Annotated in this window: 52 protein-coding genes (2 of these 52 running past the window's edge); 26 read left to right on the top strand and 26 right to left on the bottom strand. The window is 42.9% G+C overall.

What is annotated here, in order from left to right:
* Positions 1-259, top strand: partial view of a DMT family transporter gene (locus tag HOP38_RS19390; protein WP_006069061.1) — the end only. It extends 638 nt beyond the left edge of the window; the window shows 259 of its 897 coding nt (coding positions 639-897); the start codon falls outside the window, past its left edge; the stop codon is at positions 257-259.
* A gap of 54 nt (positions 260-313) precedes the next feature.
* Positions 314-931 carry a glutaredoxin domain-containing protein gene (locus HOP38_RS19385; protein WP_006069062.1) on the top strand — a complete coding sequence of 206 codons (618 nt, stop codon included), beginning with the start codon at positions 314-316 and terminating at the stop codon, positions 929-931.
* 68 nt (positions 932-999) lie between these two features.
* Here the strand turns inward: HOP38_RS19385 and HOP38_RS26165 are convergent, their stop codons facing one another.
* Positions 1,000-1,134: a hypothetical protein gene (locus tag HOP38_RS26165; RefSeq protein WP_006069063.1), complete on the bottom strand. Its 135-nt coding sequence runs from the start codon at positions 1,132-1,134 to the stop codon at positions 1,000-1,002.
* Between the two features lie 496 nt (positions 1,135-1,630).
* On the opposite strand from HOP38_RS26165, the gene HOP38_RS19380 reads away from it, so the two are divergent.
* Positions 1,631-2,260, top strand: coding sequence for a response regulator transcription factor (locus HOP38_RS19380; protein WP_006069064.1), 630 nt, complete (start codon positions 1,631-1,633; stop codon positions 2,258-2,260).
* A 21-nt stretch (positions 2,261-2,281) separates the two neighbouring features.
* Here HOP38_RS19380 and HOP38_RS19375 read toward each other — a convergent pair whose 3' ends face one another.
* Complete coding sequence (locus tag HOP38_RS19375; protein WP_006069065.1) at positions 2,282-3,178, bottom strand: LysR family transcriptional regulator; 897 nt, start codon at positions 3,176-3,178, stop codon at positions 2,282-2,284.
* A 30-nt stretch (positions 3,179-3,208) separates the two neighbouring features.
* Positions 3,209-4,579: a sensor domain-containing diguanylate cyclase gene (locus HOP38_RS19370; protein ID WP_198558738.1), complete on the bottom strand. Its 1,371-nt coding sequence runs from the start codon at positions 4,577-4,579 to the stop codon at positions 3,209-3,211.
* A 397-nt stretch (positions 4,580-4,976) separates the two neighbouring features.
* Between HOP38_RS19370 and HOP38_RS19365 the strand changes: the two genes are divergently transcribed.
* Entirely contained in the window at positions 4,977-5,585 is a 609-nt protein-coding gene (locus HOP38_RS19365; protein ID WP_062455600.1) for an acyl-homoserine-lactone synthase, read from the top strand.
* Here the strand turns inward: HOP38_RS19365 and HOP38_RS19360 are convergent.
* Positions 5,526-6,305 carry a helix-turn-helix transcriptional regulator gene (locus HOP38_RS19360; RefSeq protein WP_006069068.1) on the bottom strand — a complete coding sequence of 260 codons (780 nt, stop codon included), beginning with the start codon at positions 6,303-6,305 and terminating at the stop codon, positions 5,526-5,528. The genes HOP38_RS19365 and HOP38_RS19360 overlap by 60 nt on opposite strands.
* A gap of 83 nt (positions 6,306-6,388) precedes the next feature.
* Entirely contained in the window at positions 6,389-7,282 is an 894-nt protein-coding gene (locus tag HOP38_RS19355) for a LysR family transcriptional regulator (protein WP_198558737.1), read from the bottom strand.
* 443 nt (positions 7,283-7,725) lie between these two features.
* On the opposite strand from HOP38_RS19355, the gene dcuC reads away from it, so the two are divergent.
* Complete coding sequence (gene dcuC, locus HOP38_RS19350) at positions 7,726-9,093, top strand: anaerobic C4-dicarboxylate transporter DcuC (protein WP_006069070.1); 1,368 nt, start codon at positions 7,726-7,728, stop codon at positions 9,091-9,093.
* A 167-nt stretch (positions 9,094-9,260) separates the two neighbouring features.
* Entirely contained in the window at positions 9,261-10,004 is a 744-nt protein-coding gene (locus HOP38_RS19345) for a dienelactone hydrolase family protein (RefSeq protein ID WP_088878172.1), read from the top strand.
* 84 nt (positions 10,005-10,088) lie between these two features.
* On the opposite strand, the gene HOP38_RS19340 is transcribed toward HOP38_RS19345, so the two are convergent.
* Complete coding sequence (locus HOP38_RS19340) at positions 10,089-13,133, bottom strand: efflux RND transporter permease subunit (protein WP_198558736.1); 3,045 nt, start codon at positions 13,131-13,133, stop codon at positions 10,089-10,091.
* A 27-nt stretch (positions 13,134-13,160) separates the two neighbouring features.
* Positions 13,161-14,252 carry an efflux RND transporter periplasmic adaptor subunit gene (locus tag HOP38_RS19335; protein WP_006069073.1) on the bottom strand — a complete coding sequence of 364 codons (1,092 nt, stop codon included), beginning with the start codon at positions 14,250-14,252 and terminating at the stop codon, positions 13,161-13,163.
* A 304-nt stretch (positions 14,253-14,556) separates the two neighbouring features.
* Here HOP38_RS19335 and HOP38_RS19330 point away from each other — a divergent pair, with 304 nt between their 5' ends.
* From HOP38_RS19330 to HOP38_RS19320, 3 genes are all read left to right on the top strand, one after another.
* Positions 14,557-15,594: a cytochrome-c peroxidase gene (locus HOP38_RS19330; protein WP_198558735.1), complete on the top strand. Its 1,038-nt coding sequence runs from the start codon at positions 14,557-14,559 to the stop codon at positions 15,592-15,594.
* Positions 15,591-18,395: an ATP-binding protein gene (locus HOP38_RS19325; RefSeq protein WP_198558734.1), complete on the top strand. Its 2,805-nt coding sequence runs from the start codon at positions 15,591-15,593 to the stop codon at positions 18,393-18,395. Before HOP38_RS19330 ends, HOP38_RS19325 begins: the two co-directional genes overlap by 4 nt.
* Before the next feature lie 69 nt (positions 18,396-18,464).
* A complete protein-coding gene (locus HOP38_RS19320) occupies positions 18,465-19,049 on the top strand; it encodes an HAD family hydrolase (protein ID WP_198558733.1) in 585 nt (194 codons plus the stop codon).
* A gap of 12 nt (positions 19,050-19,061) precedes the next feature.
* Here HOP38_RS19320 and HOP38_RS19315 read toward each other — a convergent pair whose 3' ends face one another.
* From HOP38_RS19315 to HOP38_RS19280, 8 genes are all read right to left on the bottom strand, one after another.
* Positions 19,062-20,015 (bottom strand): sensor domain-containing diguanylate cyclase, encoded by a 954-nt coding sequence (locus HOP38_RS19315; RefSeq protein WP_124941861.1) that lies wholly within the window; start codon positions 20,013-20,015, stop codon positions 19,062-19,064.
* A 398-nt stretch (positions 20,016-20,413) separates the two neighbouring features.
* Positions 20,414-20,836: a glycine zipper domain-containing protein gene (locus tag HOP38_RS19310; RefSeq protein ID WP_006069078.1), complete on the bottom strand. Its 423-nt coding sequence runs from the start codon at positions 20,834-20,836 to the stop codon at positions 20,414-20,416.
* A 177-nt stretch (positions 20,837-21,013) separates the two neighbouring features.
* The gene (locus tag HOP38_RS19305) at positions 21,014-23,464 is read right to left on the bottom strand and encodes a family 20 glycosylhydrolase (protein ID WP_124941860.1); all 2,451 of its coding nucleotides are present in this window, start codon (positions 23,462-23,464) and stop codon (positions 21,014-21,016) included.
* A gap of 340 nt (positions 23,465-23,804) precedes the next feature.
* Positions 23,805-24,428 carry a bifunctional 4-hydroxy-2-oxoglutarate aldolase/2-dehydro-3-deoxy-phosphogluconate aldolase gene (locus HOP38_RS19300; protein ID WP_268980652.1) on the bottom strand — a complete coding sequence of 208 codons (624 nt, stop codon included), beginning with the start codon at positions 24,426-24,428 and terminating at the stop codon, positions 23,805-23,807.
* A gap of 10 nt (positions 24,429-24,438) precedes the next feature.
* Positions 24,439-25,359: a sugar kinase gene (locus HOP38_RS19295; protein WP_198558732.1), complete on the bottom strand. Its 921-nt coding sequence runs from the start codon at positions 25,357-25,359 to the stop codon at positions 24,439-24,441.
* 66 nt (positions 25,360-25,425) lie between these two features.
* A complete protein-coding gene (locus HOP38_RS19290) occupies positions 25,426-26,922 on the bottom strand; it encodes a sodium:solute symporter family protein (protein WP_006069082.1) in 1,497 nt (498 codons plus the stop codon).
* 184 nt (positions 26,923-27,106) lie between these two features.
* The gene (locus HOP38_RS19285) at positions 27,107-27,499 is read right to left on the bottom strand and encodes a RidA family protein (protein WP_198558731.1); all 393 of its coding nucleotides are present in this window, start codon (positions 27,497-27,499) and stop codon (positions 27,107-27,109) included.
* Positions 27,500-27,569: 70 nt separating this feature from the next.
* On the bottom strand, positions 27,570-29,042 hold the full coding sequence (locus HOP38_RS19280) for an N-acyl-D-amino-acid deacylase family protein (protein WP_261359898.1): 1,473 nt from the start codon (positions 29,040-29,042) through the stop codon (positions 27,570-27,572).
* A 149-nt stretch (positions 29,043-29,191) separates the two neighbouring features.
* On the opposite strand from HOP38_RS19280, the gene HOP38_RS19275 reads away from it, so the two are divergent.
* From HOP38_RS19275 to HOP38_RS19255, 5 genes are all read left to right on the top strand, one after another.
* Positions 29,192-30,460, top strand: a complete 1,269-nt coding sequence (locus HOP38_RS19275; RefSeq protein WP_198558730.1) for an amino acid deaminase — start codon at positions 29,192-29,194, stop codon at positions 30,458-30,460.
* 10 nt (positions 30,461-30,470) lie between these two features.
* Positions 30,471-31,334 (top strand): MurR/RpiR family transcriptional regulator, encoded by an 864-nt coding sequence (locus tag HOP38_RS19270; RefSeq protein ID WP_124941856.1) that lies wholly within the window; start codon positions 30,471-30,473, stop codon positions 31,332-31,334.
* Positions 31,335-31,472: 138 nt separating this feature from the next.
* The gene (locus HOP38_RS19265) at positions 31,473-31,682 is read left to right on the top strand and encodes a hypothetical protein (protein ID WP_198558729.1); all 210 of its coding nucleotides are present in this window, start codon (positions 31,473-31,475) and stop codon (positions 31,680-31,682) included.
* Positions 31,660-32,883 (top strand): alpha/beta hydrolase, encoded by a 1,224-nt coding sequence (locus HOP38_RS19260; protein WP_240645411.1) that lies wholly within the window; start codon positions 31,660-31,662, stop codon positions 32,881-32,883. The genes HOP38_RS19265 and HOP38_RS19260 overlap by 23 nt, the downstream gene beginning before the upstream one ends.
* Positions 32,884-33,027: 144 nt before the next feature.
* Positions 33,028-34,953, top strand: coding sequence for a tetratricopeptide repeat-containing diguanylate cyclase (locus HOP38_RS19255; protein WP_124941854.1), 1,926 nt, complete (start codon positions 33,028-33,030; stop codon positions 34,951-34,953).
* Between the two features lie 31 nt (positions 34,954-34,984).
* Here HOP38_RS19255 and HOP38_RS19250 read toward each other — a convergent pair whose 3' ends face one another.
* Positions 34,985-35,995, bottom strand: coding sequence for an AraC family transcriptional regulator (locus HOP38_RS19250; RefSeq protein WP_038221595.1), 1,011 nt, complete (start codon positions 35,993-35,995; stop codon positions 34,985-34,987).
* Between the two features lie 125 nt (positions 35,996-36,120).
* On the opposite strand from HOP38_RS19250, the gene HOP38_RS19245 reads away from it, so the two are divergent.
* The 4 genes from HOP38_RS19245 (at position 36,121) to HOP38_RS19230 (ending at position 40,500) form a co-directional block, all read left to right on the top strand.
* Positions 36,121-36,441, top strand: coding sequence for a hypothetical protein (locus HOP38_RS19245; RefSeq protein ID WP_031493189.1), 321 nt, complete (start codon positions 36,121-36,123; stop codon positions 36,439-36,441).
* Positions 36,435-37,658: an HlyD family secretion protein gene (locus HOP38_RS19240; protein WP_006069092.1), complete on the top strand. Its 1,224-nt coding sequence runs from the start codon at positions 36,435-36,437 to the stop codon at positions 37,656-37,658. The genes HOP38_RS19245 and HOP38_RS19240 overlap by 7 nt, the downstream gene beginning before the upstream one ends.
* 170 nt (positions 37,659-37,828) lie before the next feature.
* The gene (gene elbB / locus HOP38_RS19235; RefSeq protein WP_006069093.1) at positions 37,829-38,479 is read left to right on the top strand and encodes an isoprenoid biosynthesis glyoxalase ElbB; all 651 of its coding nucleotides are present in this window, start codon (positions 37,829-37,831) and stop codon (positions 38,477-38,479) included.
* Positions 38,480-38,658: 179 nt separating this feature from the next.
* A complete protein-coding gene (locus HOP38_RS19230; protein WP_198558727.1) occupies positions 38,659-40,500 on the top strand; it encodes a DUF3413 domain-containing protein in 1,842 nt (613 codons plus the stop codon).
* Positions 40,501-40,539: 39 nt separating this feature from the next.
* Here HOP38_RS19230 and HOP38_RS19225 read toward each other — a convergent pair whose 3' ends face one another.
* The 4 genes from HOP38_RS19225 to ppiC all read right to left on the bottom strand — a co-directional run bounded on the left by HOP38_RS19225 (position 40,540) and on the right by ppiC (position 45,029).
* A complete protein-coding gene (locus HOP38_RS19225; protein ID WP_198558726.1) occupies positions 40,540-41,898 on the bottom strand; it encodes an alpha-amylase family protein in 1,359 nt (452 codons plus the stop codon).
* 339 nt (positions 41,899-42,237) lie between these two features.
* Positions 42,238-44,169 carry an alpha-amylase family protein gene (locus HOP38_RS19220; RefSeq protein ID WP_198558725.1) on the bottom strand — a complete coding sequence of 644 codons (1,932 nt, stop codon included), beginning with the start codon at positions 44,167-44,169 and terminating at the stop codon, positions 42,238-42,240.
* A gap of 177 nt (positions 44,170-44,346) precedes the next feature.
* Positions 44,347-44,703 carry a YibL family ribosome-associated protein gene (locus HOP38_RS19215; RefSeq protein ID WP_006069097.1) on the bottom strand — a complete coding sequence of 119 codons (357 nt, stop codon included), beginning with the start codon at positions 44,701-44,703 and terminating at the stop codon, positions 44,347-44,349.
* A gap of 47 nt (positions 44,704-44,750) precedes the next feature.
* A complete protein-coding gene (gene ppiC / locus HOP38_RS19210; protein WP_004737764.1) occupies positions 44,751-45,029 on the bottom strand; it encodes a peptidylprolyl isomerase PpiC in 279 nt (92 codons plus the stop codon).
* Positions 45,030-45,207: 178 nt separating this feature from the next.
* Between ppiC and HOP38_RS19205 the strand changes: the two genes are divergently transcribed.
* The gene (locus HOP38_RS19205; RefSeq protein WP_031496647.1) at positions 45,208-46,113 is read left to right on the top strand and encodes a chemotaxis protein; all 906 of its coding nucleotides are present in this window, start codon (positions 45,208-45,210) and stop codon (positions 46,111-46,113) included.
* 43 nt (positions 46,114-46,156) lie between these two features.
* Here HOP38_RS19205 and HOP38_RS19200 read toward each other — a convergent pair whose 3' ends face one another.
* Positions 46,157-46,819: a lipid-binding SYLF domain-containing protein gene (locus HOP38_RS19200; protein WP_198558724.1), complete on the bottom strand. Its 663-nt coding sequence runs from the start codon at positions 46,817-46,819 to the stop codon at positions 46,157-46,159.
* A 162-nt stretch (positions 46,820-46,981) separates the two neighbouring features.
* Here HOP38_RS19200 and mtgA point away from each other — a divergent pair, with 162 nt between their 5' ends.
* A complete protein-coding gene (gene mtgA / locus HOP38_RS19195) occupies positions 46,982-47,662 on the top strand; it encodes a monofunctional biosynthetic peptidoglycan transglycosylase (protein ID WP_006069100.1) in 681 nt (226 codons plus the stop codon).
* Here the strand turns inward: mtgA and HOP38_RS19190 are convergent.
* A complete protein-coding gene (locus tag HOP38_RS19190) occupies positions 47,649-48,869 on the bottom strand; it encodes a multidrug effflux MFS transporter (RefSeq protein WP_006069101.1) in 1,221 nt (406 codons plus the stop codon). The genes mtgA and HOP38_RS19190 overlap by 14 nt on opposite strands.
* An 89-nt stretch (positions 48,870-48,958) precedes the next feature.
* Between HOP38_RS19190 and HOP38_RS19185 the strand changes: the two genes are divergently transcribed.
* Positions 48,959-49,849: a LysR family transcriptional regulator gene (locus tag HOP38_RS19185; protein ID WP_198558723.1), complete on the top strand. Its 891-nt coding sequence runs from the start codon at positions 48,959-48,961 to the stop codon at positions 49,847-49,849.
* A gap of 68 nt (positions 49,850-49,917) precedes the next feature.
* Here the strand turns inward: HOP38_RS19185 and HOP38_RS19180 are convergent, their stop codons facing one another.
* Positions 49,918-50,154 carry an HD domain-containing protein gene (locus tag HOP38_RS19180; protein WP_006069103.1) on the bottom strand — a complete coding sequence of 79 codons (237 nt, stop codon included), beginning with the start codon at positions 50,152-50,154 and terminating at the stop codon, positions 49,918-49,920.
* A 204-nt stretch (positions 50,155-50,358) separates the two neighbouring features.
* Between HOP38_RS19180 and HOP38_RS19175 the strand changes: the two genes are divergently transcribed.
* The 3 genes from HOP38_RS19175 to HOP38_RS19165 all read left to right on the top strand — a co-directional run bounded on the left by HOP38_RS19175 (position 50,359) and on the right by HOP38_RS19165 (position 51,743).
* Positions 50,359-50,940, top strand: coding sequence for an FMN-dependent NADH-azoreductase (locus HOP38_RS19175; RefSeq protein WP_031493742.1), 582 nt, complete (start codon positions 50,359-50,361; stop codon positions 50,938-50,940).
* A gap of 162 nt (positions 50,941-51,102) precedes the next feature.
* Entirely contained in the window at positions 51,103-51,453 is a 351-nt protein-coding gene (locus HOP38_RS19170; protein WP_171390484.1) for a hypothetical protein, read from the top strand.
* A gap of 98 nt (positions 51,454-51,551) precedes the next feature.
* Positions 51,552-51,743 carry a hypothetical protein gene (locus HOP38_RS19165; RefSeq protein ID WP_038166299.1) on the top strand — a complete coding sequence of 64 codons (192 nt, stop codon included), beginning with the start codon at positions 51,552-51,554 and terminating at the stop codon, positions 51,741-51,743.
* Between the two features lie 84 nt (positions 51,744-51,827).
* Here the strand turns inward: HOP38_RS19165 and HOP38_RS19160 are convergent, their stop codons facing one another.
* The 3 genes from HOP38_RS19160 to HOP38_RS19150 form a co-directional block, all read right to left on the bottom strand.
* On the bottom strand, positions 51,828-52,847 hold the full coding sequence (locus HOP38_RS19160) for an FAD-binding oxidoreductase (protein WP_124941846.1): 1,020 nt from the start codon (positions 52,845-52,847) through the stop codon (positions 51,828-51,830).
* A gap of 55 nt (positions 52,848-52,902) precedes the next feature.
* Complete coding sequence (gene hcp, locus HOP38_RS19155) at positions 52,903-54,564, bottom strand: hydroxylamine reductase (RefSeq protein WP_006069107.1); 1,662 nt, start codon at positions 54,562-54,564, stop codon at positions 52,903-52,905.
* A 196-nt stretch (positions 54,565-54,760) separates the two neighbouring features.
* Positions 54,761-55,501: a FadR/GntR family transcriptional regulator gene (locus HOP38_RS19150; protein WP_006069108.1), complete on the bottom strand. Its 741-nt coding sequence runs from the start codon at positions 55,499-55,501 to the stop codon at positions 54,761-54,763.
* A 220-nt stretch (positions 55,502-55,721) separates the two neighbouring features.
* Here HOP38_RS19150 and HOP38_RS19145 point away from each other — a divergent pair, with 220 nt between their 5' ends.
* Positions 55,722-56,957, top strand: a complete 1,236-nt coding sequence (locus HOP38_RS19145; protein WP_198558722.1) for a M20 family metallo-hydrolase — start codon at positions 55,722-55,724, stop codon at positions 56,955-56,957.
* Positions 56,958-57,003: 46 nt separating this feature from the next.
* Positions 57,004-57,671 carry the start of a YfcC family protein gene (locus HOP38_RS19140; RefSeq protein ID WP_006069110.1) on the top strand. The gene runs 724 nt beyond the window's last position, so the window shows 668 of its 1,392 coding nt (coding positions 1-668); its start codon is at positions 57,004-57,006; its stop codon lies off the right edge, out of view.

Below are 57,671 nucleotides of genomic sequence, written 5' to 3'. Positions count from 1 at the left end.
GGGCTTCCTTATCGTAGCAGGATCGCTAACCGCGCTTGCACAGTGGGCTATTGTGAAAGCGTATTCGGTGGCAGATGCGTCATTTGTCCAACCTTTTGACCACGCTAAGCTACCGATGAATGTGCTTGCAGGTTGGATTGTTTTTGGTTGGGCTCCCCCAGGCCGGCTATGGTTAGGAGCGGCTATAATTATAGCGTCGGTGGCATTTATTACTCAGTGGGAAACTAGAAAGCGAAAAAGTGCAGCGACTGTGAAATAAAACCCTGAGTTAGCAGTTCTAATTATTAAACGGATTATTCAAGAGGCTAACACTATGGCGGAACCAATCAAAATCACTCTTTATCGTTGGGCAGGTAGTTGGGGACCATTTAAAGTCAACATTCCATGCGGTGAATGCACATTGACTAAAGATATTCTCAATGACACTTTCAATAACGAATTGGACGGTATCCCTATTGAGTTAGAAGTGAAAGATTGGTTGTCTCACTGGTGGGAGCCTTTAAAATCTGGAGCTTGGCACGCCCCTATTTTAATGGTTGAGGGTAAGGTCATCAGTCAAGGTGAAGCCCTAAACAGAGGTGTATTGGTTCAATCTGTTATTCAAGAGTGGACAAAGCGCGATACGCTTTCTGGTAATATTGTCTATGGTAAAGCAACCTGCCCTTATTGCGTCAAAGCTAAGCAAATGCTTGATGATGCTGGCATTCCTTACACATATTCTGATGTCGTTAAAGATAGTGCCGCCCTTTATAGAATGATCCCCGAAGTAAAGGCACACATAGGATTAAAAACACCAGTTACTGTGCCACAAATCTGGCTAGAAGATGAATATATTGGCGGCGCAGACAATCTGGAAAGTTGGCTTAGCAAGCGGAATCTCGATAGCAAACCTGATAACGTTCTAGAGTTTGGTGAGAAAAACGTATCTTGACCAAAAATTAGAACTGTGAAATAACAAAAAGCCCGCGATTAAATCGCGGGCTTTTTGCAAGAATTCCGTTACTTAGCTAGCTTTTTCATCATTCGCTTGATGAAAGATACTTTTTTAGGTTGTGGCTTGCCATATAGCATCTCGTCAATCATTTTTTTTGCAGCGATTTGACCAATGTAGGCAGCACCTAGTTCATAACCCATGTTCGTTCTCCAATAGGCATTTTGTAATTTAATTACTTTTCTCCGTAATTATATACCTATAAAAAGCAAAAACAAGATGCGAATCACACTTTTGCGTAATTAACTTACCAACAGTCGTGTCACATAATGATAGATAGCTAACATCATGATAAATCGACATAAAACATAGCATTCTTCGTAATCACTATACTTCTCTCATCATTTATCTCTTCGATATAAACAGTCAAGGTCAACTCAAATTATACGACTTAACGATAAATACAATTTATCTACCTTTCGTAACCTACTGTTTTAAATGAACAACTCCAACATTCTGACATTATTCCTATTTGGAATTTCCATCATTCCACACTTTCAGTGCATTGTTTCCTATACTTCCGAGCATCGTTAATTCGACACTAAAAATAATTCTTAAGATTTTAGACGTAACCGACAAATGATCGCGCTCTTTTCCCAATCCTGTTTCGCCAATCATTTGTATAGCAAGGTAAAGTGAATGCTCTATCCAAACACGAAAGACTGCCTCATCATTGATAACTACCCGCTAGTTAGGGAAGCACTAGCTCAGATCGTGTCTAGCATCGATGATTTAGATCTAGTCCACCAAACCGGTAATATTCAGACGGCTTTAAACCTAGTAAAAAACAGTAATATCGAACTTATCATCCTAGATGTAAATCTCGCAGAAGCTGACGGTTTTGAGTTCATGCGCAGAGCCTACGCTTGTGGCTACAATGGTAAAGCAATCTTCGTATCCAGTTACGGTTACCCAGTATACTCAGAAACTGCTTATAAACTGGGCGTCAACGGTTACATTAGTAAATCAGAAGACAGTCCGCTTATCCGTGATGCGATTAGTGGTGTGATGCGTGGTTACAACCTATTTAAGACTGACTATAAAGAGCGAAGCCGTAATATTGTGCTCTCTCAAAGAGAAACTGTAGTATTTAACTACCTTAAGAAAGGCTATACCAACAAACAAATCTCAGAATTTTTGTCATTAAGTGCGAAAACAATCAGCACGTACAAGTCTCGTATTCTAGATAAGTATGAAGCGAACTCAATCGTGGAATTGATCAACTCACACGATGTTCTTGAGAGTAAGAAACCCGCCCTAGCAAGTTAGCCAACCTTGAGCAGGAGAGGTCTACTCCTCTCCTTTCTTATTTACGATACTTTTAATAATGTCATGCAGTTTTCGGTGCAATGGATTTTGTCGATTACTTTGCTTCATACACGTCACAACTGGCGTAAATGTCTGCATGTAATCCGGAAATGGCACAAATCTAAAACCGTTACTCGGCATCAAATGCTTGGATAACACCACCGAATAATTGTCTCTCTGAATCATGGCTAGGGCGACACTCAGATTATCCAATTTAACCTGATAATCAAACGATAAGTCGTATTTTGCCATCTGTTTGATCAACCTGTGGTTGGTTTCGTTCCATCCGCGAATTTCAAAGAAAACACACGGATTTTCGAATACTTGCTCCCAACTATCTATATGACTATTACTCGCGACAACCGCCCCTATTTCGACATTAATTAGACTGGCTTGATAGACCGCTTTGGAGCAATCTTCATTAAAGAACTGAATACCTATGTCTGTTTTCCCATCGACAATAGATTGGTAAGTATCTGAACGCCAAGTTCTAAGTTCGACCCTCGAACGACAAAATACAGACTTAAGCGCGACCAACAGCTCTGTACCAAAGCATTCGATCGATAAATTGTCTAACGCAACAACTATTGGTTTTTCATAGTTTTTCTCGTCAAACGCTTCCCCTCGCTTCAAAGCCTGTTCGACCGAACGTAAACCTGTTTCGATACCAGGGATTATTCTTTCTAAATAATGTGTAGGTTCTAGCCCATTAGACGACCTTACAAACAGCGGGTCACCCAATTGTTCTCTTAATTTAGACAGATGCTTACTGATCGCACTTTCCGTTTTACCTAACACAGCAGCAACAGTGGTCAAACTGCGATATTGATATATTAAAACTAATACTTTCAATAAGTTATAGTCATGCTCTTTATGCATTATTCTGCCTAATTCATTTGTAAGGTAGGGTTAAGCTTTGTTTCGCTTGACCTGATACAGTAAAGCATCTGCTCGCTTAATGGCTGACGAGAGAGACTCTTTTTCTTGCAACACCGTGACACCCAAGCTGATATCAAGCGTCAACTTATTTGCACCAAACGTTTTCGAGCGTATAGTTCGACTCAATGTATTGGCCAAACGCTCTGCAGTTTGCAGTCCACACCCCGGTAATAAGACTAGAAACTCATCACCGCCACTACGTATAAGATAGTCACTCTCACGAAAACACTGACGCATGCATTGTGCAATATACACAATAGCCTCATCCCCAACATGGTGCCCGTAGTTATCGTTAATTAGCTTTAACTTATCGCCATCAATGACAATGACAGCCAAACCCTTCTTTTCAATAGCATACTTAATGCCACTGTCTCTAAGAATTGCACGGTTATAAAGCCCTGTCAGTTCATCTAACTTTATTGCCAGTTCTGCCAGTTTTAACTTTTCTCTTTTGACCTTGAGCTCATCTAGCCGAATGACGACATAGAAAAACAGTGCCACCATAGAAAAGTAGATCCAAAGAGAGTCTACGACAATTTTGCTGTAGGGTATTTTATAGACAATGCTAAGCCTATCGTCGACTTGAGTTCGTTCCGCGTGCGCTGATTGATGAAAAGGGTAACGAGTGTCTTCAATAATGATTTCCCGACCTATTTCACTTCTCGTACTAAAATACTGTTTGTTATAGAGAAATGGAAACTTATCGAGATAAACATCAGCGTTAACATCTCCAACCATTCCAAATTCGTCATAAACAGGGCTTGAGATGGTGATAACGGTTTTGTTTGTTACGTTATCTCTATAGATATCGGAAACTACAATTCGGTTATCCAAATCTTCTTGAGACGCATACTTTGAACACTTAAACGACTCCAAACATATTTTTTTAGAAAAGACTTCGTTCACATTCGTGTTGGTAAGACCAAAAGCATGACTAGATAGTATTTTCATTCCTTCATAGGAGCGATAATACAAAAGGTATTCTTGCCCTAATGCTAATTCGGGCATGCTATTAAACATACGTTGTGCCGTCATACTAACAACCCGTTCATTATGAGTTAGTGGCTCACCTGGATTGAGCAAGTAGACTCGCCCTTTGTCGAAAAGTGGGTAGCCAACTTCTTCATCTTTATTGGCCGCAATTTGTGCCTCAAAAAGAACACCCAGTATATACAAGGTGGATTTGTAATCTTGTATGGATTTAGTGACTAGATGAAACTGCGCTACTTCGTTTTTTACCAACTTATCAAGGGATTGGAACACAGCGAAGCCGTAAATCAAAGAAGATACAAGCGCTGATTTAAACAAGAGTAGAGTGTATTTCTTCGTCAGCTTTTGCATCTAGGTTTCGCAACACATCGTTAGAATATGAATGGCATGCAATTATCAGTGATGCAGTAAGTATTATCAATACAAATAGATCAAGTCGTGGAAAGCAAAGACAAATTGAGAGATGGACGTGGGGAAATACTGACGAAAAAAGAAAGACCCTGTAAACCCAAAAGTCACCTAGCCATGGTGTAATTCTATATTCTGTTCTGAATCTATCGTTCGGACGTTGTTAGTCAGGTTCACAGGGTCTTAAGACTGTTATACGCTTGTATCGAAAATAAGATACTGCAGAAACTGACAGGTTGACTTTTCCGTAATTGCAATAATTCAAGCTGACTAAACTGTCAGTTATCCTCTCCAAAGCGTGGCGCTAACCTATGCATGAAACTGTATAGGAGGAAACCCCATGGAACCTATTGTCTATATCCGAAAATATGATGAATTGACCGAGAAGCAGAAATACGAAATGCACACGCTAAGATATGATGTTTTTGTGCGTAGACTTCGTTGGTCTTTGAATACTGAAAATCAACTAGACATTGATGAATATGATCGACCGGATGCCAAATTCATTGTTATTGAATACCAGGACAAGGTCGTCGCGTGTTGGAGGCTTATACATGCCGATACACCTTACATGTTGAAGCACACTTTTCCAGAATTACTTCAGGGAGAATCATTTGACGACCATAATGTTATCGAGCTTTCAAGGTTTGCAGTCGATCGCGAGGTATCCAAACAAGCATCTCACATTAACTTTACTGAACTACTTTTCTATTTGGTTGTGCAATATGGTTTTGAGCAGGGCTTCACTACATTTATTACGCCAACAACCACAGGAATAGAAAGGATAATGCGCCACGTCGGTATCCCGAATCAACGCATAGGTGATGGAAAGATTAGAATGTTAGAGCATACGAAAAGTGTCGCTTTACGTGTCCCCATTAATGAAGCGTTACGAAATTGGTTTACCAACGCTTCCATAAACCAACATAGGCTCGATAGAGCCGGTTAGCAAGGCCTTAGAGACCGCTTGAGTGCGAGAGAATGCATTGAGCTTTTCACTCGCATTCTGAATATGAAAATTTACAGTGCGCTCAGAGCAACCAATAATCTGGGCCACTTCCCACGAACTTTTTCCTTCCGCTACCCAAGCTAAACATATTTGCTCTCTAAGTGTGAGGCTCGATTTAACTTGTCCGAACTGCTTTTCACATACATGGTTTCTGATATCGTTAATGTAATCAGCAACCAGACTCCCCACGTAAGTTGATAGGATCGTTGATTCGTGGTCTATCTTCCGAGTTCCTTTCCTATTAGAAAAACTGATAAGCCCCAAGCACCCATGGTTGGCGCGAAGCGGGATCGTAATCCCATCTCCCAAACCAAAGTCAGACGCCAATTTGATCACATTTTTATCATCTGGAATATCATTGGCGAGAAGAGATCGCCATTGGAGAGGAAGCATGCTATTCCGACAATGAAGTACAACTTGATCGAAGTACATGACTTCATTATCTTCATAGAATTGCCGCCAAGCTAAAGGTTGGTTAGTCAACACGACATTTTCAGCTCTCATTACTGTCACCGGCACCGAAACAGCAAAGAGATAATGTTCAAAGCCAATAACTTCAGTTACCTCAGCAAGTTTGCCACTGAGGTCTTCAAAGTCAAACTCATCGTTTGATCCTATATCTCTGATCAAAGTTGCGTTTATTTTATCAACTAACTGCACAATTAGCCCTTCTCTTCAACTACGCCTATGAGACTATGCACTCTATTGAACAAGATAACGAGACTAAAACCAGATTACAAACATTAAGAACTGAAGCACGCCATTAAATGACGTACACACTCCTTAATCTTACGAGGTTGATATCTATCCCTATGATAAATTAGCGAAAGTGGTACCAACTCAATACCCCAATCATCAAATACAGGTTTTAGAACCCCTGCCGCCAATTCGTCCTCGCAATAAAGGATCGGGACTCGAATTAGCCCTAACCCAGACTTTGCCGCATTAATTAGCACACGCCCGTTCTTGCATTTAAGGTCGCCGTTAATGGAAGTTTCGAAGACTTCTTGATTGATGTTATTTACAAAGCGCCACTTGGTTACTGAGCCTGTAATGCATTTATGCTGCTTTAGCTCTTTGGGGTGAGTTAGTTTAGGGTATTTAGCAAGGTAGTCAGGGCTGGCTAGCGTTTGCATTTCAATGTTTGTGAGATGTCTAGCGATATAATTAGAATCGGGTAATACCCCCATACGTATGGCTAAATCAAACTCTTCTTCGAGTAAGTCAACTCGATGGCTCGAGAAATCAAGCTCTATATTAACCTCTGGATAGTTCAATAAAAACTGAGATAAGTAGTTTGCAACAAGCTCCTCACCTATATAACCACCTACACAATTGATCTTAATACTTCCACGGACTTCTTCCACATCGTCAATTGCAGCATGTACCGCTTGATCAATCGACTGCAATGCACCATCACAAGAGCTTAAAAATGCTTTTCCTGCTTCCGTTAACTTCATTGTTCGAGTGGTTCGAATAAGTAGACTCACTCCCATTTGCTTTTCTAGCGATTGAATCTGCCTCGAAACATGGGACCTCGACACGTTGAGTGCTTCAGCCGCCTTTGTAAAGTTACCTAAGTTAGCGACCAGCACAAAAGCGCGAACATCAAGAAGATTAATAGATGAATGATACATGATGAAGTTCTCAAGCAGGTGATAACATTATTCTGTCGTGCATGGCTAGAATTGCAATAGAAACCAAGAATTAATCTCTCATTGTTAGTTAGTGGCAATAGCAAAACTTAGTCACATCAATTTGGCTATAAACTATGAGAAACACCAGTAACACCTAATGTATTTAGCAAAATCATTCACACAGCAAATTTCTTTCCCGATTGGATAACTATTCTTCACTGTGAGCCAAGTAATACTTTTGTGGTAGTGATTTAATCTGAAATTAACAGCTAGTGAACAAATAAAAAACAGATAAATTACCCACTATTTTCAATTGAATTAATTGTTTGTCTTAGATCATTACATCGGCATGTAGTTGTCGTGCCACAGTGTAATATTTTGTACAGTTTCTGACATATTTTGAAATAGATACTTTAGATATTTAACAGTTTCAAGGGAGAATTATGTTAGAACTATTAATTGGTCTAGTCGTGACGATCGCCGTCGGCTACTTCATTGTAAAAGGCTACCGACCGGCTGGCGTACTACTAACTGCAGGTATTGCACTACTGCTATTAACAGGGATTTTGGGCCATACCGTACTACCGGCAAAAATCACCTCTACGGGTAACATCGTTACTGATTCACTCGAATACGTGAAGTACATGCTGCAATATCGAGGCGGCGGTCTGGGTATGCAAATCATGCTACTTTGTGGTTTTGCCTCTTACATGACTCACATTGGCGCAAACAACGTAGTAGTAAAACAGTTTTCAAAACCCCTCTCTTTCATTAAATCTCCTTACATTCTACTTGTTGCCGCTTATATTGTGGCTTGTTTGATGTCTCTCGCGGTAAGTTCAGCAACGGGCCTAGGTGTCCTACTAATGGCAACCTTGTTCCCTATGATGACCGCTATGGGTATCTCTCGACCAGCAGCGGTAGCTGTATGTGCTTCACCGGCTGCCATCATTCTATCTCCAACTTCCGGTGACGTCGTGATTGCCGCTGAAAAGTCTGGACTTGCGCTTGACGTATTCGCGGTACAAACCGTCTTACCTGTTTCAATCTGTGCCATTATTGTTATGGCTGCTGCCGCATTTTTTTGGAACAAATATCTAGATAAAAAAGAAAATACGCCAATGGAGCGCGTTGATGTGTCAGAAATGAAGGTAGACGCTCCGGCATTCTATTGCATTCTGCCTTTCTTACCGATCATCGGTGTTTTCCTTTTCAATGGCCGTACGATTCCAGGTCTTACACTTGATATCTACACTATCGTTGTAGGCTCTATCTTCCTAGGTGCCCTCATCGACTTTATTACTAAGCGCTTCAACGGCCAAAAAACATTAGAAGACTTAGAATCTTGTTATCAAGGTATGGCCGATGCCTTTAAAGGCGTTGTTATGCTCTTAGTTGCAGCTGGTGTATTCGCACAAGGCTTAATGTCGATTGGCGCTATCGACAATCTTCTTCACCTTGCAGATAAGGCGGGTGCTGGCGGTGTCGCACTAATGTTAATTCTCACCGGTCTGACTGTAGCCGCGGCGATTGCGACAGGTTCAGGTAATGCGCCATTCTATGCATTCGTTGAGCTTGCGCCTTCCCTAGCAGCAAAAATGGGATTAAATCCAGCATTCCTAATCATCCCAATGCTACAAGCCTCAAACCTAGGTCGTACAATTTCGCCAGTTTCTGGTGTTATCGTCGCCACATCGGGTATGGGTAATATTTCTCCATTTGAGGTTGTAAAGCGTACCTCGGTTCCTGTACTTGCTGGCCTGATTACCGTAATCATAGGCACCATGGTATTAGTACCGATGAGTGTATAGTCCAATAATCGAATATCCAAGGGAAGCGACTGCTTCCCTTTTTTACGTTCAAATCAAAACCTCGCCTTTCACGCAATAAAAAATTCAATTGGTTACACCTCAATCTGGATTGTACGTACTAAGCTTTGTAGTGCGAGGACAATAAAGCCAGTAAAGAGGAAACAATAATGAATAAGAGACTCATTGGAATGCTTCTTGGTACAGCGTTAGTCAGTAGTTACTCTGTAGCGGGTGAACATGTTATCTATGAGGTAGATGGGCAGCCTTATGAAGGCTACTGGGCCAAAGTGAATAATACCGCGCCACTAGTGTTGTTAGTTCATGACTGGGACGGTCTCACAGAATACGAAGAAGACCGAGCAGAAATGCTCAATGAAATGGGCTATAACGTATTCGCAGTGGATTTATTCGGGCAAGACGTTCGTCCTACAAAAGTTGAAGACAAGAAGCAGCACACAGGTGAGCTCTATAAAGACAGAGCCAAGCTTCAAGCTCTTATGAATGCTGGATTACAAGAAGCTGGCAAGCTTGGTGGAAACTTAGATGATACAGTGGTCATGGGTTACTGCTTCGGTGGTGCTGCTGTATTAGAATCCGCGCGAGCAGGTATGAATGCGCGAGGTTTTGTAAGCTTTCATGGTGGCCTAACAACGCCCGATGGACAAAGCTACGCACAAACTAACGCGCCGATCCTAGTGCTTCACGGCACTGCTGATACTGCGATACCCATGTCTCAATTTGCACAACTTGCGGTGGAATTAGAAAAGAACGGTGTAGAGCACGAGATGATCACCTACAGTGGTGCACCACATGCATTTACTGTGTTTGGTTCCAAAAACTACCGTGAAGACGCCGACAAAAAGTCTTGGAAAGCCTTCTCTGAGTTTTTAGTCGCTAAGACAGGTAAGTAATCCATCTGTTTGCTTAGATTAGATAAACGGAAAACAAAAAAGGTCAGACGATGAGTCTGACCTTTTTGATCATTTCAATGTAATTTAAGCTGGATTCTTAGCTTTGAACAAAATCGCGTACATTACTGGGATGAAGACCAAGGTTAAAATGGTCGCAAATCCTAATCCGAACATGACCGTAATAGACATGTTAACGAAGAATACGTCTCCCAGTAGTGGGATCATACCTAATATCGTTGTACATGCCGCAAGCATTACTGGTCGCATACGAGAGATCGAAGAATCAATAATCGCATCATAAAGCGGTTTTTCTTCCGCTTGCATATCGATTTCTTCCAATAACACTATCGCATTCTTAATCAATAGGCCGATTAAACTCAATGCACCCAGCAACGCCATAAAGTCAAAGGCACCATCAAGCAGCAGAAGACCAGCTGTAATACCAATGATTGCCAGTGGTACAGTAATCCAGATAATCAGTGGCTGACGTACTTTACCAAACAGCAACACAACCACAATAATCATCATGATGAATGAAACTGGAATAGCACTGAACAAGGCTCCTTGCGCTTCTGCTGAATCTTCGTACTCACCACCCCAGTCCATCGAATAACCTGGCGGTAGTTCGATAGCTTCTATTTGTGGTTTAAGGCGTTCAAACAATGGTGCTGCTAGTTCACCCGTAGGGTTCGCAGAAGCAATTATGGTCGTCAAACGATCGCGTCCACGAATCATTGCATCTTCCCATACTGTTTCAAAGCCAACGACAACTTGTGCAATTGGAACCGTTCTTTGCAGAACAGGGCTGTATACTTGCGCATCCATCAATTGAGCAACATTTTGTCGCTCGCTCGCATCGGAACGGAAGTAAATCGGTAATAGCCTCACACCATCTCGATAAATACCGACTTGAGAACCTTCACTCGCTGCTTTTAACGAAGCAGTAAGCTCAGTACGAGTGATCCCGAGTTGTCGAGCCACCTGTTCATTAAAGATTGGTTTAATCAACTTAACCGGTTGACGCCAGTCGTTACGAACTTCCTTAGTCTCTGGGTCAGCGTGCATGATCGCTTCAGCTTGAGAAGCTAAATCACGCAAAACTTCTGGATCCGGACCAGCAAATCGAGCCTCAATTTTCGAGTCACGTCCAGGACCGATACGTAGCCCTTTGATTTTAGGCTCAATATTGTCGATATTTTCTGTCATGAAAGTATCGATTTTCTTTTGTAACGGTGCGATCTGTTCACGTGTTTCAGTACGAACAATGATCTGACCGTAAGCTTTGGTTGAGTCTTGTGGTGTATATACCAGCGAGAAACGTGATGCACCGCCTCCAATGAAACTCGCGGTCCATTCAACACCTTCTTGTTCACGAATAAAATCGGCAATTTTTAGCGTATCATCACGAGTTTGACGGATATCCGTGCCTTCAACTTCCCAAACATCCACGAAGAACATTGGCGTGTTTGCATTTGGGAAGAACGCGTTCTTAACGAATCCAAATCCCCAAACCGATGCAACAAACATCGCCAAAATCACACTAATGGTCAATGCTCGTTGTTTAAGTGCAAACTGAAGAACGCTCTTATAAATTACAAAGCCAGCACCTGCGTATGGGTCTTTCTCTTCTTCCCCTTCTTTCTTGTCATCTTTTTTGAGCAATAATGCACAAAGCAGCGGTGTCGTCGATACTGCCGTAACCCAGCTTAAAGACAGAGAAATTAGGATTACGTAGAACAGAGAACGGGTAAATTCACCAGTGTTACTCTGAGACATACCAATTGCTGCAAACGCTAGAATACCTACAGCGGTACCACCGAGTAGCGCCCAACCATTCGCACCTACGACTTCTCCGGCTGCCTTCATCGCTGGAACACCGCGCTTGATACGTATCATCATTCCTTCGGCGACAACGATGGCATTATCTACCAACATCCCGAGTGCAATGATCAACGCACCTAGAGAGATACGTTGTAGCTCGATACCATACATGTGCATTAGTGCCAAGGTACCTGCCACTGTAATCATCAATACAGCGCCGATAATAAGTCCGACACGTAAACCCATAAAGGCAAGCAGAACAACAACTACGATAATCAACGCTTCGACAGTGTTGGTCACAAACCCAGCTACTGATTGATCAACCTCGGATGGCTGATCGTAGATGATATCTAGGTTCATACCAAGAGGGATTTGGTTCTCTAGACTTGCGATCTTATCTGCGATTAATCCGCCTACTTCCACAACGTTTTTACCAGGAAGCATTGAAATACCAACCGTTAACGAAGGTTTTCCATTGAAGTAGATGAGCTTCGACGGCTCTTCGACATATTCACGCGTTACTTCGGCAATATCGCCTAAACGAATTAGCTTCTTGCTGTCACTTGAGATAAGTAGATCTTCAATTTCACTTACATGTTTAAAGCTACCTGTAGGCTCAATTCGAATAAACTCAGGTCCGACACGGAAACGACCAGAATCGGAAACCAAGTTTTGAGAACTTAACAGGTTCTCTATCGTAGCCATATCAATGCCAAGCTCCGCCATTTTGGCTCTAGACATCTGAACATAAACGACTTCTTTTTGGTCACCATCAATTGCAACTTTACGTACGCCAGGGACAAGTACTAGTTGCTTCTTAAGGTTGTCAGCAACATCTTTTAACTCACGATAGGTATAACCTTCGCCATTAAGCGCTAGGAACCCACCATAAACATCGGCAAAATCGTCGATAATTTGTGGTTCGCCTGCGCCCGGAGGCAATTTATGCTTATTGTCAGCAATTTTACGGCGAAGTTCATCGTATATGCCTGGCATTTCAGCCGAGGTATATTCGTCTTTAAACTCAATCGTAATATCCGACAAACCTTCACGAGTTACTGAGCGCTTGATCCGTTTAACTTGCCCAAGAAGACGCACCGCATCTTCGATGTGATACGTAACCTCGTCGTAGACTTCCTGAGGAGAAGCTCCTGGATAAGCAGTAATAATTTTTGCTTCTTTGATTGTGAATGCTGGGTCCTCAAGTTTCCCCATTTCAAAGTAAGCCAAAACACCGCCAATGGTCATTAGCAGGACTAAAAGCCAGCTATTCACCTTATTCTTTACTGAATACTCACCTAAATTCATAAAACATCTCTTCTTGCTGAGTTACAGTTATTGCGCCTGATCGATTTCAGGCATTAGGCTCACTTCCATACCTTTAATCAAAAATGGAACACCTACAGTGACAATGCGTTCACCCATTTCAAGTCCAGAGAGTACCGTGATTTTGTCACCAGACATCGTGGAGACTTCGATCTGCTTTGGAGAAACCGTGTTGTCGTCTCCAACAACCCACACTGTGGCATTGTGTGCATTGTCGCTAATTACCGCAGTTGCAGGCACTTGGATTGAGCCTTTCGTTTCTTGGAGTTTAGAAAAATCTGCAGTGACATAGCCCGTCATGCCTGGAAGGATATTTTGATCCGATGGTGCCTCAAGTGTCACCGTCACCTCAAAGGTTTGTGTATCAGCATCAGCTTTAGAGGACACTTCCGTCACCGTCACTGGATATGGTTTCTCTCGAGCTGCATCAAAATAAGCGAAAACCGGTATCTCTACAGGATCTTCAGCTTGTTCATCGCGAATTTGCCTTACTAACTTTTCAGGAACATTAAATTTCAATTCAAGGGTGTTTAGGTTTTGGAAAGTAAACACCACCTGCTTAGCTTCAACGTTTTCGAAATTTTGAATATCTCGCTGTGCCACAAAACCGTCAAAAGGCGCTAAAAGTTTGGTATAGCCAAGTTCTGTGTTTGCTTTATCGTATGCTGCTTTTGCACGTGTCAAATTAGCACGTAGCTGCTCAAAATCTTTTTTGGAGATAAAGTTATCTTTAATCAGTTCTTGAGCGCGTTTGAAGTCAGCTTGAGTTCGCTGCAAAGTCGCACGTGTATCACGCACAGCAAGTTTGAAATTAGTGTCGTCTAATGTCGCAAGTACCGTGCCTTTCTCAACATTATCACCCTCTTTCACTGGAATGCTGTTGACCTTACCCGAGACACGGAAAGCCATATCAGCACGATTCGATGCGAGAACACGCGCAGGGAATTCACGAATCATACTTTGGTTTTCTAAACCAATGACCATAGTTTTAACAGGACGAACAACTGGCGCTTCTGCCTTTTGTTCCGGCTCAGGACTGCATCCTGATAGAGCAACACCGATTACCGTTGCTAAAGTTAGCGCACGTAAATGAGTTTTCATAACAACCACCCAACAAAAAAATTTATAAAAACCAAGACAATAATAGGTCTAAGAAATCAATTACACGTTATTGGTACAAGTTACATTAAGCGTAGCAAAAAGCAAAAAGCAACAAACCACAAACAAAAACCCAACCTTTGAATAATCCAATTCGTAGATCAAACTAGCTCAGCCAAGACAGAGCAATATCTAAGACCTTAAATTAACTACGAGTTCATTCTTTTTTTGGTTTTTTTAGCTTTAATTGAAACGACAAATAAGTATCCCATACTGATACATATGATCAATATTATGTGTACATTGTATGAACAAAATTCTCATTAGGTGGCTATCCTCACTATTCGCTATTTTGATACTTGGTGCCTACCTGCTTCTGAATTTTGACTCGCCCCTGACACTCCAACAACTTAAGCACGAAGAGCACCACTCCCTCGCCCACAAACACCAATATGGTATTGTTCACCTTGTTGCTCCAATTGAACACACCAACCTAGAGGGCAACGACAAAAATAAGGCGCAGTTAGGACTACAACTTTTTCTTGACCCTAGGCTGTCATCCAATCAGCAAGTGAGCTGTGAATCTTGCCATCATATTTTCGATAATGGTGCGGAAAATGTCCGTGTCTCAAGAGGCGTAAATGGATCAGGTGTTAGGAATTCTCCTACAGTATTCAACATAGCCTATAACACTCGTTTCTTCTGGGATGGGCGTGCTTCAAGCCTAGAGAAACAAATGGACGGTCCCGTCCACAACCCTCTCGAAATGAATACTAATTGGAGAAACATTGTTGAATACGTGCAATCGGTGCAAGACTACCGCGTGCAATTCAACGAGTACTTTGGCGGAGTCATCACAGAAGAAACGGTCAAAAATGCCTTAGTCATGTTTATGACCGCCCTTAATACACCAGATTCGCCTTTCGACTTATTTCTTAAAGGGCAAACCGATGCAATGGAGCCAATTGCACAAATGGGGTGGGAGAAGTTCCAATCTTTGGGTTGCGTAGTATGTCATCAAGGAACCAACATTGGGGGTAACCTTTTTCAGAGATTTGGCAATGTTAGTACTACGACTAGTCAAGAAAGAGACCTAGGTCGTTACAACGTCACTGGAATTAATTCTGATAAAGGGGTGTTTCATGTCCCTAGCCTAAGAAATGTCGCAAAGACTGCACCTTATTTTCATGATGGTCGTGCTGCGACATTGGAAGAGGCGATTGTCACCATGGCTAAAGTACAGCTAGGAAGGGAGTTAGATGCCACCACAACTCTTGAAATTAGCGCCTTTCTTAATGCACTGTCAGCACCGCCTCCCCCGCTCTTGACGGAGTTAGCGCGATGAAAAAGAGATTGTTTAACCGTTCACGGATAGAGTTGTTCTACATGCTTGGTACTTTAATAGCCGCATGTTGGCTTGTGATAAGCGCCGTCAATAGCTATGTTAGTGAAGCTTATCAGAAAGCGTACCTATCGCTGTCTCAGAATGTCACTCACAATCTCGAAGAGATCTACGTTTTTGAATATAGTGACAACAGCACTTATGACCAGTTTTCAAATGAATTGGTATCTATAGAACTGTTATCTGACAAACTGTATGAGAATATTCGACAAAATCATAATGCCTACTTTCCAATTCTAAACCCTGTACCTGAGACAGCAGTAGCCTCCGCAAAAACCGTTCGAGACGCAATGTTGTCGTTTACGCAAAGATTAGAACGTCTGCTCAGCGCAAAAGTGTCTCTAGAGTATTCCAATAAGACTATCCAAGCGTTAAAAGACAAGCTCTGGAGTGATTATTCTCTGGATGAAACTGACAAGCTTTCCATTTATCGCTATCTTGACGCTAAAAACAACTTAAGCGATTTATCAAACACACTTCGCGACAATACTAGTGTCGTCACCCTAGACAACTACGTTCGGCTAAACAAACGTGTAAATCAAGACATTAGTAATGAAAAGAAAGCCCTAATAGACAGTGAAGTTCATAGTTTACTAAATCAAACCAACGATTTCTGGTTGCAACGTTCTTCCGATACCAAGCTCCAAATCGCTTTGTCATCAGTAACGCTTTTCTTGTGTTTGGGCGCCTATCTATACTGGCGTCAATGGCTACAGCAACATGTAGAAGCCAAATTGAACAAGGAGTTGCTCGACAACGAAAAAGAGCGTTCTCAGCTAGCAATGGTAGTTGAACACGCTAGCGACGCCATTGTGATTACAAATAGAGATGGCCTAACTACATGGGTTAACAGTGCATTCGAAAAGCTCTCTGGATACCAACTCACAGAGACCATTGGCAAGAAGCCAGGTGATCTTCTACAAGGAATTGACACTTCTAAGGAGGAAATAAAACGAATTTCAGATGAACTCAGCCAAGGGCATACTGTTCAATCAGAGCTTTTGAACTATCACAAAGATGGACGCCCATATTGGATCGACATTGTTATTACACCGATTAGGAATATTCATAATCAAATCGAACAGTTTATCGCAGTAGAACGAGACAGCAGTGATAGAAAGCAGTTGGAGCAGAATCTCCAACAAGCGGTCCAAGTAGCAGATGCCTCCAACCGAGCTAAATCAACATTTCTTGCTACCATGAGCCATGAACTGAGGACGCCACTAAATGGCATTTTGGGCATGGCTCAAATTCTCGAGTCCTCAGTAACACAGGCGCAACATAAAGAGCAACTCAGTGTTTTGCTTGAGTCTGGAAACCACTTGTTGTCTTTGTTAAACGACATCCTCGATATATCAAAAATAGAAGAAGGAAAACTCGAACTTGAAGATATCGACTTTGCGATAGACGAACTTTGTTCTCCAATAATCAGTACGTATTCAGCCATTTGCAATGAAAAAGGTATTCAGTTCAAACTGAACAATCAATTACCATCCGGAAAATCGTTCCGAGGAGATAAATCGCGAATCAGACAATTAATCTTTAATTTGCTCGGAAATGCCGTCAAATTTACAGAGCGTGGATCTGTTGAGCTAGTTTTTTCGAATTCTCAGAGTTCAATGTCGAAAAGTAAAGAGCAATTGAATATTGATGTCATTGATACTGGTGTTGGCATCCCAAATGACAGACTAGCTACAATCTTCGATCCTTTTACTCAGGCAGAAGCATCTACAACAAGACAATTTGGGGGAACTGGGCTTGGACTGGCAATTGTAAAAAAATTGTCCAACCTCATGGGAGGTGACGCTTATGTGTCCAGCGAACTAGGCAAAGGAAGTAAATTCACTGTCACCGCCAACCTAACACCAATTGAGAACAAAGAAATTCAGCTTAAAGACAAGGTCTCACTCGATGAACAGGCAATTGCTCAGTCTCTTGCTATCCTTCTCGTCGAAGATAACAAAGTTAATGCTCTCGTCGCGAAGACATTTTGTATGAAACAAGGTCACAATGTAGAAGTAGCGGAAAATGGGAAAATAGCGATAGAGAAAGTCGGTAAAAAACAGTACGACCTTATCATTATGGACAATCATATGCCCGTAATGGATGGCATAGAAGCAACTCGTATTATTAGACAAGAGCTAGGGTCAAAAACCGTCATATTTGGCTGTACCGCCGATGTATTTAAAGAAGCTCATGATAATTTTGTTGACGCTGGTGCAAACCATATTCTGACTAAGCCCCTGCAAAAAGAGAGTTTTATCGATGCTCTCCAAAGGTACCAACACCTATTGGTGAACCCAACGCCACCTGAAAACACTAATGTTATCCAGTTAGTGCGCCACGACATCATGCAACTCGACTGCACCAATACTGAAGCGGAACTCACGCTGTTGGATTCAACTAGCGAATCGAAACAAGTGCGGTTAGACAATATAGAGCAATTTAAATCCATCGGCGAAGAGACGCTCAATACACTCGTCAAAGTCTATTCTTCACAAGACGTTATCGGGCTCAAAAACGTCATTATAACGCTGAGGAAGGTAGCACAAGAGTCCGAGTTGAATAGACTTATCAACAAAATAGACGTGTTACTAAGTGAGTTAGATAACGATACAGTCCCGAATATTGAAGCGATGCAATCACTGGTTAACCTAGTCGAAGTCAATATCCATGAAGCGATTCGCATACTTGATCATCAGCAAGGGATGCGGCCGCCAATATCAACAATTTCACCAAATTAACTATCGATACTAACACAAGTTCAGGATACATTATCATTACCGGATGTGTGAAAAAAGAGATGGAATTCAATGCTCAAAGCGGTAGTGTTTGATTTGGATAATACGTTGGTATCTTGCAACCTCGACTTTAAGCTTCTTCGTAAAGAACTAGCCTGTCCTGATGACAAAGATCTGCTAGAACATGTTGCTAGCTCGAGCGAGGACGCTAAACGCAGGGCACTAAACGACATTATTCTTCGCCATGAAATCGAAGATGCTCGATCAAGTACGCTTATGAAGGGGGCACATGAGTTGCTAAAGTGGATGGAAGAAAAGCACCTCTATTCAGGCGTCATTACTCGCAATTGTCGTCAGGCTGCAGAGACGAAGCTAAAATCCAATAACATTGAGGTTCATGAGCTCATTACTCGAGAAGATTTTCCTGCCAAACCCAACCCTGCTTCATTACTCTTTTTAATAGAAAAATGGCAACTAACATCGGAACAAGTTATTTATGTTGGTGACCACGAATACGACATAAAGACCGGAGAAAATGCAGGCTGCTTAAGCTGCTTTATTTCCAATGGTAACGTGACGTCACCTAACATGACTGAAGCGACGTATACTTTTACTTCCCTCGGAGAGTTACATCAGTATTTAGTGGAAACCTTATAAATAGAATATCCGTTAGTTAGCCTGTTTACTTGCGTACATTGCTAGATCGGCTTTAGACAATAAATCATTGTGTGTGAGATCTTCTAAAGGTGAGAAGCAAACCACGCCGACGCTGTAAGACAACTCAAATTCGCATTCACTCGAACCGTTGAACACCGCTATTTGATCTTTGAAACGCATCAATGGAAATTTAGCATCCACTCTTGTGGTTCCAGACATGAGAACAACGAACTCATCACCCCCAATTCTCGCTATCACATCGGAATCTCTAAAGTTCTCAACAAGCAATCGAGCAAAGGTCGCTAACGCTGCATCTCCCTGACCATGCCCGTAAGTATCGTTGATCAGTTTAAAGTGATTGAGATCGAACGATGCCAGTGTGTATGGCTCCATAGCGAAACGACATCGATTGATAACCTTGTCAGCCAATTTATTGAAGCCTCGACGGTTTGAAATTTGAGTCAATTCATCAATCGTACTGTCCAGGCACGCTATTAGCTCATCTTCTGCGAGTTTTGCCAAATCAATAAGATCTTGGACTTCTTGGTCACTAAAATGTCGAGGCTTGCTATCAATGATACAAAGCGTTCCCACTTTAACATTGTCAGCTAACTTAATTGGAACACCGGCATAAAATCGGATATTGGGTTTAGATACAACAAGTGGGTTGTCACTAAAACGTTCGTCAGACAGAGCATCCGAGATAATGAACGGCTCATCACCAAGAATGGCATGCCCACAGAATGAGATATCTCTCGCCGTTTCAGTAGTATCGAGGCCTACACAAGATTTGAACCATTGCCGATCTTGCTCAACGATGCTTACAATAGAAATGTCCACGCTAAACATACGTTTAGCTAGGCGAGTCACTCGATCGAACCTCTCTTCAGGTGTGGCCAATAACCTCAGAGTTTGGAGAACACTAAGTCGGTAGTCATCATTTATAGGTATCGGTGCTGGTTGCATATGTCTCTGAACCGTTCTCAATCGATAGCTATAAAATTAGACAAAATACGCGAGTTCTGCCATATCTATGTAACTAAAGCAGCACAAAATGATATGAACTCAGAGGAATTAGTGACAAAGCAGTTAATTGCATATTGCGAAATCAATGCATATTGCAATTGCATAATGGAAAAAACGACATTGACTATGCATTAATATTGCCTTAAACCTTAGCATTAACCAAAAGAAATATTGGCACGCGAAATGCATTATGGAAAGTGACTTCAAAATTTGAGGTCACCTAGCCAACTGACGTTGTTAGTGAACCGATTTGTTCACACTGTTTTCGGCCGATTGAGTTCTCAATCGGCCTTTTCTTTATCTGATGCTTTAAAACTGGAGTAATACTCGGCTTTTAACTAGCTCGCATCGATTACTTGATCGTCTTGCTGAGCTTCCATCTCTGCCAATTTCTGCTCTAGCTCTTTAATGCGAATTTGAGCTTCAAGCTCATCAGCACGCATCTCCGCTTCACTACGATTATCTTGTTTTATCCCATCAGCTAAAATTTCGGTACGGTTGGTTTCGCGTGAATCCTCAAGATCTTTCATTGAACCAGCGACTCCACCAGCAACACCACCAGCGACTGCTCCTTTAACCGCGAGTTCAGGCTCACCGGTTAAAACCCCCATGGTAGCGCCTAACAACGCACCTCCAGCAGCTCCGCGGTTTCTCGCAGAGTTTTCGTTTTCTGCATCAAACGCGGGCGAAGAGCATCCTGCTAGCAGAGCGAGGGTAGAAATGGCGAAAAGTGATTTAAGTTGAGATTTTGAAAATGTCATAGGGTGCTCTCGACGTTATGTGTTTGCGTATGGTTAGACTAACGCCTTGAGTGCTATTACTGAATTCACTTGTTGTTATCAAGCTGATAAGCAGTGGTTATCAGCCCATGTAACATAAAACGCCCCAAGTTAAGTAGGGGCGTTTATTCTAATGCGGCACCTAGTAGGCCGATGGAATTACTTTGATAGTGACCAAAGTAACATTTCCGTCGGCTTCACTGTAGCGACAATACTTTCATCAATGATCTTCGCTGAGTCATTAATCATAGACTGATATTCTCTTGCATCGGCTGAAGACACTTTCTCGCCAGCTTCGGCTTTTGTTACCAGTGTCAAACCTAACTGAGCTATCTTCTGTGATGCCTTAGCTAACGGTACCGTATCTACTGACGCTACGTTGTTAGCAAAGACTGTAGCTGCCTCAGAAGAAGCATTGAGTAATTGCTCGTAGTGATTTTTAAGCGACGTTAAAGCAGACTTGTCTCCCTTAACGTATTGTGTCACCAAATCACGCATTTCGTACACAGTGTAACTCTCCACTGGGAGCGCATCAGCGAAACGATTCAGGCGTTCGTGTTGATTATATAAATCTCCTGGGTTCTCTGTCTGAATCCATTTTTCCCAGTTACGCGCATAGTATTGTGCAGGTTCAGTGTACTTCGCCAACACCAATAAAGGTGTTATATCGCTGCCATTCGCCAACCTTTGCATCATGACTCTTGCGTCAGCATGGTGGCGCATACCCAAAGAAATTTCAGACCAATTATCAACTGCACGCATACGCTTATACATGCTTGCTTCATCAGTCAGCTCTTCACTTGACCAGAATCGCTCTGCAATCGCATAACTGCGCGGCCAAATTCTGTTTTCCATCGTCATCGAATTGATATTTTCACCCCAAACGGTGATTTCTCCACCCAATATCAGCTTTTGTTCTTGTTCGTTCAGTTCAGCAGGATAGCCACCAGTTGGCTCAGGAATTGTCGCTCCCTCTTGTGCTGAAGAAGCAACCAGTTTCCCCGTCGTTGGCCACCTTACATTACCAATAAGCTGATAGCTCCCTTCGGCAAACTGCTCTCCCGCTAGCTTAAGATTGAACTCTGTGTATGACATGAAGTTATCAAAGTGGCCGCGGAATATCTTGCCAGGTTCATATTCTAAGATCTCAACTTCAGCTCGAGATTTACCGTTATAATCCGTAAATGCACGAACTTTACCGTCTTTTGCTTGAATAATAGTGAGTAAGCCTTTGCGTGGGCCACCTTTAGTACGCGGTTTCTCCCACTGGTAGCTAACAAAGCGCTCCCCTTCGTGAAGCTTATCGTCAACGGTGATGCCACTCGGCATCGGATCATTTCTATAGTGATAACTTGTAGGCTGTGGTTGGTCTAAGTAATAGCCTGTTGATAGCAACCCTTGGTAACCCTCTTGTGCCGCACGGCCAATACTGTCATGGCCTCGCCAGCTCTGAATCACGATCGATTTAGGAAGATCTTTGTGCCAGATTTCGTCCCAGCCGCTCATCTTCTTACCACGCTCCTCAAGCATTTTTTCCACTTTCGCGTTGAGGTACGACTGAAGACCTCGTTCACCATCAAGCTCTTTATCTTTGATAAAAGTTTGAATTTCTGGATTTTCTTGCCATTGTTTGTAGTTAGGCTCATCACCTCCGATATGGAAGTATTCATCCGGGAACAATTCAACCACTTCGTCGAATACACTTTCTAACATGACATACAATTCGGGGTTCGTCGGGTCCATCAGAGGCTCAAATACCCCCCACTCTCTCTGCTGCGGATAACTTTGTTCCCCTAACCCAGACATCAATTCTGGATAAGCATGAGCAACGGCTGACGCATGGCCCGGTAACGAAATTTCAGGAACCACACGAATACCTAGTTTACGTGCATACTCTACGACATAACGAATTTGGTCTTTGGTGTAATAATTACCGTCCGTGGTTTTCTCCCACAGTTTAGTGTAGTTATCTAATTGAATTCGGATTCCTTGGTCATCCCAAATATGCCAATGGAACACGTTCATTTTCGCCGATGCCATCGCATCAAGTTGACGCAAAATCACTTCCATCTCAATGAAGTGACGAGATGTATCATAAGAAACACCACGCCATCTAAAACGCGGCTCATCGACAATACTGATTGCCGGAACAGAATAACCATTAGCATCGGTCTGGACCAGTTGGAGAATGGTTTCAATACCACGAATAGCGCCATATGGCCGGCTCGACTCTAAAACAATTTTGCCATCATTGCTCGTTAGCTTGTACGACTCATCGGCATCAATATCTTGCACCTCACTCTTAGCTGGGGATTGAATATCGATAATAAACGTCGCTTCATCCTCTGAATCAGCTCGCCAGTTAAGCGTCGGTAGACCTGTTTGACGCTCTAAGCGTTCTACAAAGCGCTTTGCCGTATATTCGACTCGGTCAGAATTAAATCCTTTAATATAAATACTAAAATCTTTGTCTAACGTTACGCTTCCTTGACCTAATTCCACCGATTGTGGATAAGGCATTAAATTTAGATCAGTATTTGGTGCCATAGCCCATGCTGCCGTTGTTGTTAGTGAACCGGCTACCAGTAAAGTTAAGATACTCTTTTTCATTATTATTTCCTTAGAATACAAAGTTCAGACCAATACGATAGCGTCACTCAGTTTCGCCTTTATTTGGTCCTGGGATATAAATGTTTTTGTCCGCATCGACAATTTCTGCGTATGGCCTCATAAAATCTGAGTACTTGTCGAGAAATTTAACGGTATGCTCACGCGCGGTAAATCCAGCATTAAACCAGCGCTAAAACACTTATTGATATGATTTTTTTCATTAATAATTATCTATTTTAGGGTTGTCAAAGGGCTACCCAAATCAATGGGCATTAAAACAAAATAACTGGACTAAAAAGCGGCCAGCTTAATTACTGGCCAAATAACAACATAAGACTAGTTATCGTGTCGTGGCTACCGCTGCTCGCACAAGCTCACCAATGTGGTCCCACTGCTCGTTTTCAATCAACGATGTTGCGACCATCCAAGTACCACCGCAGCAGTGAACTCTGTCGAGAGATAGGTAGTCATTGACATTCGCTTTGCTGATGCCTCCCGTCGGCATAAATGCAACATCACCGTAAGGCGCCAATAGCGACTTAACCATGTTTACACCGCCAGATGCTTCTGCAGGAAAAAACTTAAGGAAAGACAATCCTAACTCTAGGGCTTGCTCAACTTGGCTTGGGTTATTCACTCCAGGGATAATGGTTATATTGTTTTCTTGACAGTATTTAACCGTGTTGGGATTAAGGCCAGGAGCAACAATAAACTCAGCCCCTGCTTCAATAGCAAGATCTACTTGTTGTGAGTTCAAAATTGTACCCGCACCAATACACAACTCAGGGTAGGCATCTCTCATAGCCTTGATAGAAGCAGCTGCCGCCTCTGTTCTGAATGTGACTTCAGCGACTGGAAGACCGTTTTCGACTAATGCCTTAGCTAAAGGAATCGCATGGTCTACATTATTAATTTGAATAACAGGAATAACTTTAAATTGTTTTAATTTATTAATTAACGACATGTTGATCTCTTCACAGTAAATGATCCATAGCACCGAGTGGAACAATAGCGCCAGGGTGTTGAATAACGATAGCAGCAACAGAATGAGCAAACTCGGCAGATAACTCGCATGACTGACCACTCAATCTCGCAGACAAATATCCCGCAGCAAAAGAGTCACCAGCAGCGCAGGTATCAATCACATTCGCAACTTTCGATGCTGCGACAATGTGGGTATTAATCTGATTGTTTTCTCGTGTTATCACCTTACATGGTTCACAACCGCGTTTAATCACCACTTCTGCAATTTCAAATCGCTCACAACGTGACTCAATAGACTCTTCAGTCCCCCATATTTCTCTATCATCATCTTCTGTGAGTAACGCTATATCCACATAAGGCAACAGCTTTTCATACCACTGTCGAGCGTCGGAGCTACTCCAAAGCTGAGGACGGAAGTTATTATCAAATATGACTTTTTTACCACTTTCATGATGGTGTTTAGCCATAGTTAGCATTCGTTTCCTAGCACTATTGTTCAATATGGCTAAGCTGATTCCGCTGAGATAAAGCGCATCATGTTGGTTAGCGGCTAAAGCAACTTCTAGTTTACTTACCACATTGTCAAAGTAGTATTTTGCGGCACTGTCATTACGCCAGTACAGAAAGGTTCGCTCTCCATTTACATCAGTTTCGACTAAATACAAACCAGGCTGTTTGTCTGACACGGTTTCAATCAAACTCGTGTCGATATATTCATCGTTCCAAGCTCGTTTCATCTCAACCGACAATTTATCTTCACCCAGCCCCGTCGCGTAGGAAACATCAATACCTCGATTACGTCCAAGCCTTGCTAGATAAAGCGCAGTGTTAAGAGTATCGCCTCCGAATGTTCTTCGAAGTGGCTCCCCACTCAGTTCCACCATACATTCACCGAAGAAAGCTACTTTCATCAGAGCCTCTTAAAATATTAGGATTAGAAGAAGGAGTGCCGCATGCACTCCTAGATAAGACCAAAATTACTCAGTAACTGGTGTCGGTTTTGCTGAAGTTTCTTGAGGAGCTGAACCCAACTCCATTTGAGCGCGTTCAGCATCAAGAATCGCTTGAGCTTGCTCAGGAGAGACCTTATTTTCAGGCGTCACTAGGCTAACCACAACACCAGCAATTGTTGCTACCGTCACTGATGGGATAACTGGATTGCCCCAGAAAGCCGTTAGGTCTGTGCTGAACATTACCGCGAAGGACGCTGCCGATGCACCAACAAGTGTCGCAATCGCTCCCTGCCAAGTGTAACGTTTCCAAAAACGACCCAACATACCGCATACAAACATGCCTGACATGACCGTTGAGATCATCTTCGTGATATAGCCAATGATGTCATTCGAAGTGAGTGCGAACAGCAGTGCAAAGCCGATAACAACAACCAATGCTAGACGGGAGTAGTTCAGCATTGACTCTTTATTTGGCACTCGGCCAGTGAACATTACATATACATCGCGAAGAAGGATTGAAACGCCCGCTATAGCATCTGAGCTTGCGCTAGACATTGTTGCCGACAAACCCGCAATCAGAACGATCATACCAACCCCTACCGGTAGCACAGTTGCTGCAATATAAGGGAATGCAAAGTTGGCATTGTCCAGACCTGGTTCAATCGCGTGAGCAGCCATACCGATGATTGCTGGGATAATCGAGAAGAACAGATACAAAACACCAGACAATACAAATGAACGGCGAATAGTTGAAACATTCTTACCGGAGTATATTCTTTGACGGAAAGATGGCGTTGCTAACACACCAACACCAATGACCACGGCTAGAGAGACAGCAGGAATAAGTCCAAGCTTTTCAATTGCAAGGAAACTTGTTGCCGCCGGGTCCATCGCTTCGTAAAGATTGTCCATGCCACCGATGTGTTGAACAGATAGAACCGCCATTAAAATAAAGCCAACAAATAGGATAATTGCTTGGATAGTGTCGGTCCAAACAACCGCTGTATATCCGCCAATGACAACATAAATTGTGAATGCTGCTGCGATGATGACTTTTGCTACGTTGAGATCAATATCGGCAATCCACGCCAAATACATACCGCCACCAAGAATATGAGCACCAAGCCAACCAATAGAGGCAATAAAGATAAGCACGCCAACAACATTTTTAACGACACGGTTGGCACCGACGTAATACGCAAGCTCTTCACTCATCGTCATGAAATTAAGCTTTCGAACTGGTGCAAACCAAAGGGCTAATAGTAGGATGCCTAGCGCACCGCCGATACCATAAAGCGCTCCAGCCCAACCATTAGCGTAACCAAAGCCAACCGCTCCCATACTTGATCCAGTACCAACCATGGTTGCGACTGTTGTACCTAGCACAAGAAACAGAGGTAAACCACGTCCACCTAACAAAAAGTCTTCACCAGACTTTTGGTTTCGTGACACAAACCATCCTAGCCAAATAAGAAAACACACATATATTCCGAAGCCGGATAAAAATAGTGTACTGTTCATTGAACACCTCCAGAGATATAAGTGACTCATTTAAGCCACTTACCGTTTTACGTTATTTTAAACTCAGAAGTAAGAGGTACTTCTGAATTAAGTCCATTTAGATTGTAAATATTTATATTTTTGTGAAGAGCATTCAGTAGAATGCCCTTAATATTAATTTAAGTAATATATAACAAGTATTTAATTAACGACGGTCTTCGCGGTAACACGTGACATCAACTTCAACTTTTACGTCGACAACAAGATCGCATACCATGCAGATACGAGCAGGTGGGTTTGCGCCATAAAACTCTTTAAACACTTTATTAAATGATTGGAAGTAACGTGAGTCCGTCAGTACAACTTTGACATGTACCACATCTTCAAGGCCGTAACCTGCTTCTTCCATAATGTCTACGCAGTTCTGGATTGCTAGACGAGATTGATCAACAATCCCTCCTTCAACGACTTCGCCGTCAGTCATTGGCGTTTGACCTGAAACGTAAAGAAAGCCTCCCGCTTCAGTTGCGCGAGCGAACGGTAAATGTTGACCACCTGTACCTACACCACCTTCTACACCATAGCGCTTAATCGTCATTTTAATTCTCCAATTATCTATTTTTTAACTAAATTTATATTTCCAAGAGCAAATAATGCTCATTTAAATATTACTTCTCTTGACGATATATAAATCGCCCAAATCTATTTTCAGCAACGGTTTTATTTGAGTAACTAATATTTCCGTTAACCAATACACACTCAATCCCATCAGCGACTGAAATCGGGTTTTCAAATGTTGCGGTATCTTTTATTTTCTGTTTGTCGAATATCACGATATCAGCGAACGCACCTTCGCGAATGACACCTCGATTCGATAAGTTGTATCGTGTCGCAGACATACCCGTCATCTTGTGTACCGCTTCTTCCAAAGGAAATAATTCGCGACCTTGACAGTAATGGCTCAACACTTTGGGGAATGTTCCCCATAGACGTGGATGAGGATGAGGATCATTGGGTAAACCATCTGAACCCACCATCGTCAAACGGTATTTCAAGACTCTTTCAACGTCTGCTTCATCCATGCAGTGATAAACAGCGCCAGCAGGTTGCAAGGCTTTTGCCGCTTCAATAAGAGGCAATTCCATTTGCTTTGCGATGTCAGCGAGCATTTGTCCTGCGCATTCTGGCTTTGTTTCAGACCACGTAATGAAAATATCAAAATCTTCAGTGACTTGTTTTAAATCTAATGTTGACGAGCTAGCAGAATATGGGTAGCAGTCGCAAGAGACATCTTGATGAGCTGATGTCTTCTCCATCAAATCAAGAACTTCAACTGTACGCCCCCAATTACCAGCACCTGCACATTTTAGATGTGAGATGACAACAGGCACTTTTGCATGCTTTCCAGTCTCAAAAGCCTCTTCCATCGCATGCAAGATTTCTTCAAACTCAGTACGCATGTGTGTGGTATAAATACCATCATGCTCAGCAAGAACCTCAGCTAACCGCATAACTTCACTGGCTGTCGCCTGTTTGGCACTGGCATAGGCCAAGCCGGAACTTAAACCAAGTGCTCCTTGTTGCATTGCTAAATCAAGCGTTGTCCTCATCGAAGCTAACTCTTGCTCGCTGGCTTCTCTGAATAGGTCATTCATCACGTTATTACGTAACGTGGTGTGGCCGACTAGAGCGGCGACGTTCACGGCTGGTTCTGCTGAAGACACCGCCTCGGCATATTGAGCAAACGTCGGATACTTAAAATCTTCCTGTTTGCCTAACAAGTTCATTGGATCCGGCGGTGCGCACTCCAATACGGCAGGCGATGCACTGATACCACAGTTACCGACGATCACCGTAGTAACACCCTGACTGATTTTCGGTAAGCAATCGGGATAGCGAATAACATTAGTGTCGTCATGAGTATGTACATCAATAAAACCAGGGCTGACTATCAAACCTTCAGCATCAATAACAGACGTCGCTTTCTCGTTTGTTAATTCACCAATTTTGACTATTCGATCTTCTACTAACCCCACATCCGCTTTGTACGCTGGAGTATTGGTACCATCGACGATTTCTGCATTTCTAATAATTATGTCGAACAACATGACCTTCTCTCTCAGTTCGTGCATTTCACACAAACAATCATAGATAGTTACCCACACAAACACAGTGACTAATTACACAATTTAACTCATTAAGTTTGATAGTTTCTAACATATTAATTATCATTGTTACCATCAAACATTAAATATCAACAAGTTAAATCATGTTAGAAAGAGAATTACCAATGATAGATTTAAAAGAAAATGATAGAAACAAACAGAAAAATACAACGGTACCATTTGACAGAGGAATGAAAGGAGTGCCAGTGACGGCTGAGCTTAAGACAAAATACAGCCTGATTAATGAAGAAATTAGCCTACCCGTAGCAGTTATTAACAAACAAGCATTGCTGAATAACATGGACTGGATGCAAGCTTTTGCTAACTATCATGGCGTTTTGCTTTGTCCACATGGAAAAACCACCATGACACCAGACTTTTTCGCCATGCAAAAGCAAAAAGGTGCATGGGGGATAACAGTAGCAACGGCACCACAAGCAGAAACAGCGGCTAGCGCTGGGTTAAAAAATATCATGATCGCTAACCAACTGGTTGGTAGAGCAAATATGGCAATGGTGGCTCGTATTAAGAAAGAGACTCAAGCTAGAGTCATCGTGTGCGTAGACTCAGCCGTTAACGCTGATCAATTGGAACAATTCTATTCAAGTATAGATGCGAACATTGAAGTGTTAATTGAATACGGTGTTGCTGGAGGTCGCTGCGGTTGCAGAACGAAACAAGAGGTAGTCGAACTTGCTAAACATATTAGTACTTTGCCTCATGTCTCATTGGTCGGAATCGAGGTCTACGAGGGAGTCATTCATGGTGGAGATGAAGAGTCTCTCGTTAGGGCTTTCTTAACAGAGACTATTGAAATTGGACGTGACCTCATCAGTCAGGAGTTGCTGCCTAACAAGCCTATTCTCACCGGAGCTGGATCCGCATGGTATGACGTCGTGGCAGAAACTTTTGCTCATTTGAATGACTTTCAGGCTGTTATTCGACCAGGTTGCTATGTTATTCATGACACAGGGATCTATCTTGACGCCCAAGAAAAAGTCATGGCCAGAGCAGTTAAAAATGGTGGTTATGCGTGTGAGTTGGGTGGTGACCTATCCTCTTCGCTCGAAGTGTGGGCGTATGTAATTTCTAGACCAGAGCCGACCAAAGCGATCGTAGGACTCGGTAAGAGGGATGTAGCCTTCGATGCGGGACTGCCGATCCCAGAACGTATCTATCGAGCAGGTGCTGAAATCAAAGAAAACAAGATCATCGCTACTGATGTTATGGACCAACACACATTTTTGGCCATTCCAGCAGAGTCGTCACTTCAGGTTGGTGATATGATTGCGTTCTCAACGTCACACCCATGCCTTACGTTTGATAAATGGCGTCTTCTCGCGATCAGCGACAATGAGCATAATGTTGAGCAATGGGTAGAAACGGCTTTTTAGAGGGAAAGTTTTGACCGTAGAAGTAGACATCATATCTCAGATCACGGAGCGCTACAGCGCGCTTCGTGATGCTGAAAAGAAAGTAGCAGACTTAATTACCGACGATATACATTCTGCCGCCAATGCGAGTATTACCGAACTAGCACAGCAAGCAAGCGTTAGTGAAGCGACTATTACTCGATTTGCTAAGGCTGTAGGTTGTCTTAATGTTAGAGATCTTAAGATCAAACTGGCGCAATCACTCGCCGTTGGGCAGCGCTTCATCATTGAGCCGCCTGACCAAACAAGCCACCAAGGCATTTACGAATCGATCAAACAGGCGTTGGATATCAACCGTGCCCTTATCAATGAAGCCGATATTAGCCAAGCCGTTACCATGCTTCACTCTGCTAGACAAATAATCGCAGTGGGTGTGGGCGGCGGTTCAACTATTACCTCGCAAGAGCTTCAACATCGTTTGTTTAGGCTAGGTTACCCTGTGGTCTCATACAACGATGGTCTTCTTACTAGAATGGTCGCTGCTACTGCAGACGCCAACGATGTCATGGTGGTCATTTCCGCGACGGGACATACCCCTGTTATCGTCGAAACCGCAGAAATTGCTCAGCAATACGGGATTAGAGTGATAGCCATAACTCCTGCCGACTCACCTTTAGCAAAGCTCAGTGATATTGTTCTTCCCATTATTCACAAAGAAACCGACTTCATCTACAAACCGTCGGCATCTCGTTACGCTATGCTAGCTCTGGTTGATGTATTGTCGATGGAGCTTGCCGTCAATCACAAGCGTCGCTCTCGTGACCGCTTACGTCGCCTCAAACTCGCTCTAGATAGTCACCGCACAGGCAGCGATCGCCAACCTTTAGGTGATTAAAAGTATTCAAACATGAACGCAATTGTGAACTAGCGTTCATGTTTGGTTCATATTGATTGCTCTATTATCTAACCATCAAGGAGCGATGCACATAAAGACTCATCCATTTTCCGACGCTGTTTATCAAGAGAGGTCATTATGAAAAAAGCACTCCTAACCGTTAGCGCCCTATTTATCGGCTTTGTTGCGATGATGTTCAGTTTAATCATGGCAATTCCACTTACCATTGCTGCATATGTCACGGGTAATCGTATTAAGAAAGAGCTCGACAAAGAGTTATCTCAACAGCGCCAAAATATGCAAGGCAATACAATAGAAGGTGAATATGAAGAAGTCTCGTCCAAGTAGGTCTGCTATTCGCGAAATACGTTCGCGACATAAAAGAAAACTGGTCGCGCTCGTCTTCTATATTTCTGTATTCATCACTGCAGGTATATTTGGTTGTTCTGCCAAGAACAACGACCCTGCCTACCAAAAAGCAAAGGCACTCCCTGCCTATCAGCAAGCTTCATTTGAGCGATACATCCAAGATACTCAACGATGGCTTGCTGAAAACCGTGCATTCAAATCTGACGATCATCAACAAGAAATTGCGCTCAATAGTCCCTTTGAGCTAGTGCCTGACTCCCCTAATGGTCAAGCCATATTGTTAGTGCACGGACTTGGTGACTCACCCTACTCGTTTCACGACATTGCGGAACATTTGGTTAAGCAAGGCTATTTAGTTAGAGCAATTTTACTTCCTGGGCATGGCAGTAAGGCCGGTGATTTGCTGCTGCCTAGCTACTCTGACTGGGAAAATATCGTTTCACACCATACTCAGCTACTGCTTGAAGATTATCCTAATGTTTGGCTAGGCGGATACTCTACCGGCGCTAATCTTGTGACTGCCTATGCACTGAATGATGACCGTATTTCTGGGCTGTTGCTTTTCTCTCCAGCATTCCAACCCAAATCGGAAGCAGTCAAATACGCGCGCTTTGCAAGTTACTTCATGGACTGGGCTGACCAAGACCCAGAGAACAATGTACTACGTTACAATTCGCTGCCTATGAATGGCGCAGCCGTATACTACCAAACGGCAAAAGTCGTACAAGACAACCTCGCTACTCATCTTTTCGTCAAACCAACATTAATGGTGTTGAGTGAAACCGATAGCGTTGTCGATACCACCGCAGCCTCTCAAGCGTTCCAAAACCAGTTTATCCATGCTGAAAGCAGACTTATTTGGCAAGGAGAGCACCCCCCTGAAGGTCAGAGAATCATCAGTCAGACGATGGTTTTACCTGAATATCGTGTTTCCAACGGCTCTCATATGGGTATGCTATTCAGCCCTAACAACCCGTATTATGGGCAGACTGGCATGATCACCATTTGTGATAACGGTCAACGTGACATTGACTATGCAAACTGCCAATCGGGCCATCAGGTTTGGTATTCCGCTTACGGTTATCAAGAACCAAACAAAATCCATGCACGGTTAACCTTCAACCCGTATTTTCAAGAGCTTATGCAATCTATTGATTTAGTAATGAAACCTAACTCTTAGCGACAAGTCAATTGGCTCTTTTATAACCATACAACTCTCTAGAATAGACATTTTTGTTGATATCAGTTCCAAAAATGATAATTTGACGATGACAATTTAAACATTTACAATATGACGTACTAATTATTTCTTATTAACCTATCAGTGCTAATAGCTATCCGACTGTGTTTCTTGTTCACCATCATTCTGTTTGCGTTAAGCTCTAGGGTCGTTTATGCCCAATTTTCCCCCCTCACGCTCATAGAAGACAAACCCTACAAAGAAACGGTACTTGCCTTGAATGCAGTACGTTACTCAAGTTTTAATCATGGAATCGAGTTATTAACGCAACTTCAACGAAGTGCGAAGATTGGACACGATCCAGTTGCAAGCTACTACTATTATCTTGGAAAATTCAAACATCATCGAGCACACAAACGTCCTTTGGAAGCACGTAAAGCATTAGATGCCATGCAACAAATCGGCATCCAAAAAAGCGTGCCTTGGATAGTAGCAGAGAGTGATATGTGGTTAGCGACCTTTGATATTACCGATGGTCACTATGATGTCGCCTTACAACGAGCAAACCGCGCACTGCTGGCCGCCAAAAAGCTGCGTTACTTGCACCTTGAAGCAAGGACACACAACCTCATCGCTGTCATCCACTCCAGTCAAAATAGACAGTTACAAGCAAAAAAAAGCTATACAGCAGCATTGGAGATTTTCCGTAGTATTGGTGACGCCGCGTATGTGGTCAAAGTTATTTCCAATATCTCTTTAATCTATGCCGACTTAGAAGAATGGGATAAAGCGCTTGAATACAACCAAGAGGGCTATTTTTGGCTCCAGAAGAGTCATCAACCGCAATTAGAACAAGAGGCGATACTCGCCCTCAATCGATCTATCATCGCTGGTAATATTGGTAGCCTGAGTGAACAGTCAGAGTATCTTGACTTAGCAGAACTAAAGGCAGATCAGCTCGGTGATGTTAGCCTTATCGCCAATGTTAAAAGCAATAAGGCATATAACTCACTTGAAAAAGGACACTACCGACAAGCTGAATGGCTCGCTCAAGAGTGCCTATCTTTAGCAGAAAAATATCAGATTAAAACCCAGGTCCCTCATTGCATTACACACCTTGGACGAGCATTGAGTTTTCTTGGTAACAGCAGTACAGCAGAGTCGTTATTGATTAGTGCCAAAGATCAATTCATTGCTCTAAAAGATCCTCTTAATACGGCAAAAGCATACAACCACCTTGCTAATTTTTATGCCGGACAGCAGCACTTTGATACTGCATATAGGTATGCTCGGCTTTATCAAAAAGAAAACGAGATCCTACTTTTCGATAGACGCCAAAAAGCCCTATTTGAACTAGAGCAAGTACATGCTGATACCGAACAGCAGCATAAAATCACCCAACTTCATACGGAGAACAAACTCAAGCAAACTCGCATCGATTACCAAGAGTCTAAGGAAAAAATGTGGGCGGCCATTTTTGTGGCAGGTATGTTTGGCTTTTTGCTGCTGTTTAAAAGCAAGAATACGCTCCAACAGCAAAACATTTCCTTGTTGTCGACCAATCATTCGTTGCGTGAGCAGAGCATGCTGGACTCACTCACGCGCATACCAAATCGTCGGTTTGCAGAACATTATCTTAGTGGTGATAGAGCTCTACCGGGCAAAGGGCATATTGCTATCGGTTTAATTGATATTGACCACTTTAAAGATATAAACGACAAATTGGGTCACGCGGCTGGGGATATTGTCCTACAAGAAGTTGCTCAAACGCTCAACAGCGTCTTGTTAAATGACGACCTACTAGCACGTTGGGGTGGTGAAGAGTTTCTTATCATTGTCCGTGCAGACACGCTTGCTCAATTGCAAGATCGTCTAACTAGGCTTCGAACCACCGTTGAAACGACCAGCCTATATTTTGACGAAGGTCGATTAACGGTGACTGCATCTATTGGCGCAACCTTACTAAGTCCTGCAAACTACCAAAGGCATTGGCGTAACAAGCTCGATATTGCTGATAAGCACCTTTATCAAGCCAAATCTGAAGGGCGCAATAAAGTCGTTTTCGCCTAACAATCAACCAGATGTAGCTTAAAAACTCAGATTAGTAAGCGGAAAGGTAGTTGTTTAGGTACTGCTTTGGAGTAATACCTCGGTATTTCTTAAACATACGGCTAAAGCTGGTCATATTGGTATAACCTAGGCTCTCGGCAATTTGTTCCATAGGTGTGCCTAGCACAATTTGCTTCACCGCTTCCCCGGATAGAACGAATCCTACCACTGAGGTAAAGTTTAACCCAGACGCTTGTAACCGTCTTTGTAATTGCTGCTCCGACAGGCCCAACAATTCCGACACCTTTGCTAATGTTGGAATCCCAAAATGTCGCGAATAATTCACCACTTCATACAACACTTTCATATGATCTTGAGAGTCTGGCATGTTCAAATAGTTATCGAGATCTGCAAAACTCATAGAAAGCTTTTCTGCGGCTAATGACGGTATCTTGTTGCCCTGTAATCGCAGCTTGTTGGGTAACCAAACCTCTGTTTGATTGTGCCCCCATTCAATTGGACAGCCAAAATAGGCCTCGTATTTACTTCTATTTGACTTGGTACCTGATATACAAACACGATCAGGAACAAACTCTTCCCCCAGATAGCGCTTCAATACATTACACATGAAGTTTGCAACTCTGACACCATCATCGGCTTTTGCGGCTGCAGAAATTGAGCTGTTGTAATACGTCCACTTAACAATTGGACCCACTACTTCGCCACTGAGAAAAGCCCCAGATTGAATACAAGTAATACCAAAATTAATTCGACGAATGGTCGAGGCAAGATCATGACCTGAGAAAAACCAGCGACTCATAGAACCTAGTCTATCAATCGACATTTGGCTGACAAGATTAAGTACGGCATCCTGATCTCCTGTTATCAACTCAATGTTCTCGTAGAACTGATTGAGAACTGAAACTGGGATCAGTGTCATTGGAAACTCGAGGGCTTTAGCTGGGATCCCCAACTCTTCTGGTCTTACACCATAGGTTTTGTGCAGGTTTCCGACCAGCCCCGCAATACCCATAGCTCTTACAAAGTGTACATTCTCAAACATATCGTCACCAGATGATACTAATTGCCTCAAAACATATTGATTCTTGATGAAATCTATCATTTTGTAAATGATTATTTCTATGTCGAATAGACTCTTGTTTCTTCTAAATCTTATAAGGTAAATCAATGAGCCTACTGAGTGTCCCATTTGTCGGAACGAGCGCAGACACCGCATTACACGTCGTATCAGGAATCGTATTAGTCGCAAGTGTCGTTGCCGCGGTATATGGGTTTTGGCGTATTCACGAGCTTCCTATTAATAAAGCACACAGCAAAGATCACCATCAGCTAGGACTAATCACCGCTCTCACATGGATAGGCTTTATCTGGCATTGGGTTTGGGTATTGGCCGTCATCATTGCATTTGTAGACATGGAAAAAGCGATTGTTCGACTTAGAGATATTTGGCACGGAAAAGAAGATAATACGGAGAACACAACATGTTAGAGGGTTTAGCAGTTTGGGCTCTGTTTATATACCTACTGCGGTTAATAGGTATGCCATGGAACAAGTTTTCTAAAGGCTTCGCGTATATTGGTGGCGTTGGCTGGCTAATGTTCGTTTGGGTGGGGTTGATTAACTATACCCCGATGGATCTCTCCGGTGGCTCTCTAGTTCAGGCTCCGCATATTCAGCTTCGTCCAGATTCCTCTAATGTAACGGGGAAAGTCGTTAAGTTGCACATCAAGCCCAACCAACAGATTGAGAAAGGTCAACTCATCTATGAGATTGATCCAAAACCTTATCAAATCGCACTAGATCAAGCGGTAATACAACACGACGCAGCACAAGTAGCGTTAGATAGCGCGATCCAAGATGTCGAAATATCAAAATCTAGCTATCTTTCTGCACAAAAGAGTGTTGAAACATCGGCAAGTCAGCTTCGCTCTGCGCAGGTCGATTACACCTTACAACGAAAAATGCTGAAACGCTTCCAAGAGCAGAACGCCGTGGTTAGTAACACAATCACCGAAAGTGATATAGACAAGCAAATTAGCATTGTTGAAGTGGCAAAACACAAAGTAAAGACTACCGAAGCACAACTTGATAAACGCCGTGTAGATGCAAATAAAGCACTACTTTCTATCAGTAAATATGAATTTGCTGTAGACAGCAGAAGGAATGATTTGCGAAACGCTACGGAATCTGTCGAACGCGCACAGTGGGACCTCGACAGCACCAAAGTTTATGCACCGACTGATGGCTTTGTTACCAACTTCATTCTTCGTGAAGGGCAACTGTTATCGCGAGTACCACGATTGCAAATGTACACCAACGAAAAGTATGTACTGATGCGTGTTAATCACCAAGCTATTCGAAACATTAAAGCTGGACAACCCGCTGAATTCTCTACATCCGTTTATCCGGGACATGTTTTTGCCGCAGAAGTGGAAGGTATTGTTGAAGCGACGGGTGAATCGCAAGGCACATTGCTTGCTATTGACCAGTCAGTACGCACCACTACTGGTAAGAACCTGAATAACAAGCATCACTTTGTGCGCTTGAAAATACAAGAGACTGAAGGTTATGACATCCCGGTCGGTGCCGTTGGACTAGCATGGGTAAGTGGAGAAAAACCGATAGGTTTTCTTGCTTTCTTAGACGTCATTCGAGGCATCATCTTGAGAATGAAGTCGCAACTCTACTTCTTCTACTCAATTTAAACAGGTCCACTTACGATAGCAAATTTTAGTTATCGGTTCCCTTTGCCACCCTTAACGGGTGGCTTTTTTGTAGTTTGAAGCAACTAGCATTCTGTGGCATAGCAAGCAGACAAAGTGCCCTATTTTGTCCTAAAGTCTTAATGCCCTAATAACAAGGAGAAATGATCAGTATGAAAAAAATAGCCGTCATTCTTAGTGGGTCAGGCGTATTCGATGGCGCTGAAATTCATGAGTCTGTGCTTTCCCTGCACGCTATAGAGAAAGCTAATGCAACGTGGTACTGTTTCGCTCCTAACGTTGAGCAATTGCACGTCATTAACCATCTAACAGGGGAAGTAACGGAAGAAAGTCGTAATGTACTCGTTGAATCTGCCCGTATTGCGCGAGGGAATATTGAAGACGTCGAAAAGCTGGATGTGAATGATTTTGATGCACTACTACTTCCAGGTGGATTTGGCGCAGCCAAGAACCTTACTGACTTTGCCATTAAAGGTGCAGAATGCTCCATTAACACACACGTAGCGAGTGCATGCCGTGCCTTTGCTGAAGCTGGGAAACCTGCAGGTTATTTATGTATTGCCCCGACTATCATTCCATTGATTTATCCAAATGACGTCAGAGGAACAATAGGTAACGACTCAGACACTGCAGCCGGATTTGCGGCGTTAGGAGGTCAACACGTTATATGCGCTGTGGATGATATTGTTTACGACGAGCAACACAACGTGGTGTCTACACCAGCCTATATGCTGGCAACAACCATTTCAGAAGCCAACAACGGCATAGAAAAATTGGTTAATAAGCTGATTTCTCTCGCTTAAACGACCTCAAATAAGGCCCCATTCATCGAAATACATGGGGCTTTGTAACAATGTGCAAGCCTTGTATCGTTTTTATTTCAAATTTGTTTTCACTCGCATACAATACGCGCTTCTTTGACAACGCACGATATAGCGTTATCACGATTTTAAATGCCATCTATCATATTGGTTTATTGAACATGTTTACTTACTTAAAAACTAAGCTAAGTCCTTACTATGAGTTTTGGATTCTTAATGCGCTGTTGGCAACCCTTATAGGCGCTCGCTACTTCCTGTACTTTCCTGAGGTCCCTTTTGATGGGGTTCAATTCTCATTTGCTGTAACAAGCTTGTTCAGTCACATGAGCCTACTCGCTCTTGTGTTTTGGCTAGTAGGTTTAGTTCTATGCTTCCTGCCCTTTAAAGCGAAACGCATAATACTGGCACTGTTAGCAACTATCGCACTGACGTTTCTATTCATAGACACTATGGTGTTCGGCTTCTATCGGTTCCATTTGAATTACCCGGTTCTCTCGTTAGTTATGTCAGGCCAAATTGTCGAGTTTCCGGCTTCGGCTTGGGCGATGCTTACAACTGGATTGGCAGTGGTTTTTGGCTTCCAGTGGTGGGCTTTAGGTAAGATGGAAGTCGGTAGATTTACTATTACTAAAAAACTACGTAAGGCATTTCTACCCCTTTTCTTAGCGACTACGCTGGCTAGCCATGGAATACATATTTGGGCAGCGGCCACTGCTTACCAACCTGTGTCTTTTGTTAACCAATACCTTCCACTATTCTACCCAACCATCGCTAATTCGTTTTTGATGAGGCACGGGTTCATTAGTAGAGAAGAGCTAGCAAAGAAACAAGCAAAAGCGCCTAAAATGCAAGGTGGCTTGAATTACCCTCTTCACCCACTAGTTGGTAATGCACCGGAAAAGCCAAAGAATATCGTATTAATACTGATTGACTCTTGGCGTCCAGATACCGTTACTCCAAAATACATGCCTACCGTCTATGAAATGTCTCAAGAGGGTCTTTCATTTGATAAACATTACTCTTCCGGTAATGCAACACGTATGGGTACGTTTGGACTTTTTTATGGCTTACCAGGTCCATACTGGCATCCAATGCTTGCCAATCAACGTCCTACCGTCTTGATGGACCGACTGCAAGAGTTAAACTATGAGATTGGAGTGTTTACTTCGGCTCACATCGAATCACCAGAATTTAACCGAACCATATTTGCTAAGATTCCTAACTTGAGAATTCGTGGCAAGAGCCAAGGTTCAGCGGCTGATCGCGATATCGAATTGGTCGACGACTGGATGAAATGGTATGACGTCAACAGTAGCAAACCAACATTCTCATTTTTGTTCTTTGATGCACCACATGGCTTTATTTTCCCTGACGATTATGAGCCAAAGTTTGAGCCAATGTCTGGACCAAATAACCCATTTGTTCGCAGTAACGACTCCGACCCAGAGCCAATCTTTAACCGTTACCGAACTAGCACACACTTTGTAGATAGTAAAATCAAAGACGTGGTTGAGAAACTTAAGCAGGCTGGTACTTATGACGACACACTAATTATCGTTACAGGTGATCACGGTGAAGAGCTAAACGACAATGGCCAGAACTTCTGGGGACACAACGGTAACTTCACTGAAGCTCAGGTTAAAGTACCGTTCATCATGTTAGGTGCCGGAGTAGACAAAGCGGCAAATCAGTGGCCAAAGGGCAAACTGACTACGCATTTCGACCTTGTTCCAACGCTAATGAAGAACTACCTAGGTGTCACCAATGATCTTGAAGATTACACTGTGGGCGAAGATCTTTATGGTCAGTTTGTTGATCGACCATACACAATTATCGCAGACTATGGTGACTATGCCGTGGTCTCCGAAGATAAGATCTTCTCACTAAAAGGTAATGGTCTTTACGAAGTGAAAGATGGCAGAAATAGATTGCTGCCGAAACAAGAAATTGATCAAGAGAGAATGCAATACGCCATCGAATTGCTGACTCGATACACCAAATAAAACAGTCACATCAAAGCCCTCTTCACAGAGGGCTTTGTTTTATTCACCGCATATCAATAACTCTGCCGATCCAGCCGCTACGTGGATATTTCCTGTTATTCCATCAACCGATTGTCGAGTTAGAACCGAGTTATACAGTCCATTAAGGTCGACGTTGATTGATTTCGGGCGCGTCGATTTATTGATTAGTACAATCCCCTTCCTACCTCGCTTAAACGCTAAAAGATCGTCATTCGCTTCCAGCAACTCAAACGGTTCACCATGAACTGCGTGGCAAAAGCGTATCACATGAGACAACTTCTGGTCCCTCCAACCTTCGACCCATCTCGGCTCCTCGTTGGTATTTTTGATACCACTAGGGTCGAGATCAGAATAGATAAGAGGTACCCCTCCATCACGAGTTAAGATGTATACCGTCGCAAGCCATTCGTTGGTTTCACTCATTACAAGGTTGCTAAATACTTCATTGTTAGGAATGTCGTGTGTCACAGCAAAGGTTATTGAGCGCTCGTTAGTAAGCGCTTGCCCGAAACAGTATGGGTCAATTAATGCCGTCAAACTTCCGCTTTTAGATTCTAGAGCCTCGTACACCGTTTTGAACAAAGGGAAATCATAAGCTGCTAAGCGAGTTTCTTTCAAATAAGGTTGCAAGAAAAGTTCATACTCTTCTTCCGTCGCTCCGCCATCGGTAATTATCTCACCAAAGACGTGCATGTCTTGAGTTATCTCCTTAGTAAATACCTGCTTTATATGCTCGATGGTCAAGTGTTTAGCAGCATCTATACGAAAACCACGAACTCCGAGATTCTTCATCGCTAAGAGATAAGCTTGTTGCTGCTTGATAACATGAGAACTGGTTCGCAGAGTAGGTAAACCAGGATCTTGAGGGCCTCCTGTTAGTCGACCATTTTGCACTTCCCAACGGTCTTTCCAATTCTCTATCCCAAACGCCTCAACAAAATCATGCTCATCAAACAGTGCTTCATCCAAATCGCCAAATAGCTTTTGCTGTTCGAAATAGGCACGATGCTCGGTATAACTTTGCATGTCATTATTGCTTGGATACTGTAAGTCCAGTCTAGCCGCCGATTCGTTGGCCATATGGTTGAAAACCACATCGATATAGACCCATACACCCACATCATTCAATTCCAACATCATTGCTTTGAAGTCTTCGGTATTTCCAAGCTTGTTATCGATAACTCGATAATCCTGAGGTTGATAAAGTTGCCACCACTTCACTTCATTACTGTCACGAAATGACTTCATTGGCGGTGAAACTAATACGGTCTGATACCCAAGTTCCTTTATTTCTTTTGCTCGCTGAGCCACCAGCGCATAAGGCCAATCAAACGCATGTAAAATCACATTGCTTTGGTTGTTCGTTGTCTTTGACATTGGTCCATCCCCTTTAACCGGGTTCACTACTAATGAACGAAATTATAAGGTTCATACCAGTTAGCAACTCATCCTCAAGCCACTTTCTGTTGGTTGAGGGGTTGGGCGTAGCTAAAAAAGGCAACGGAATCTTGGGAAAAGCCGATACTCTCACACGACAAAGAAAACATATAAGTGACTGAAAATTATGATATAAAAATCGTAATGGTTCACTTGTCCGCATTCTTAGAAGCTAGAGTCGGTATTTGTAACAAAATGATAGCGTGTGTATAAGCCACCTATGAAGCTGTGAGCTTGCTCACAGCTTGTAGTCACTTTGATTAATGAGCATAGTACGAGTTAGTTTTCTACTACTTTCAACCACTTAATATCATACGCATCAAAAATGATGTTTTGGTGATAGGGCTTTCGCTCTTGGTTAAGCACGTCTTGCACCTCTCTTGAACCCAAAATATCACATATGGATGTTGGAATGGTTTGCCGATGTTCACTGAAGTTACATATAGCCAATAGTCGGTCACCATTAGCTGCCTTTCTGACATAAGCAAAAAGATGAGGCCGATACGTCTCTAGAATTTCCGTTTCCGCCACACCTAACACTGGCAGAGATTGACGAAGCTGAATCATATCTATTAGCTGTTGATGAATGCGACCTCGCGGATCACATTGGTCTTGAGCAATCGCAATGTCTTTTTCCGAAATAGCTGGACGATTAACCCAACGAGTATCATCAACTTTGTGTGGATCGTTAACGTATTGATAGTCATTGAACATCCCGAGTTCATCACCTTGATAAATCAACGGTACACCGCCAATGCTCAAATTGACACTATTTAGCAATCTGACTCGTTTCACAGCAAACTCAATATCTTGCTGATGTCCAGATTGCATCGCTGCTTCCAAACCACATAGCGATGCTAAAGATCCACACACTCGACAATCCCCAGTCTCTGGATTTTCTTGGAATGGGATACCATTGGCAAACGCCCCTTCAAACTTACCTGTATAGAACTGATTGAGAAACTGACGATGGTCATGCCCATTGATACCCAGCTGATCTGCTACAGCATCATCGAAAGTCCAGCCAATGTCGTCATGACAACGTATATAGTTCACCCAACTGCAATCCGGCGAGATAGCAAAACTTTTCTTTAAAGACGCTGTGAGTAACTTGGTTTCTCTGGTTGCCAAGCTTTCCCACATCAAAGCCATCATCAATGGGTTATAGGATAATTGGCATTCATCTTTATCAATGTATTGAGCGACCTCATCCGGATGAACGATGGCTTCACTCTTAAATAAAATTGATGGAGCTGTGATCTGTAAGCAGAGGTTGAATGCCTGAATCAAAGTATGCGCTTTTGGCAAACTTTCACATTGAGTCCCCTTCTCCTTCCAGATAAACGCTAATGCATCGAGACGTAAGCCATCACAACCTAAGTTGGCCAAAAATAGCATTTCATCAGTGATTGCGTTAAATACTGCTGGGTTACTGTAGTTTAAATCCCATTGAAAGCTATTAAAGGTCGTCCATACCCATTTTTCTACGTCTTCCAACCACGTAAAACTGCCGCGCCTAACTGAAGGGAATATCTCTCGACACGTAGCGTTGTATTCATCAACGTCCCGTTTGTCGTCAAAAAAATAGTAAAACTCTTGATATTGCTCGTCACCAGATCGAGCACGCTTTGCCCATACATGTTCATCTGAGGTGTGGTTAAAGACAAAGTCTAAAACCAGGGCAATTCCAGCTTCGTTTAAGGCATTGGCTAAGGACTTCAGATCCTTCTCTGTACCTAGCTTGGGGTCCACTTTACGGTAATCCGACACAGCATAACCACCGTCGCTATTCCCTTCTGGAGCTAAATACAAAGGCATTAAGTGAACATAATTAATGCCAAGTTGCTCAAAATACGGGATCTTCTCTTTCAGTTTTTTAAAATCACCCGCAAACAAATCAACATAAACTGCCATGCCTAGGACGTTTTCATCTCGAAACCAATTAGGTGTTTTAAGTCGAATCGCATCTTTGTTTTTTAGCTTACGAGAACGCGATGCGAATCCTGCGCAGAGCATTTCTACCAGTTTCTGTAGATAAAGGAAAAAATCATAACGAGTGCCATACAAAGCGTAATAGTGCTCAAATAAGGCCGGAAAGTGCTGCTCTAATCTTCCATAAAGCTCTTTCTCATCTTTTTTAGTCAATTTGGGTAAGGTGATGGAGTCCATTACCTGCTTAAGTGCTCTCTGGCTTGTCGTGATTCCTTGCATTACCTCACCTTAATCGATTAAGTCTGAACTTAACCAATTATAGAATAAGTTAATTTTCGATATTCGAGTTTTTGTGTGACCAACTTCTTAATCGATTAAGTTCAATGAATAGAATCCAAAAAAAAGCGCATCAAAAGATGCGCTTTCCATTAGTGTTAGTTAATTCTAGATCGAGACTTAGAATTTTTTTGGAGCAAAACCTGTCATCACTTTCAGCTTTAGCTCTTTACCAATCTTCGTCATTGGATGCACTACGACCAAGCCTTTTACCGACTTTTTCAGTTTACCCATATCCGCCTGTTCTGCTTTGGTGATCTCACGAGAAAACGGCATATCAAGCAAGCTTTTACGCTCTTTGTTCATATCGTAGCTCTGCTTGTGCTTAAGCTGAGCAATCTTCTTTGTCAGTTTGTCGATTTCATCGGTAAAGCGAGAAATCAGCTCATTGTCGCCACGCGATTTGGCACCAGCCAATTTATGATTACATTTATCGAGGCGGTTATTCAGTTTTTGTAGTTCTTGTTTCATGCTCATGGCCGGAACGTTTCCTGTTAATTATTAGCGAATAGCGGTGTTGCGAACTAAGTGCGGTACAAGACCTTGACGACATGCCAACCAAACTTAGTCTTCACTAAATGGGGAACAAGCGTTTCACCACTAAAACAAACTTTGTCAAATTGAGGCACCATCTGTCCCTTACGAAATTCACCTAAGTCGCCGCCTTTTTTACCTGAAGGGCAAGTGGAGTACTTTTTAGCAAGAGTTTGAAACTTAGCGCCTTTTTTCAGCTGTTTGATGATATCTTCAGCTTGTTCTTTATGTTTCACTAAAATGTGAAGTGCTGCCGCAGTTCTTGCCATTAGTTGTCTACCCTTTTTAGCGTCTATGGGATGATGGAATGCGCAGAGTGTAATAGAAAATGAGATACAAATCACGTTTACTTTTCAAGCGGCTAAACTTTTTTCTTTCCCGGCCGCATTAACTTTTGATAATAAAGTTTATAAAATCAATCTATTGGCTTATAGAGTAAGAACTCAAATGAATACTAGCATCAGTAAAGCGAACCAATCACAGGGCATGTTACTGTTTACCCTCAACTTGCAAAAGCAACGTTTTGCCATTGGCACGCTAAAAGTGCGAGAAATCGTTCCTTTCTTACCCACTACGCAAATTCCCTACTCTCATCAACATGTCGTTGGCACTGTCAGCATTCGAGGCCTGACCGTCCCCGTTATTGATATGGCAGCTGCAATTGGTTTTAGACCTATCGCACCAGAGGAATACGCGAACACCTACTTAGTGGTTACCGATTGCCTGAGAACCGTTGTAGCGTTTATGGTTCGAGATATTGATAAAATCATAGAATGCGACTGGAAGTCCATTGAGCCAGCTCCCGATAGTGCAGGTAGAAATGTATTTGTTACTGGGGTCACTCGATTTGAAGATCATATAGTTCAGCTACTAGACGTAGAACTATTACTATCCAAAATCTATCCACAGTACGCCGATACCAAGATCCCAATGTTGACCGACGTCCAGCGCGAAAGAATCAAGTCGCTGAACATTCTGCTGGTTGACGACTCTTCCATCGCGCGCAAACAGTTAGGTGATGCGCTTAACAACATCAATATACCTTTCGATATCTGCCGAGATGGCAATAGCGCCCTTGAGTTTATGCGCGTTAAAGCAAAGCAAAATGATGCTATCGATATATTAGTCAGTGACATTGAAATGCCCGGTCTTGATGGTTACGAACTGGCTTTCGAAGTTCAAAATGACCAAACACTCAGTCACGCCTACCGCATTTTACACACCTCGCTTTCAAGCGAAATGTGCACGGAGCGTGCTCATCAAGTTGGTGCCCATGAAGCGCTAGTTAAGTTCAATGCGGGTGAATTGATTGAAGCTATGTTGAGAGGGGCGGAGAACCTAACTGCGAATTGAAGTTCCCCTTCAACCAGTAGTTAAGCTGAAAGGGATAATGGACTTATTTACCGTCGTAGTTATTGTTTGGCGCAAATGAAAACCCTTGACCACCGATAGAAGCTTCATACATTAAGCCGCCCTTAGTCATGGTAAATACTGCCATGCCATTAATGTAATTCGCTTTAGTCTGGTTGTCTCCAGCCTGTGCCCCTACACCTGTTGAACCAGCTTGTGCACTAGCGCCCACCGTTAAAGCAACAGCAGATGCCTGAGCACCAAATTCAAAACTGCCGCTTGTAAATGAGTAGTAGTCTGCTTTGCTTTCGAAGAAAACGATTTCGCTATAAGCCTGTGCGCCTAATTGAAGTCCAATGCTAAGCTGCGCTAACGTTGAATCACCAACGTGAACGCCTTGGCGATACACTTGCCCTTCACCGTAGGACCCACCAATGCCAAAACCACCCTTACCAACGGTTGGAAATAGTGCATAACCATACGCATCTTTGAAAAATGGGTGCGTTGCGTCTGCTTGCTTGAATTTATTTAACGTAGCTTCATATTTACTACTATTATCGCTAGCAGAAACTGCTTGGTCTTTTTCTTTAGCCACTTCAGTTCCTTCTGTGACACTTTGACCATCTTTCTGAAGTGCTTCTGAAGCATAGGCTTGGGGGATAATGGTAACACACGCAGCCAGTAGATAAGGCCTAATTCTAACTAACATACTCTTTCCTTTCTCGAGTAAGATTTTGTATTTTGACGACAATTTTCATCATTAGTTCACCCTATAACGCACTCATCAATAGATCAATTCCTTCACAGCATGTTTTGCACCTAAAGCAAATAGAATCTACACTGTTGCCATATCAAGTCGAGTAATAACTTAATGAATCCTATGATAAAGAAGCTGCTCATCAATCTAATTTTGATATTAGTCGGCGTTCCGATTCTGTTAGTCGTATTCCTTAAGTTTCTTAATCCGCCAATTTGGGGATGGAAAGTAGCTCGTACCCTATTTCCACCGGAAGGTTATCCAACACAAACCCACCACACATGGGTTCCTCTATCTCAGATAAACCCTAACATGCCGCTCGCAGTAATTGCGTCAGAAGATCAGAATTTCCCAAATCATATTGGTGTGGATTTTGGAGCCCTTATAAGTGTTTTGGCAGAGAGTGGTAGCCCATCTCGCGGCGCGAGTACCATTACTCAACAAACCGCAAAAAACGTGTTGTTATTTCCAAGCCAAACTTACATTCGAAAAGCTTATGAACTCTATATTGCATTACTGCTCGAGCTCATTTGGGGTAAAGAGCGCATTATGGAAGTGTATTTGAACGTTATCGAATTTGGCCCGGGTATTTATGGTGTAGAAGCAGCCAGTCAATATTACTTTGGTATCAGTGCCAACAGATTAAGTAAAGTCCAAGCAGCTCAACTCGCAGTTGTGCTGCCCAACCCTTATCGAATTAAGCCGACACCTATGTCAGATTACGTTAACAAGCGGACACTCTGGGTAGTAAGTCAGATGAATAACCTAGGATATAATTCAATTAACTATCAATAGTGTCCATTTGTTTCGTTCCACTAGCGTAGCGTCTGATTTGGCTCATTAGAAGAACGGCTGCCATCAGCAACGCAGATGCAATATAGAAACTTCCCAGAGTCATTTGGCTAGTTACCCAGCGTTCAACCAAATACCCACCAAATACACCAGCTATCACCATTTGAATTGAGCCGGATAACGCCGACACTGCACCCGCGTTTTCTTTATGAGGACCAAGTAACAAAGCAATGGAAATCGGAAACGACAACCCTTGGGCAACAGTGAGCCAAGTAAAAGCGAACACAAGGTTAAATACCGTCATCTCAGTCATTAACAACCACAAACCCGATAACGACATAATGGTAATGGCGAGGAACAAAATCCAGTTGTTAGAAAAATACCGATTGAGGATATTGAGCGATACGCTTCCCATCATAAGACCTGCTGATGGGATAATCATTACCGTTCCATATTCTGCCGCAGTTAAACCAAGCTGATGCTGCATTAAGAATGGGAATAAACTTAAAGAGACAACTGCACCTAGGTAACTGATCCAGTTGTAACTTGCGCTGCCAATCACTTGAGGGTTAACAATTAACTTTGAATAGCCATGGATCACTTCTGTCACTTTGAATTTACGAGGCTTATAAGGCAAGGTTTCCGGCAAGATGAACCAGCCAAGCGTGAAGATAGCGACCAAATATACCAAGACGAAAACAAACACTGCTTCCCAGCTTAAGTGAAATGCAATCCAGCCACCAAAGACAGGGGCAATAATAGGCATAACCGAAGCCGTCACCGAAATATAAGACAGCGCCTTGGTAAGTTGTTTTCCGTCATAGCTATCACGAAGTACACTTCGTCCCAACACGGAAGCACTACCGGCTCCGAGTCCTTGAAGCAATCGACCTACTTCTAACGCGGTAAAGTGTTCATTTAAAGCAATACACAGCAGTGTTCCGACTAGGTAAACTCCTTGACCAAGGATAAACACGGGACGTCGGCCAATAGCATCGGACAAAGGACCATAAAAGAGTTGAGAAAGTCCGAAACCAACCAAAAACAGTGTCACGAGCATCTGAACATCCGCATGTCCAATCGATAGGGCTTCGCTAATAAGTGGAAGTGAAGGTAAGTAAATGCTCACGCCTACTTGACCCGTTGCGATGATCATCATCGCGAGCAACATAGGTGTTTTATTAAAAGATTTATTGTGTTTTCTATTCATACACACATTCTATATTGCGTATGAATCATTGATAATACACTATAAAGGAAACAGAATACGTCCTAACAGGAAACAATCTCGGAGCGCATATGGATTGGATATCGTGTATTAATACTTACATTCGTGTTGTCGAGGAAGGCAGCTTCAATGGTGCAGCCCGAAGACTTAATACTACTAGTTCAGCCATCAGCAAACGCGTCCACTGGCTTGAAGAACGTATCGGTGTCCAACTTCTAAAAAGAACCACTCGCTCTGTCACCCAAACAGAAGCAGGTGCGCTTTTCTATCAACGCTCAAAAGATTCTCTTGATAGGTTTCAGTCCATCATTGACGAGACTCGCTCGGTCAATGAAACACCGGCAGGATTGTTAAAAATAGGCGCAACCATCGCCGTCGGCTCCAAATTTCTGGTTCAGTATTTAAACGAATTTCTGACGCAATATCCTGACATTCGAATTCAGCTGACCACTACAATTCCCGGTCAGCTTCCAGATACCAACCTAGATGTATTTATTAGTCGCGAGCTCGAAACACTCAATAGTCTTAGTATGAGACAAACTTCATTATTTGAGCAGCGAATCGGCTTTTATGCTGCGCCTTCCTACATCAGAGAGTTTGGCGCTCCTCAATCTATTGACGAGCTCAAGCAACATAACATCCTTATTTGGGGTGAGCGTCCACAACGAGAATACAAGATATCCAAAACACAACGTGTCATGCTGTCAGGAAACTTTGCGACCACTAACCCAGAAGCATTGTTTTATGCCGCTAAAAATGGGATGGGGGTATTAATCAGTAACGACGTTATGATCAAAGAAGACGTCAAGTCTGGCGCTTTAGTTAGAGTTCTGCCCGAGATCCAAGCTTTGGATTCTACCGTCTACGCCTATTACCCTAAACTGGATTATGAGCATACGAGAACCAAACTATTTTTGGACTATATCAAAATGCGTTTGGCTCAGTCGAACGAGGAAGGGTAAAGCAATGGAAAAATCGTAAGCACTACCCTGCTCTATATCAATAAAAAGAAAGCAAGCTCCATTTTGGTTCAAGATGCGCGAGTAAAGTGCATCTTTGTTTTTTTCAGAGTCCTATCTAGTACGCCGATGGCCAAAGACAAACAGAAGAAGAACCAAACGAGTTGACCAGCAATAACTAACCAACTGTTTTTCCATTCAGATGCTGTGTAAACAATGAGTTGCATCCCGAAAAAATAAGCCATGATGCTCAAGAAAACCAAGGCAATAAACCCGAACACCATCAACAATGTTATCCATTTAGGCATAATTAAACTCCAATAAGTAATGAAAAATCCAAATATTCCTTATTGTCCTGCATAAATAGATCCACTTTAATTGTGGTTAATTTCTTGTTCAGTTATTTCGAACTTCTCTCTCAAATTTAGTGACTTTTCAGACACGCTTCGTCTGATTAAACTGGACGCATTGTTTAGGAAGCGAAAGTGACTTCCCCATAAAAGGATAACGATATGTCGAAAACTCTTGTTCTAAAGTCCAGCATTCTAGGTGATTACTCTCAATCAAATCAGATCATTGATCAAGTTATTGAAGGTAAATCCGAAGTGATCATTCGTGACCTAGCCACTAATCCAGTACCAGTATTGAACATGGAAGTGGCAACAGCTCTTCGCAGCAATGGCGAAGACTTAACGCCAGAACTTCAGGAGGTTGTCAAACTTTCAGACCACCTCATTGAGGAACTCAAGAGCGCAGACAAAGTGATTATTGCGGCACCGATGTACAACTTCATGATTCCAACCCAGCTTAAGAACTATTTTGATCTTATCGCCCGTGCTGGCGTAACGTTCACCTACACTGACACCGGACCTGTTGGTCTTATCCAAGGGAAAGAAGTGGTGGTATTGACTACTCGTGGTGGCATTCACAAAGATACACCTCGCAACAGTATGAATGATTATCTTGCTACGATTTTAGGCTTCCTTGGTATGACGGATGTGGAATTCATTTATGCCGAAGCGCTAAACATGGGTGATGAACCTGCCGCAGAAAGCCGTGCATCTGCACTAGAATCTCTGAGCGCATTAGTCTAACCGTTCTTGGTGAGTCAATAGAGCAAATACAACGCGAATTGTACTCACCGCTTTTGTTTCTCGCACTCCTTCCCCTTGCTTCCATACAAACCTATGACACTTCTCCACAGATATAACTATACGCCTGTGCAATAATTTATTTATCAATGAATTGGAGGAGCCGTGTTGGTCGTTTTTTTCTGCTTTTGTCTAAGCGCGTACTACTTAGTCGCCTTTCCGGGGGGTGTTCACGCCTACCGCAAAGGGGCGTTGAGTTGGGGAGATGCGTTTTTGCCTCTAATGGTCTTCGCTGCTTGGTCTGTACTGGCAGTGTTTGGCGTAGGTGCACAGAGCTTGGGAAACTTGATAGAGGTTATCTTGCTGCTCATTGCAGCCGTTTGTATTTTCTATATTCGACTGATTTACGTTCACAGATATCCGAGTAACCGCCTGCATTCGCTCTATATGATGTATCTGATTATCACTGTGGTAGTTATTCTAACCCGTATTTTCTTTCCGCGTATGATGGAATAGCACTGAGGATAGTATTAATCATTATTAATACTCTTAGAAACGACGTTCTAACAGCCATTCGTTATGGTAACTCATCACTTATTTCATATTGATTTACCATGAAACGTCTTTTCGCTCTTGCTATCGCCATACTCGCTGCCTATGCCTTATTGAGTCCCAGTCATTATGTGACCAACCCTTGTCCTCAATCTCACTTTGAGCCCACTTCAAAGTCATTTGATGATGTTCACTTCCAGCAGTTGATCAAGCAAGCACAATCTTGTTCGTCTTGCTCAAAAAGTCACACCTAGAATTGATATAAAACCCCGTAAAAAAAAGGGCGCTCGAACTAGTCGATACGCCCTCCCAAAACAGTGCAAATTATCAACAATCCGTCAGTTCAAGCTCACTTCTACATCCGATTTAATGGTACTGGAACAAGCCAGCACAAATCCATTAGCTTTCTCTTCTTCAGTCAACGTTTCATAGCTGGTAGAGTCTACTTGGCCAACTTTCACCTTACATTTGCATGAACCACAAATACCACTGCGGCAAGCTGCAATAACCGGCACGCCTCCCTTCTCTAAGGCATCAATTAACAAGGTTCCCTTATCAGCATCAAGCTCAACGCCAAAGTCAGGCACCGCTACTTTTACAACGCCCTCTTCCATGTCTACCGTAACATCAGTCGGCGTAAAACTTTCTTGATGGAACTCCGACATATCAAAGTTGGCTTGCTCTAGGGAAGATTTGACTACCTCCATAAAGCCCGTTGGACCACACAAATAAACGGTGCGTTCATGAAAGTCAGGAATTAACGACGTTAGCCATTCAAGATTTATCAAACCTTGCGGAAAATCTGTGCCAGAATTGTCCTCAAGCAACATTTTTAGTGCGAAGTTATCGACCGTTTGGTTAAGCTCAACCAACCTATCAAAGTAAATTGCATCTTGTTTGCTCTTCGCAAGATGGAGAAATTCGATATTGACATCTGCACCGTCCACAAGCCATTGATCGACCATGGACATGACAGGTGTGATACCACATCCCGCGCTGATCATTAGGACTTTGTTTTTGGGCTGACAGTCAATATTATTGAAATGACCAAGCGGTGCTAACGCTTCTACCTGAGCACCAACTTCAAGCTGCTCAACAATATGGTTTGACACCAAACCGCCCGCGACGCGCTTCACCGTGAATTTAAGCGTTTTACTCCCCGGTACTGAACTAATTGAATAAGCTCGATACGCTCTACTGCCGTCAATATCGAAGCCAAGCGATGAGAATTGACCCGGTTTGAATTGAAATTCAGTCTCGCCGGACTTTGAAGCAAGTTCAAACGATACCGAATCTGGTGTTTCAAACCACTTATTAGTACATGTCAGCTCTATCGTATCTGATTGGGACCATGCCATTACATCATTCCTCTGAGTAAGAAATGGCGTCTTAAACGCCATTTCTAGTACTTTTTTACGCTGCCAAAATCGTCTTTAAGTCGTTTTCTACGGTAGAAATACCGCGCATATCAAACTTCTCTTGTAGGATGCTAAGCAGGTTATCTGTAAGGAATGCAGGAGCCGTTGGGCCGGTATAGATGCCTTTAACGCCTAAAGCAAAGAGTGTCAGCAAAATGACAATCGCTTTTTGCTCAAACCAAGATAGGACGAGAGTCAGTGGCAATTCGTTAATGCCACAATCAAACTCATCAGCAAGCGCTAATGCCAATTGGATAGCAGAGTAAGCGTCATTGCACTGACCCACATCCAATAGGCGAGGAATACCATTGATGTCACCAAACTGGTTTTTGTTGAAGCGGAACTTGCCACACGCCAGGGTCAGAATAACACTATCTTCCGGAGCTTGAGCTGTAAAATCGCTGTAGTAACTGCGCTCTGCCTTGTCGCCATCACAACCACCAACCAAGAAGAAATGCTTGATTGCGCCCGCTTTCACCTGTTCGACGACTGCTGGTGCTGCTTGCATTAGCGCATTGCGACCAAACCCAACCGTGATCATGTGTTCAATTTCGTCGTGCTGGAAGCCGTCTTGTGCAAGTGCACATTCAATCACTTGACTGAAATCGTCCCCTTCAATGTGTGCCACACCTGGCCAACCTACAATGCTGCGCGTGAACAGACGGTCCGCGTATTGACCGACATTAGGATTCAACAGGCAGTTAGACGTCATTACAATCGCACCAGGGAAGTTGGCAAACTCTTTTTGCTGGTTCTGCCATGCGCTGCCATAGTTACCGACTAAATGAGGGTACTTCTTAAGCTCTGGATAAGCGTGAGCTGGGAGCATCTCACCATTAGTGTAGACGTTAATGCCTTTTCCTTCTGTTTGTTGAAGGATTTTCTCTAAGTCATGAAGGTCGTGACCAGACACTAGAATGCAGTGGCCTTTTACCGTTTTAACGTTAACTTGAGTCGGCTCAGGGTGACCGAAGGTTTCCGTTTCACCTTTATCTAGCATTTCCATGATCTTGTAATTCATAAGACCAATTTGCATCGAGGTATTCAGTAATGGCTCCAAATCGACAGGGTCAGTACCTAACCAAGCCATAATTTGGTGATACTCACCATAGACCGCTTCATCTTTTTGAGAGAGCACACGAGCATGCTCAAGGTAGGCGGCTGCACCTTTAAGGCCGTAGAGACAGAGTAAACGAAGGCCAATCACGTCTTCATGTAAACTATCGTGACCACGGTTTACCGCTGCAGTCGGAGCAAATTCTAATAGCGCTTGTTTTGTAGTTGGTAAGTCAAACTGAGCCGCAGGAGAAAGTTCATCAATCGCGATACCTTGTACTAGAGAGGCAGCTTGAACTTGTTCTTGAAGACGCGCTTTATATGTTGCAGCCAGATTGGCGAGCTCGATGATGCGTTCAGGGTCGAAGTTAACGTTAGTTAGCGTAGAAAAGAATGCTCTAGGCGCCCATTGGTCGATTTCTTGGTCTACGATACCAAATTTACGACCCTGATCGGCCCAGAATGAAACCCCTTGAAGGGTATACACTAATACGTCTTGTAGGTCAGAAACTTCAGACGTTTTGCCACACATACCTTGAGTATAAGAACACCCTTTAGCAACAGGGGTTTGAATAGTTTGTTCGCATTGAATACAGAACATAATGAGGACTCCAGTATTTTAATTCGTGCCTTGGTACTTTGCCAAAGCTGATTATTCCTGAAGTCTCTATAGCATAACGTGTGCCAATTTTTATCTTATTGTAATTAAAGACTTTTAACACAAAAATCACAATTAAAACAGTCATTTAGACCTAGACCACAATCACAACATTAAAACACACCTGAGTCATTATGACCTAAATTACATCAAGAAAACGATTCTCCATTTCAACTTCTTGAAGTTTCATTAGTTTCAACGCGGTTTTCATATGTTTCTGCATGACTTTATACGCCATTTCAGAATCACCAACTCTCAATGCCTCAATTAATGAAAGTTGGCTATCTATACCTGTGCGCCAGAGATCGTAATTTTCTGGCTCATATAGCTTCTTGTAGATTGTCATATCTGACAACATTTGAGCAGTAAAACGGATAACCAGTTTTAGTAACTCATTGGAGGAAAAACTTGCCAAAATACGATGGAATTCAATCGACGCTAAGTGATGCTCTCGCTCTTCATAAATATCACGAGGAGGCTCAGCATACAATTTGGTTTGGTCCTTTAGCTCTTTGAGCTGATTCGACGTTAGTTTACCCGCTAAACTGGCGGCAAGTTGGGGCTCTAATGCGAGACGTAGCTGATACAAATCTTCAATTGAAGTCTCCTTGAAGAATAGATAATTACTCAGCAACATTTGCGCTTTTTCTTCAGAGACTTCGGAAACGAAGACACCACCTTTGGGACCCGTTTTTGTCTGCAATAGCCCCTGAGCGTCTAATAGTCGCATCGATTCGCGCACTGTGCTTTTTGAGGCGTCAAACATTTCCATCACTTCCACTTCATTAGGAAGTCTATCTCCTGGCTGAAGCTTCTGTTCCACAATCCATTTTTTAATCGCTGACGCTACGTTTTCGGTTCGTCGTTTTTTGACGGTCAAAAGACACCTCTATTTTTACTCGATTTCAATGTCTACGGTAACTGAAACTCCCTGTCGGGTGAAGCAGTTACCTTAAAACACAAGGTTATCAGCTCTCAATATCGTTACAAATCATACTCACAAAAGCGACGACATCGATTGCATTTATCATGATAAATAGTGTATTTTGCCAATTTATCATGATAAATAAGTAAGCGCAGCATCAAAAACGAGAATAAATATGACCATTGCATCCACTTCATCACTAGCTTGGGATTGGCTTGAGCAACTAGCAAAATGTTCTGAGACAACCAACCCTGATGTAGAAGGCGTAACCCGTCTTTGTGCCACAAAAGAACATAAAGAGGCCATCAATCTACTTAAGCAATACATGATGGAGTCAGGCATGTCAGTGAGAATGGACAATGCCGCCAACCTAATTGGCCGATACGCCAGCGCGGAATCAAACGCAAAGACTCTCATCTTTGGTTCACATCAAGACACCGTTCCTAATGGTGGTAAGTACGATGGAATTTTGGGAGTCGTTGCCCCACTCGCTCTCGTTCACCACCTGAACCAGCAAGATATTCAACTTCCGTACAACATTGATGTCATCGCCTTTAGTGATGAAGAAGGCACTCGCTTTCAATCAACACTACTCGGCTCGAAAGCCATTTCCGGTATTTTCGACCCTGCAATGCTCGACGCTAAGGATCCACAAGGGGTATCGCTGCAAGACGCACTTCACGACTTTGGTTGTGAGACACAGCAAATAGAAAATGATGCCTACGACGCAGAAGAAGTCATTGGTTTTGTTGAGCTGCACATAGAACAAGGCCCACAGCTTGAAGCCGAACAACTGCCAGTCGGTGTTGTATCCGCTATCACTGGGATAGAAAGACATACCATAACCATTCATGGCAAAGCGGGACATGCTGGTACTGTTCCAATGCACAACCGCCAAGACTCTCTTGTCGGCGCAGCAAGTGTAATCAGCACTTTTGACGCCCTGTGTAAAAGTGATAGAGATCTCGTTGGCGTGATAGGAAAAATAGAAAACTACCCTAACGGCGTGAACGTCATCCCACAGAAAACGCATATTACCGTTGAACTTCGCTCTCCTATTGATGAGAAGCGCCGTAAAGCAAGAGCGACATTTTTAACGTCTATTCAGCAACAACTTCATGCACTCAATCTCAGTTACGACCATACGCAGACCTATGAGCAACAAGCCGTTCAATGTTCAAAGGCCCTGTCAGATAAGCTAACTCAAGCTATCGAAACCTGTGGTATTAAACCGAAAACCTTATTCAGTGGAGCTGGTCACGATGGCCTCGCGGTCAGCTCTCTAACCGACATCGCAATGCTGTTCATGCGATGCACTGATGGCGTAAGTCATCATCCTGACGAAGCGATTACTCAGGAAGACTTACAAGCATCTTTACAAGTACTAAAAGAATTCTGCCTAGCGATATAAAAACGTAAAGAATCAACCTAGAATCAAACTATGGAGAATATTGGACATGGAAATGACCAATCAGATTGACACAACATCGAAACGCCCCTGGTACAAGTCAATGCCAGACCCTATGGTCTTAATTTTTGGCATTTTGGTGGCAACTTACTTGCTCACATTTATCGTTCCAGCAGGCGTATTTGAAAGGGCCGTTGTTGATGGAAAAACAACGGTAGTTCCTGAGTCGTTTACGTATCTTCAAGATGCACCATCGGTGCATTTCTTTGATATTTTCGTCGCCATTCCGAAAGGTTTGATTAGTGCAGCACCTTACCTGTTCATTGTGTTTATCGCTGGTGGGTTGTTCCATATTCTGCAACGTTCCGGAGCATTAGAAAATGCTATTGGTGTCGCAGTAAATCGCGTAGGAGTAGAAAACCGTAACCTAATAATCACTATTGGTACGTTTATTTATGGTTTCTTCGGTGTTGCGGTTGGTTTTGAAAATAACATTGCGTTGGTCCCAGTCGCTGTTTTGATTTCCGCGGCGGTCGGTTATTCAAGCCTAGTAGGTACCGTAATGGCAGTGGGTGGTATCGGTGTCGGTTTTGCTTTGTCACCTATTAACCCATATACCGTAGGTGTTGCTCAAGGTATTGCAGAACTGCCTACTTTCTCTGGCGCTGGCCTGCGTACCGCTCTTGTTATCGCCTCGCTGGCTCTTCTTTCACTCTT

This window comes from Vibrio mediterranei (assembly GCF_013364395.1).
In the GTDB taxonomy this organism is placed as follows: Bacteria; Pseudomonadota; Gammaproteobacteria; order Enterobacterales; family Vibrionaceae; genus Vibrio; species Vibrio mediterranei.
Note: the sequence above shows the minus strand (reverse complement) of the source record. Positions and strands in the feature narration are given on the sequence as shown.

Bases quoted from the DNA above. Each gene is read 5' to 3' on its own strand.
- HOP38_RS19385 (WP_006069062.1), top strand. From the start codon at position 314: ATGGCGGAACCAATCAAAATCACTCTTTATCGTTGGGCAGGTAGTTGG.
- HOP38_RS26165 (WP_006069063.1), bottom strand. From the start codon at position 1,134: ATGGGTTATGAACTAGGTGCTGCCTACATTGGTCAAATCGCTGCAAAA.
- HOP38_RS19380 (WP_006069064.1), top strand. From the start codon at position 1,631: ATGCTCTATCCAAACACGAAAGACTGCCTCATCATTGATAACTACCCG.
- HOP38_RS19375 (WP_006069065.1), bottom strand. From the start codon at position 3,178: ATGCATAAAGAGCATGACTATAACTTATTGAAAGTATTAGTTTTAATA.
- HOP38_RS19370 (WP_198558738.1), bottom strand. From the start codon at position 4,579: ATGCAAAAGCTGACGAAGAAATACACTCTACTCTTGTTTAAATCAGCG.
- HOP38_RS19365 (WP_062455600.1), top strand. From the start codon at position 4,977: ATGGAACCTATTGTCTATATCCGAAAATATGATGAATTGACCGAGAAG.
- HOP38_RS19355 (WP_198558737.1), bottom strand. From the start codon at position 7,282: ATGTATCATTCATCTATTAATCTTCTTGATGTTCGCGCTTTTGTGCTG.
- dcuC (WP_006069070.1), top strand. From the start codon at position 7,726: ATGTTAGAACTATTAATTGGTCTAGTCGTGACGATCGCCGTCGGCTAC.
- HOP38_RS19345 (WP_088878172.1), top strand. From the start codon at position 9,261: ATGAATAAGAGACTCATTGGAATGCTTCTTGGTACAGCGTTAGTCAGT.
- HOP38_RS19340 (WP_198558736.1), bottom strand. From the start codon at position 13,133: ATGAATTTAGGTGAGTATTCAGTAAAGAATAAGGTGAATAGCTGGCTT.
- HOP38_RS19335 (WP_006069073.1), bottom strand. From the start codon at position 14,252: ATGAAAACTCATTTACGTGCGCTAACTTTAGCAACGGTAATCGGTGTT.
- HOP38_RS19330 (WP_198558735.1), top strand. From the start codon at position 14,557: ATGAACAAAATTCTCATTAGGTGGCTATCCTCACTATTCGCTATTTTG.
- HOP38_RS19325 (WP_198558734.1), top strand. From the start codon at position 15,591: ATGAAAAAGAGATTGTTTAACCGTTCACGGATAGAGTTGTTCTACATG.
- HOP38_RS19320 (WP_198558733.1), top strand. From the start codon at position 18,465: ATGCTCAAAGCGGTAGTGTTTGATTTGGATAATACGTTGGTATCTTGC.
- HOP38_RS19315 (WP_124941861.1), bottom strand. From the start codon at position 20,015: ATGCAACCAGCACCGATACCTATAAATGATGACTACCGACTTAGTGTT.
- HOP38_RS19310 (WP_006069078.1), bottom strand. From the start codon at position 20,836: ATGACATTTTCAAAATCTCAACTTAAATCACTTTTCGCCATTTCTACC.
- HOP38_RS19305 (WP_124941860.1), bottom strand. From the start codon at position 23,464: ATGAAAAAGAGTATCTTAACTTTACTGGTAGCCGGTTCACTAACAACA.
- HOP38_RS19300 (WP_268980652.1), bottom strand. From the start codon at position 24,428: ATGTCGTTAATTAATAAATTAAAACAATTTAAAGTTATTCCTGTTATT.
- HOP38_RS19295 (WP_198558732.1), bottom strand. From the start codon at position 25,359: ATGAAAGTAGCTTTCTTCGGTGAATGTATGGTGGAACTGAGTGGGGAG.
- HOP38_RS19290 (WP_006069082.1), bottom strand. From the start codon at position 26,922: ATGAACAGTACACTATTTTTATCCGGCTTCGGAATATATGTGTGTTTT.
- HOP38_RS19285 (WP_198558731.1), bottom strand. From the start codon at position 27,499: ATGACGATTAAGCGCTATGGTGTAGAAGGTGGTGTAGGTACAGGTGGT.
- HOP38_RS19275 (WP_198558730.1), top strand. From the start codon at position 29,192: ATGATAGATTTAAAAGAAAATGATAGAAACAAACAGAAAAATACAACG.
- HOP38_RS19265 (WP_198558729.1), top strand. From the start codon at position 31,473: ATGAAAAAAGCACTCCTAACCGTTAGCGCCCTATTTATCGGCTTTGTT.
- HOP38_RS19260 (WP_240645411.1), top strand. From the start codon at position 31,660: ATGAAGAAGTCTCGTCCAAGTAGGTCTGCTATTCGCGAAATACGTTCG.
- HOP38_RS19250 (WP_038221595.1), bottom strand. From the start codon at position 35,995: ATGTTTGAGAATGTACACTTTGTAAGAGCTATGGGTATTGCGGGGCTG.
- HOP38_RS19245 (WP_031493189.1), top strand. From the start codon at position 36,121: ATGAGCCTACTGAGTGTCCCATTTGTCGGAACGAGCGCAGACACCGCA.
- HOP38_RS19240 (WP_006069092.1), top strand. From the start codon at position 36,435: ATGTTAGAGGGTTTAGCAGTTTGGGCTCTGTTTATATACCTACTGCGG.
- elbB (WP_006069093.1), top strand. From the start codon at position 37,829: ATGAAAAAAATAGCCGTCATTCTTAGTGGGTCAGGCGTATTCGATGGC.
- HOP38_RS19230 (WP_198558727.1), top strand. From the start codon at position 38,659: ATGTTTACTTACTTAAAAACTAAGCTAAGTCCTTACTATGAGTTTTGG.
- HOP38_RS19225 (WP_198558726.1), bottom strand. From the start codon at position 41,898: ATGTCAAAGACAACGAACAACCAAAGCAATGTGATTTTACATGCGTTT.
- HOP38_RS19220 (WP_198558725.1), bottom strand. From the start codon at position 44,169: ATGCAAGGAATCACGACAAGCCAGAGAGCACTTAAGCAGGTAATGGAC.
- HOP38_RS19215 (WP_006069097.1), bottom strand. From the start codon at position 44,703: ATGAGCATGAAACAAGAACTACAAAAACTGAATAACCGCCTCGATAAA.
- ppiC (WP_004737764.1), bottom strand. From the start codon at position 45,029: ATGGCAAGAACTGCGGCAGCACTTCACATTTTAGTGAAACATAAAGAA.
- HOP38_RS19205 (WP_031496647.1), top strand. From the start codon at position 45,208: ATGAATACTAGCATCAGTAAAGCGAACCAATCACAGGGCATGTTACTG.
- HOP38_RS19200 (WP_198558724.1), bottom strand. From the start codon at position 46,819: ATGTTAGTTAGAATTAGGCCTTATCTACTGGCTGCGTGTGTTACCATT.
- mtgA (WP_006069100.1), top strand. From the start codon at position 46,982: ATGAATCCTATGATAAAGAAGCTGCTCATCAATCTAATTTTGATATTA.
- HOP38_RS19190 (WP_006069101.1), bottom strand. From the start codon at position 48,869: ATGAATAGAAAACACAATAAATCTTTTAATAAAACACCTATGTTGCTC.
- HOP38_RS19185 (WP_198558723.1), top strand. From the start codon at position 48,959: ATGGATTGGATATCGTGTATTAATACTTACATTCGTGTTGTCGAGGAA.
- HOP38_RS19180 (WP_006069103.1), bottom strand. From the start codon at position 50,154: ATGCCTAAATGGATAACATTGTTGATGGTGTTCGGGTTTATTGCCTTG.
- HOP38_RS19175 (WP_031493742.1), top strand. From the start codon at position 50,359: ATGTCGAAAACTCTTGTTCTAAAGTCCAGCATTCTAGGTGATTACTCT.
- HOP38_RS19165 (WP_038166299.1), top strand. From the start codon at position 51,552: ATGAAACGTCTTTTCGCTCTTGCTATCGCCATACTCGCTGCCTATGCC.
- HOP38_RS19160 (WP_124941846.1), bottom strand. From the start codon at position 52,847: ATGGCATGGTCCCAATCAGATACGATAGAGCTGACATGTACTAATAAG.
- hcp (WP_006069107.1), bottom strand. From the start codon at position 54,564: ATGTTCTGTATTCAATGCGAACAAACTATTCAAACCCCTGTTGCTAAA.
- HOP38_RS19145 (WP_198558722.1), top strand. From the start codon at position 55,722: ATGACCATTGCATCCACTTCATCACTAGCTTGGGATTGGCTTGAGCAA.